Consider the following 57671-nt stretch of genomic DNA (forward strand, 5'->3'; position numbering starts at 1 on the left):
GATTTTTTGCGCACCCCTACCATTCGTGGGAGCGTGGCTTGAACGAGAACTCCAATGGCCTTCTACGCCAATACTTCCCCAAGGGGGTAAGCTTGGCATCGGTCACGCAAGATGAGATCATAGCGGCAATGTGCCGCTTGAACTGGCGGCCTAGAAAATGCCTTGGGTTTAAGACACCCTATGAAGTTTTTTTAGAAGACGCCAATACCCAAGGACTGGGTGTTGCACTTTGAACTTGAAACCGCGTAGGTATATATGTGGGTATCTACATCTTTACAGAAAAACTTTACAATAATATTGACGCCTTAACATAAACATCGTCGCCCCTTAAGGACGCCAATTAAGAAGTATCGGGTTACATCGAAAGATGTAACCCGATACTTGTATGAAGCCCCCATCGCTAGTGGTATGCCCCCATCATGTTTTCAAAGTTTAAGCCCAGTGGGGCTTTTTTGCTTTGTCTACCTGATGGGGGTCATACCATATGCCGGGGGATTTTATTACGTTAATCAGCCGTTAGCGCAGTATCTGCGCCGTAGAAACGCAGGGCAGGCCAAATGCCTCGGCCACACCGGCAAAGGTGCACTGGCCGTTGACCGTATTGAGGCCGCGCTCAAGAGCGATGTTGTCACGGCAGGCGTTTTTCCAGCCCTTGTCTGCCAGTTCTATGGCAAAAGGCAGGGTGGCGTTGGTCAGCGCGTAGGTAGAGGTAACCGGCACGGCCCCGGGAATGTTGGCAACGGAGTAATGGATGACGCCGTGCTTTTCAAACGTGGGTTCGTGGTGGGTGGTGGGCCTGCCCGCCGTGGTTTCAAAAGAGCCGCCCTGGTCAATGGCCACGTCCACCACCACGCTGCCGGGGCGCATGGTTTTGATCATGGCTTCGGTCACCAGCTTGGGGGCCATAGCGCCGGGAATAAGCACAGAACCGATGACAAGGTCGGATTCCTTGACGGCTGCGGCGATGTTGTATTCGTTGGAAGCGAGGGTCTGCACGCGCGAGGAGAAAATATCGCCAAGATAGCGCAGGCGGTTCAGATTGTTGTCCAGAATGGTTACTTCGGCCCCAAGGCCAATGGCCATCTTGGCAGATTCTGTACCCACCGTGCCGCCGCCCACAATGGCAACCCTGGCACGTTGCACGCCAGCCACACCGCCCAGCAGCATGCCTGCGCCGCCAGCCTGCTTGGTCAAGATGTACGAGCCCATCTGCACGGCCATGCGTCCGGCCACTTCAGACATGGGAGCCAGCAGGGGCAGGCTGCGGTCTTGCGGCTGCACAGTTTCATAGGCAAGGCCCACAACGCCAGACTTGAGCAGGGCGTCTGTGAGTTCCTTGTCGGCGGCCAGATGCAGATAGGTAAACAGCAGCAGGCCGGGACGGAAGTATTTGTATTCGCTGGGCAGGGGCTCCTTGACCTTCATGATCATTTCGGCCTTGGCCCAAACATCTGCCACCGGCAGCATACTTGCTCCGGCCTTGGCAAATTCGTCATCACCTATGCGGCTGCCAAGCCCCGCACCGCTTTCCACCAGAACCTTGTGCCCGTGATCGGTTAAAGCCTTCACACCCGCAGGGGTAATGCCCACACGGTATTCATCGGCCTTAATCTCCTTGGTGACGCCAATAATCATGGATAATCCTCGCAAGCTTATGGTTGGCGCGCGACCAGTGTTGTGTGGTCGCGCAGGTTGCATGCATTTGTCCATGGTCTGGGGCGTTGGGGGGGATGACGCCTTTACGGGCTGGCCTGAACCACCCGATGGGAAACCGTATATTTTTTTACGTTTATCGGCAATAAAATTGATTATTCCTTGGGGCCGCTTTTATAGGCAATCGCAAAGTGTGCGCTCGCGCAGTGATTTAAGCCGCACGCCGCCGTTGAGAATTTCACCCCGCAGCTCGCGCAGGCGGCGGTCCAGATCCTGAGGGGTGTTTTTGCCAGCCGCCGCCTTGAATGTGGCCATGTCGGTGATATCAACACCGCCGTTTTGCAGGTCGCGCACCAGAATTTCCTTGCCCGCAAACTTGCCGGAAGCAGCAGCGGCCACAATGTCGTAAACGGCCTTGTTGGGGTGCTTGAGAATGGAGGTGATAACGTGGCCGGGCAGCTGGGCGTCCTTGTTGGTATCAAGGCCCACGGCGTAGGCGTTGCGCGCCTTTACTTCCTGAAGGGCCGGGCCGTTGCCCGCGCCACTTGCCAGCACCAGCACGTCGGCACCCTGATCCAGTAATTTGCGCGCCGCAACGCGGCCAGCTTCCGCATCGGCAAACGAACCGGTGACCACATTAACCACGCGAATTTCGGGGTCGATAACCCGCACGCCCTCGGTAAAGCCACCCAGCAGCGAACGCATGGAGGGGCAGTCCTCGCCGGTTATCCAGCCCATGACCTTGCTGCCGCGCATGCCGGGCAGGGATGTCTGGCGGGCCACCATGGCTGCGGCGGCTCCGGCAAGGTAGGCCGCCTGCTCGTCGGCAAAGGTTATGGACATGATGTTGGGCGCACGCACGCCAGCGTCGATGCAGCCAAACATGGTGCGTCGAAAGTTGGCGGCGTTGTTGCGCAGCACTTCGTGCAGCCCGCTGGAGGCCACCAGCACAAGATCATTGCTGGCCGCAGCGGTGCGAAACATCTCCTGAAGGGCTGCATCATCGTGCGCCGGCTGGGCCACCGCAACTGTGGCACGTACGCCCAGCTCCTGTTCGGCCTGCCGCAGACCAGCCACCAGGCTGTCGCTCCAGTCGTTGTCGCCCGTGGGTGTTTCAAGCAGCAGGGCAACGCGTAGCGAACCCTGGGGCTTGCTTTCATCCGGGTTGGGGGCGGCGCCACAGGCTATGGGTAATAATGCCGCAAGGCTGGCAAAAAGCAGAAGGGCCGTTATGTGTCTGGCAACGCGCTGGGTAAGCATGGTGTTTCCTTACATTCACAAGATGGTTTGCCTGCATTGGCGGGCAGTTGTGTCCATTGCCATGTTCCAGCCTGGGCAATGCCAGGTTGGTACACAGCGCGGTTCAACTCCTGATTTTTCGCGGTATGCGCAGCCGTGGCAGCATACGCAGGGGAAATATAGCGCTGCGCAAATTGCGGTGCAAGCTGGCTGAGTATGCGGCGGCACAAGCACGCAAAAAGGGAATAAAAAACTTTTTTTTAATAAGCATTTGATGAGAGCAAATTTACATTTATATATAATTGGCTAAAATTATTATAAATTTGAGTATTAAAACCTGTCTGAAAAATTCATTGATTAATCAAACAAGTAGGAGTACATACCTTGACTTTCAAATGTGAAATAAATAACGTGCAACTTGTGAACAAAATAACATGATGTGCGGTTTTGCCGTGTCGGCATTTCTGCCTGAAATACTTGAAAATTATTGCAAGGAAGGTTCCCATGTCAGCCCATGCACAGCCCAGTTGGTTTGATTCCCAGGCCATAGAAATAGCATTGGAAAGAAATAGCGCTCCTGACAGCGCCGAGCTGCGCGATATCCTCAACAAGTCGCTTGAGCTGCAATCGCTGTCGATGGAAGAAACCGTGGCGCTCATGCGTGTGCAGGACGGCGTGGGTATTGGCCGCATCATGGCTGCGGCAGACGAGGTAAAGCAGAAGGTGTACGGTGACCGCATTGTGCTTTCCGCACCGCTGCACATTTCGAACCACTGTGGCAGCGAGTGTCTGTACTGCGCCAACCGCAAGAGCAACAAGGCCATTGAGCGCAAGTACATGACCCCGCCCGAAATGCGTCAGGCCGCTCTCAAGCTGATCCGGCAGGGACACAAGCGCATCTTTCTTGTGAGCGGGCAGTTGCCCAATGCGGATATTGAATATCTGGCCGAGGCCATAAGCATTCTGTACACGGCCTTTGACGGCGTGGGCGAGGTACACAGCGTCAACGTCAATGTGGGCGCGCTTGAATCACACGAATACGCGGCCCTGCTTGATTCGTATGTGGGAACCATGCTCATCTATCAGGACACCTACCACGAGGCCAGCTACCGCGCAGCCCATGTGTCCGGCCCCAAGAGCGATTTTTACGCACGCCTCAACGCGGCAGATGTGGCCTTTCAGGCTGGCGTGCCCGACGTGGGCGGCGGCCTGATGCTGGGCCTTGGCCCGTGGCAGTTTGACCTGCTTGGGGTGGTGCAGCATCAGGCGCATTTGCTGCGGGCCTACAATGCTGGCTGCCGCACCCTGAGCCTGCACCGCATGCGTTGCGCGCCGGGCAGCAACATGCAGACCCCGTATCCCGTGAGCGATTCGGACTATCTGCGTTGCGTGGCCATTGCGCGTCTAGCTGTTCCCTATGCCGGTATCATTTTGACCACCAAGGAACCGGCGGGCCTGTGGCGCGATGGGTGCAGCGCCGGTGGTTCGCAGCTGCTTACCGGCAGCGTGGCCAATCCCTACGGCAACTGGATTGACGATGCGGAGCAAAAGGTTGCCTTCCCCATTGGCGAAGACTGCCATGTGGATGAAGTGGTGCGCTTTCTGCTTGAAGAAGCCCACCATCTGCCGTCCTTTTGCGCGGCCTGCCCACGCCTGGGCCGCCGGGGTGACGACTTTTTGGCCATGGTGCGCGAATGCGGCATGAAAAATCAGTGCGGCCCCAACTCTGCCGCGTCCTTCCAGGAATTTTTGCTGCACTATGCCACGCCCTATACCCGCATGATGGGCGAACAGCTGCTGACCGAAAAGCTGGAAAAAATGACCACCGTTGAACTGGGCGCGGCCAAGAGGCTGCTTTCCAAGGTGCGCGCTGGCCGTATCGACGAATTCATCTAGCAGACCGCTTGCGCTAAAACCCTCAACAGCAGGCGAGTTCTGTGATTAACGCAAAAAGGCGGGCAAAAGCCCGCCTTTTTGCGTTGCAGATCAGAGAATGGCTGTTGCGGTAAGTCTAGATAAAGAAAATCCAGGTCATCAGGGCAAACAGCGGCACAAGAATGCACACAGACCACGCAATGTAGCCAAAAAATCCGGGCATGCGCACGCCCTGGTCTTCAGCTATGGCGCGCACCATGAAATTGGGCGCGTTGCCAATGTAGCTGCACGCCCCCATGAAAACCGCGCCGGCAGAGATGGCCGCCAGCGTTTCGGGCATCTGGTGCATGAGGTTTTGCGCGTTGCCACCGGCAGTGTTGAAAAAAACCATGTAGGTGGGTGCATTGTCCAGAAAGCTGGAAAGAATGCCCGTAAGCCAGAAGTACATGGCGTTGACCGGCTGCCCGTCGCGTGAAACAAGCTCTACCAGCGGGGCCAGCGCGCCAGATGTGCCAGCCTTGAGGATGGCCATGGCCGGAATCATGCTGACAAAAATGCCAAAGAACAGCTGGGCCACTTCCTCTATGGGGCCCCACGAAAATCCGTTGAGCTCCCGGCACTGACGGCTGGTATGGCGCAGTGAAAGCCCGGCAATAACCAGCAGGGCCGCATCGCGCAGCACGTTTTGCGCCTCAAGGGGCACGCCGCCAATGGTTGCCACTGTACCCCGGGGGAACAGGCCAGAAAGCAGCACTGCAAGCACCACGCCCAGCAAAAACAGCAGATTGATCTTGCCGTCGAGGCCCAGCTTTTCCTGCCGCGCGGTGTCGGCCCCGGTAGCCGGGGGGGCGGGCGGCACAGGGCGGCCCTCCTTGTTGTAGAGCACCGTATCAATAATAAAATAGAGCGCCAGCAGGGCTACAGAAAGGCAAAGGGTTTTCAGAAAGAGGTGCGATGTGGTCCAGAAAAAATCCACACCTTTCAGGAATCCCAAAAAAAGCGGCGGGTCGCCCAGGGGTGAAAGTGAGCCGCCGATGTTGGCCACCAGAAAAATGAAAAAAACAACAGAATGCACACGGTATCTGCGGTGTGCGTTGGCGCGCAGCATGGGGCGCACCAGCAGCATGGCAGCACCCGTTGTGCCCATCCAGCTTGCCAGTACCGTGCCCAGCGCCAGAATTCCCAGGTTCACCGACGGCGTACCGGTAAGCGAACCCTTGAGGCGCACGCCACCGGCCACGGTGTACAGCGAAAACAGCAGTACAAGAAAAGGTATGTAATCCAGCAGGATGCTGTGGCAGAATTCGTAAAAGGTCACGCCAGGGCCGTAAACAGCCAAACAGGGGATCAGAAAGGCCAGAGCCCAGAAAATGGATATCTTGCCCCGGTGGTGCTCCCAGAATACGTGGGCTGTCAGCGGCATTACCGCGATGGAAAGCAGCATGCCCCCAAAGGGTATGATCCACCAGACGGAGAGGGAACCTGGAACAGAAAGATGGTCGGCAGCGGCAAGGGCCGCACTGGGAGCGAGCAGCAGGGTGCTCATTATAAAGGTGAGAAAGCGGAATAGAGTCATGTTGCTCCTGAAAAAAGGTGAAGTAATTGCAGGCCAGTAAGAAAAACCGGCCAGAAGCGACACATCCAGTATAGCCCAAGGCGCGCGGGCAGTCCATGCCCTACGTGCGCCCGCACTTGCCTGAAAGGCCATTTTCTGCCACACCAAGGCAGCAATCAATTACAAGGTTAAGGGATTTTTCATGCCAAAAGAACCCACGGCGCGGCGCAAGGCCCGTTTTCTGGAAGTGTTGAGCCACCGCCAGCCCGATCTTACGCTGGTGCTCGCCAATATCCACGATCCGCACAATGTTTCGGCCATCTACCGTTCGTGCGATGCTTTCGGCGTCAGCCGTGTTCACCTGTATTACACCAACACGGCATTTCCCGCTCTTGGGCGCAAAACATCTGCCTCGGCCCGCAAATGGGTAGAAACTGTGCGCCATAAAACCAGCGAGGAAATGCTGGCAGAGCTGCACGGTCAGGGAATGCAGGTGCTTGCCACCTCGTTTACCGAAAAGGCCCGCCCCATGCGCGAGTGGGACTTTACCCGCCCCACGGCAGTGGTCATGGGCAACGAGCACAGCGGCGTTGAGCCCGAACTGCTGGCCGCCGCCGACGGCGAACTGTACATCCCCATGTACGGCATGATCCAGAGCTTCAACGTGTCTGTCGCCTCGGCCATTATTCTGGCAGAGGCAGCCCGTCAGCGCGAGGCAGCAGGCATGTATGCCACCCCCCGTTACGACGCGGCCACTCTTGAAGCCCGCCTTGGGGAGTGGTTGGAAAAATAGCGACAGCCCGAACTGGCCGATATCCGGCCACAAAAGCCCGGGCCGCCCGCGCGGCGTTTGCGGGCGATGTTTGTGGCTTTTGCAGCGTGTAACCATGCCGCCGATAGCCATGAACAATCCCGCCCTGGTCTGTCAGGCCTATGCCTTTGCAACCGTGGTGTTGTGGTCCACAGCCTATGTATACACCAAGGTTGCGCTTGCCTTTTTTACTCCCGGGCCATTGGGCCTGGTGCGTTGCGCGGTGGCATCGCTAGCCTTTCTTGTCATTCTGCCGGTCATGGGCAAGGGGCGCGGTGGTTTATGCATGCCTGCCGCACGGCATCTGCCACTGGTTGCGGCTTCTGGCCTGAGCGGGTTTACGCTGTATCTGCTGGCATTTAACGAGGGCTCCATCAGCCTCAACCCCACTACAAACTGCATTGTCATTTCAACAGCGCCCATTCTGACAGCGGCGCTGGCCCGCATGTTTTTTGGCGAGCGGCTGCCCGTACTGCGCTGGCTTGCACTGGCGCTGGCCTTTTGCGGCGTGGTGCTGATGAACGGCGGCGGACAGGGCTTTATGCTTGCTCCCGGCATGGGCTGGGTGCTTGTGGCAGCGGCCCTGATAAGCCTGTACAGCATTGTGCAGCGCACACTGTCGCGGCAGTATAGCTCGGTGCAGATTGCAGCCTGGAGTTTTTTTGCGGGCACGCTGTTTTTGCTCTACTGCCTGCCGCAAACGGTGGCCGAAATGCGGGCCGCACCGCCCCATGCCCTGTGGCTGGCGCTGTTTCTCGGTATTTTCCCTAGCGCCGCAGCCTACCTGTGCTGGACACGGGCTCTTGCCGTAGCGCCGCGCACCAGCCTTGTGACCAACTACATGTTTCTGACGCCCTTTTTGTCCATGCTGCTCGATTTTGCGGTACGGGGCGGGCTGCCGGAGGCATCTACCTTTGCGGGCGGTGCGGTCATCATGGGGGCCTTGTTGCTGTTCAGCCTTGCGGGCAAGCGGGGCTAACTTGCTGGTTTTTGCATTCTGGCGGCGTTGGAAAGATTTTTTTATTCTGGTCGAGTGCCTTAAAAATACACGCCCTGCGTGAAAAAATCTCCTTGCCTTGCCAGAAAACAAAGTGACAATTTAGCCATTGCCTCCTCGCACGGCTTTTGCGCAAAAAATAGAGCCCGTTGCAGCCGAAGATTCCTTGGCTGCAACGGGCCTTTCCCTTTCGGGAGCCCAACAGGCAATGTCATGCCGTGTGGCTAGTCTGTGTGCGGCTGCACCAGCTTTTCAAAATTCCTGCCGTTCCACTGAAAGCTCGCATCGTTGTCTACCGGCACATGGGCCATGCCCGTGCTTGTCCAGAAAAGAGGCTGGGCCTTCAGCCCCCCAAGGCCAAGGCAGATCATAACCGTGGCCTGCACATCGGGCGGCATTTTACGGCCAGAGGCAAAGAAGGTGCTGATATCCGGTTCCTGTGGTGTGTCGGCAGGCACGGCGCGGCCCGATGCGTCTACCCGCCACAGCTCAAGGGTACATACCGACCCCCCCAGCGTGCCAAAGGCGGCCAGCACCGAACCATCGGTGGCATGGCGAAACAGGCGCAGGGCCACGGCGGTATCCCTGAAGGGCAGCGAGGCGAAAACCATCACGTCTTCGGTTTCGCCAGCCACTTCCCAGAATTCGGAATGCCCGGCAGAAAGCAGTTTTTGTTTGTCCTGGGGGCTGAGGCCTTCGGGCGTGTTTTCAAAAATACTTTCGGGCAGCAGGGCAAAAATGCTGCGTGCGGTCACCTCGCTTTCAGCGGCCCCGGCGGGGCTGGCGAGCACGGCAAGCAACAGGGCAAGCAACAAATACTGTATATGACGCGGCATACATCCTCCCGCAAGACAAAGGGTTGCAGAGAACAGACGTGCTGTAAAAAAATTTATACCGCTTTCGGCAAAGCTTGTCCATGCAAAGGCTTGCGGGCAGGAGAGAACCGCGCAGCCAAACCGTGCCACCGCCTGCCCGGCCCATGCCAGACTCCGCCCCAAATCAGCCGCAAAAATACGCACCAGCGGCCCTTGCCAATGCCCCTTGGGCCGCTTACATATGCTTTCATGAACACAAGCAAGCACTGCATCCACATTGAAAAGGCCCGCCAGCACAATCTCAAAAATATCAGCCTGGACATTCCCCGTGACGAGTTGGTGGTGATCTGCGGGCCTTCCGGCTCTGGCAAATCGACACTCGGCTTTGACATTGTGTATGCCGAGGGCCAGCGACGCTATGTGGAATCGCTTTCTGCCTACGCCCGCCAGTTTTTGCCCCAGATGGACAAGCCCGATGTGGAAAAGATTGAAGGCCTCTCGCCCGCCATATCGCTTGAACAGCAGAGCGTGTCGCGCAATCCGCGTTCTACGGTGGGCACGGTAACGGAAATCTACGACTTTTTGCGCGTGTTTTTTGCGCGTCTTGGCCGCATGTACTGCCCGCAGTGCGGGCGGCCCATCGAGGCCCGCGCAGCCGACGAGATCATTGCCGACATCATGGCCCTGCCGCAGGGAACCAAGTTTATGGTCATGGCCCCACTGGTGGAGCTGCAAAAGGGCACGCATCAGGACAAGTTCAAAAAGCTCAAGGCCGAGGGTTTTGCCCGCGTGCGCGTGAACGGCGAATTCTATACACTCGACGATGTGCCAGCCCTGGACAAGAACAAGAAGCACTCCATTGATCTGGTGGTAGACCGCCTGGTGAACAAGGAGGGCATTCGGGGTCGTCTGGCCGATTCGGTGGAGCTGGCCCTGCGTTACGGCGAGGGCCGTATTGTGCTGCACGAGCCGGACAAGGCCGCCGCAGGGCAGGATGCCGACACCGTGCATTCCACCACCTCGGTGTGCGCGCACTGCCGTATTTCCCTGCCCGCGCCGAGCCCGCAGCTTTTTTCGTTCAACGGGCCGCAGGGGGCCTGCCCGCGTTGCGTGGGCCTTGGCGGGGTGGATTATTTTGAACCGCGCCTCATTGCGCCCAACATGGGGCTTTCGCTGAACACTGGCGCACTGCTGCCCTGGGCCACGGACAAGATGTTCAGCCGCTACGAGGAAGCCCTCAAGGCGCTGGGCAAGCGCTACAAATTTCAGCTTTCCACGCCGCTGGAGCAGTTTACCGAAGACGCGCTTTCTGCCCTGTTTTACGGCGAGGACGAGCAGGGCCACCCCGCGCGGGCCTCGCTTGGCCTGCGGCGTAACTGGATGGGCGGCAGCGTTGCCCTTGGTGCGGGCGGCGACTATCAGAGTGAGCATTTTTCTGATGCCCTGCACGCGCAGGGGCAGGTGGCCGTAAGCGAAAAGCGCTGGCCCGGTGTTATCCCCCTGCTTGAGAGCGGCATGCAGTACGGCGATGCCTGGCGCGAGGCTCTGGCGCGCTTTCGGCAGACCATGGACTGCCCCGACTGCCACGGCGCGCGGCTCAACACCAATGCCCTTTCCGTGCGGGTGGATGACCTGAACATTGCGCAATTTTGCAGCCTTTCGGTTGAGCGTGCTTTGGAATGGCTGGAAAAGCGGGAGTTTACGGGGCGGCATGTGGTTATTGCCGAGCCGCTCATGAAGGAGCTGACCCACCGTCTTTCCTTTATGCGCAGCGTGGGGCTTGAGTATCTTTCGCTTGGGCGTTCCATGTCCACGCTTTCGGGCGGTGAGGCGCAGCGCATCCGTCTGGCTTCACAGCTCGGCTCTGGCCTTGTGGGCGTAACCTACGTGCTCGACGAGCCCTCCATTGGCCTGCATCCGCGTGACAACGAGCGCCTGCTGGGAACCCTGCGTTCGTTGCAGGCACGCGGCAATACCGTGCTGGTGGTGGAACACGACGAGGCCACCATCTGCGCGGCGGATACGGTCATCGAACTCGGCCCCGGTTCTGGCTCGCAGGGCGGCGAAATCATGTTTCAGGGGCGGGTGGATGACCTGCTTGGCAAGGCCGATACGCTCACGGCCCGCTATCTGCGCGGCGACGACGTTATCGCCCTGCCGGACGAAAGGCGCGAGGGGCAGGGGGCGCTGGTCATGCACGGCATTACCACCAACAACCTGCGCAATATCGACTGCCGTATTCCGTTGGGCGTGCTGACCTGCGTGACCGGGGTTTCCGGCTCTGGCAAAAGCTCGCTGGTGGTGGATACCCTCTACAAGCATGTGGCCCTGAATCTTGGCCTGCGCGTTGATCAGCCCGGCACCATCGGCGGGCTGGAATACGAAAAGGGTTCCGCGCCGGTCGAGCGCATTGTGGCCATCGACCAGACACCCATTGGGCGCACGCCGCGTTCCAACCCTGCCACCTACACCAAGATTTTTGACGAGATACGCAACATTTTTGCCATGACCCAGGACGCCCGCAAGCGCGGCTACAAGCCGGGGCGTTTCAGCTTTAACGTGCGCGGCGGGCGTTGCGAGGCCTGCGGCGGCGACGGGCAGATCAGGGTTGAGATGCACTTTTTGCCCGACGTGTACGTTACCTGCGACGTGTGCAAGGGCAAGCGGTACAACCACGAAACCCTGGAGGTGCGCTACAAGGGGCTGAACATCGCCGAGGTGCTCGACCTTACCGTGCATCAGGCCCGTCAGCTTTTTGAAAGCTATCCTTCGCTGGAGCGCCGCCTTGCCGTGCTGGAAGAAGTGGGGCTGGAATATCTGCGCCTGGGGCAGCCCGCCACAACCCTTTCTGGCGGCGAGGCCCAACGCATCAAAATCTCGCGTGAGCTGGGCAAACGCTCACTGCCGGGAACCATGTACATTCTCGACGAGCCCACCACGGGCCTGCACATGCACGAGGTGGGCAAGCTCATCAAGGTATTGCACGCCCTGGTTGACCGGGGGGCCAGCGTGGTGGTTATCGAACACAATACCGACATGATTCTGGCTTCTGACCATGTGCTGGACATGGGGCCGGGCGGCGGCGAAAACGGCGGGCAGATCGTTTCTGCGGGAACGCCGGAGGCCATCGTGGCCGACCCAAATTCCGTTACCGGGCGTTTTCTCATGCAGGAGCGGATCGACAGGCTTAAAAGACGCAAGTAGCCAATTTTCATTCAATAGAAAAGTAACGTCATGCCGTGGCATGATGGTTAGGGGCGCGCCGCATTTTCAAGCGCGCCCCTTGTTTTAGCAAGGCGAAGTTTTTTGCATGCGCGCTGCCGTTTTTTTGTTGACAAGGAAACATTATTCCGAGATTGTTTCCACGTAAACAAAAAGGAGCCGTCGTGAATCAGCCGTACAGAATTGTATCTGAACTCATCAAGATATCCGAGCATGCCGACGCTTTTAGGCATGGACGGGAGGACTTTTTTGACGATCTGAACCTTACGGAAGTGCATTGCATTCATTGGATTGGAACACTTGATCATGCCAATGTGACAAAAGTTTCAAACGAGATGGGCATGACCCGTGGGGCCATAAGCAAAATATGCAAAAAGCTGTTGAAGAAAAAGTTTATCGAAAGCTATCAGGAGCCTGAAAACAATAAAAATATTTATTTCAGGGTTGCAGAAGGCGGAAAAAGCATATTTGAAGCCCATAAAATAACCCATACCCGCACGTTTGAAGAAAAGGTCAACATTGCAAATAAGTACGACGCAGACGAGCAGGCGATAATACTGCGTTTTCTTATGGATATTAACGCGTTTGTAGAAAATCGCCTTGAAACCGCATACGCAGATAGCTGTGATAATGAGGAATAGCGGGGAGTAGTGAAATGAGTTCTACAGCAATAAAAAAAGATATTGTTTATTCCATATCATTGGCCCATATGCTTAATGATTGGTATATGAACATTATTCCGATTCTTACGCCATTTCTTATTGCAGCCGGGTTTGGCATAGGAGAGGTTTCATTTGCCATTTCTGCATTTACCATTACATCGTCGCTTTCACAGCCGCTTATTGGCTACATGGTGGACAGAAAAAATCAAAGCTGGATGATCTATGTGGGAACCGCATGGCTGGCAGTGCTGCTGAGTTTCATCGGTTTGACGCACAGTTCCAGCATGCTGATTCTGATTGCGGCCCTCTCTGGCCTTGGGGCGGCGGCGTTTCACCCTCAGGCTTCCGCAATGGTCAGTGCGGCAAGTGGTCAGAAAAAGGGGCTGTATCAGGCTGTGTTTGGTGCAGCAGGCAATCTGGGTTGGGCGTTGACACCCCTGTTTGTGATCCCCCTTGTGGAACGGTATGGCCTGGAAGTAACGCCATACTTTGTGGTTCCCGGCATTATAGTAACGGTATTGCTGGCATTTAAGGCACAAAAAACACCCGCAAGGTCGCATGCCGCTTCGGTACCCTTGATGGAGGCTCTACGCCCTGCCTGGAAGGAGTTGAGCAAGCTGGTGCTGATTATTGCCGTGCGCACGCTGACGTATTCCGGTCTTGTGGCCTTTCTTCCCCTGTATCTGCAACAAAGAGGCGTTAGTTTGGCAGCCAGCGCGCATCTGCTGTTCATCTTGCTGCTTTCCGGGGCAGCGGGCGGCATGGCCGGCGGTTACCTTTCAGACAGATTTGGTAAAAAAATAGTCATTTTTTGGTCTTTGGCTGCCTCGCCCATTTTTTTCTACCTCTTTCTGCATGTGGGTGCAGGGCTGCAATCTGTGGTTTTTGCCCTGGCAGGGGCAACACTGCTTTCATCCTTTTCCCCCATAGTGGTGATGGCGCAAGAAATGCTCTCCAGGCAGGCCGCCATGGCTTCAGGATTTTCACTGGGGTTTGGTATTGGCATTGGAGGCCTTGGCGTGGGCCTTGTGGGGCTTGTTATCCAGTATGCGGGCCTTGCCATTGCCATCAATCTGTTGATCTGCCTTCCCATAATTGCTGCGGGTATTGCCCTGACACTGGAAAAGCGCAGGCCAGCCCAAGAGCTGGCACCTGCACGGTAGGGCGCGTGTAGTAAGGGCTGGGTGTCAGATTGTAGCAGATCAGGAGAACCGGGCGGGCGAGGGCTGGCATGGCCGGGGCACAAAAAAGCCCCGGTTTTGACCAGGGCTTGGGCGGTTCGCGGTCTGCCGCCAAGGCGAACCGCAGGAGGGGGACTTTGAAACGCAGATTCCTTACTTTTTGGGTTCAAACTTGAGGCGTTTGCCTTCAAGGCGTTGGGCTTCGGCATCTGTGGGTGTGCAGCCGCACGAGCTTTTTTTGGCGCTGTCGCAGCCGCCTTCACAGCATCCGCACTTGCCCTTGCGGATGGACGTGTACATTCTGCGGCCAAAATAATAGGCCGCTGCCGCTATGCACAGGATGACGATAATCAGTTGTATATCCATGCTTCACCTTCATGTTCCCGGTGGTCTTTTTTCAGCCATGGTGGGGATGCGTGCCAGAAGTGTGCTTCAATAGAAAATGAATGTCAACTTCATTTTGGGGCGGCAATTAAAAATCTGCCATCCAGCATAAAAAAGGCCGCCCAATGGGCAGCCTTGAGGTTGTGCTGACTGGCAGACAGAAGAACAGCTAGTTTTCCTGCGCGGCCTTGTCGCGGCATTCTTTGCAGATGCCGTAGAGGTTGTGTACATGCCCACGCAGTTTGAAGCCGTATTTTTCGGCCATTTCTTTTTGCAGTTTTTCGATGCGGGGGTCGCAGATTTCCACAATCTTGCCGCAGTCGAGGCACACAAGATGGTCGTGGTGGCTGTCTGGCTTGGCGATTTCGTAGCGGGTAATGCCGTCGCTGAAATGGATTTCCATGGCCATTCCGGCATCGCACAGCAGTTTGAGCGTGCGGTACACCGTGGTTTGGCCGATGCCAGAATCGCGCTTGATCACATGCTGATAAAATTCTTCAAGCGAGTGGTGGCCGGGCAGCTCAAAAAAAGCCTCGGCAATGATGCGCCGCTGGGAGGTTGTGTTCAGCCCCTTGCGGTTCATGAAATCCAAAAAATCCGCCAGGCAGGCGTTATTTTGCTGTGTTGTCATTATATGCCCACCCCTGGTTGAACAAGTGTGCGTTTGATAAAGCTGCGGCGCAAACAGGGTTTGCACCCGTAGCCATGCAGCATTTCTTTTGGCCTAAAAAGACGCAAAAAGCAATGCGGCAAGGGACATGCCCGCATAACGCTATTTTGAAGAAGGTAAATAGTGCTACCGTTGCCTTGCGGCATGTGCGATGGTTTTTAAAAAATGGAGAAACTTTTTTCTGGCTTATTTGCTTGACAGGATTATCAGGATTGAATACTGTTTTCAAAACAAGGTTAGAGCAACCTCTGCCGAAGCAGTAGCTTCGCTGTAAGGATCCAATCATGGGAAATCTCATCAATAAAGCGGTAGAGCCCTTCAGCGTAATGGCCTTTCACGCCGGTGAGCTGAAAACGGTTACAGAGGCCGACATCAAGGGCCACTGGTCGGTATTCTTTTTTTATCCTGCCGACTTTACATTTGTTTGCCCCACAGAGCTTGAAGACCTGGCCGAACACTACGACCAGTTTAAAAAGCTCAATTGCGAAATATATTCCGTTTCCACCGACAGCGCCTTTGTACACAAGGCCTGGGCCGACGCCTCGCCCAGCATAGCAAAAATACGCTATCCCATGATGGCCGACTGCGCAGGAGCACTGTGCAATACCTTTGGCGTTATGATTGAAGGCGCGGGGCAGGCCCTGCGCGGTAGTTTTTTGGTGAATCCCGACGGTCTGATCAAGGCCTATGAAATTCACGATACGCCCATTGGCCGCAATGTAGAAGAACTGCTGCGCAAACTTGAAGCCGCGCAGTTTGTGGCCGAACACGGCGATCAGGTTTGCCCCGCCCGCTGGAAACCCGGCAGCGCCACGCTGAAGCCAGGCCTTGATCTGGTGGGCAAGCTCTAAACACATGCGGCGTACACGCAGATACTGAACGCCGCTTGCTTTTCCATATGCCTTCCTCAGGCAACCCCGCTGAAATGGGCCAGCACGCAAGTGCTGGCCCATTTCAGCCTGTTGACGTAGTCAACAGCGGCAACCAAAAGCAGGCTGCGGCTTGCCCGCGCCGTCTGGCGGCTGGTTGCCGTGTGTTTCCGCCCGGCGGCCCTGCCGCCGATGGCGGCGCAAAACCGGCAAAGGTTTTGTCATGTTCATGAAAATGGGCCAGCACGCAAGTGCTGGCCCATTATTAGCTGCAACCCGACACGCGGGTTGGCAATGGCGATAGTATCCTAAGCCAGAGGCTTGAGAGAATTGGCGTAGATACGTGCCACGCGTTCGCGGGTTCCCTCTACGGGCGCAACAGAAATCAGCAGGCCCAGCGAGGGGGTTTGCTCCACAAGGTCGCAGAATTTTTCAATATCCTGAGCGGTCACGCCGATATCCTCCAGCTTTTGCGGCACGCCCACGCTGGCAAGCCACTGCTCCACGGCCTTGGCCGCCACGGGGGCTTCCTCTGGCAGACCCTTGAGGCCGGGGGCCATGGGCGCGAGAATGTGTGCCAGCACATCGGGCCGCGCGGGGTAGCATTCCAGAATAACGGCGGGCAGCAGCGCCGCCAGCCCCAGACCGTGTGAAAGATCGGGACTGACCGCACTCAGGGGATGTTCGAGGGCGTGTGTAAAGTGCAGCAGCCCGTTATCAAAGGCCACGCCAGCCTGCATGGCCGCGTAGCACAGCTGATGGCGGGCCTTGAGGTCGCCGGGATTTTCCAGCGCTGCGGGCAACCACTGGTGTACAAGCCGGATGGTTTCTGTCGCCAGCGAAATGGCCAGCGGATTGGTAACCGTGGTTGTGGCGGCCTCCACCACATGATTTATGGCATCAATGGATACGTAGCGCGTCTGGTCGGGCGAAAGCCCCGTCATGAGCGCCGGATCGTCGATGGCATAGCGCGGATAGATGCAATCGTAGGCGATGGCGGGCTTGTAATTGAGCTTTGTCACTGTGGCCACGGCAAAGCGGTTTACCTCGCTGCCCGTGCCATGGGTGAGGTTGATGGCAATGACCGGCAGGGCCGTTTGCGGCGTAAAGCGGTAGCAGTACAGATCCTCGCCTGTCTTGCCAGGATTTGCCAGCAGGATGGCGGCACTCTTGCCGCAGTCGATGGGGCTGCCGCCGCCAATGGCAAGTACGGCTCCGGCATTGGCGGCACGGCCCATGGCTGCGGCTTCATCAACGCTGTCTGTGGTGGGGTTGGGGGTTACACGGTTGTACAGGGCAAGTGTGATGCCGTGCTTTTGGGCTGCCGCTTCAACCTTGTCCCACGCGCCGGTGATCTTGTATGAGCGGCCACCGCACACGCAGAGCACTGCGTTGATGCCCTCGGCCTTAAGCTGGGCGAGGATTTCGTCTATCTTGTCGATGGCTCCCACACCCAGATAGGTGGTGGTTTTAACGCGTATTTCCCGAACATTGTTGTAATCTTCTGCCTGATTCCACATGATTTTCTCCTTGATGCTATGGGGCGGGCCGCAGGAGCGGCTAGTGAACAATTATGTTATTTTTTTCACATGCAATCTTTATAAGGCTTGTCGGGATGATAGTAAAGTTCTTTGAGCGTACAAACATTTTTTGCACGCTTAATGAGTAAACCGTGAGATTTTCGCTCTGTCGAGGCAGCTGACATGAATAGTGTAATTGGCGCAAAGGGCCGCTGTCGGGTTGAAGCTGGCTGTGTCTCCGCTTTGGCGGCGGCAAGAGGGTAGTGCCACAATTGGTTCCGGGGCCAGAGGACAGAAGGCTCGTGGGCAGAAGCACAGAGGCCAGAAGGCCAGCAGGCCGTTTGGCCGTTGGCAGCGGGTCTTGCGTGGCAGCAGTTTGCGGCACAAGGGGCCAGCCGGGCAGGCGTTGGCGCAAAAAAAACGGGAGGCTCCGCAGAACCTCCCGTCAGTACAGGCTGTGGTGTGCCGCAGGCCTAGTGGCCGCGCAGCATTTTGACAGAGCAGAACTTGCCGCACATGGCGCAGACTTCTTCTGTCTTGTGGTCTTCGCGGCGTTTTTCAAGCATCTGCGGGTCAAGGGCGGCCTTGTGCATGGCGTCCCAGTCCAGAGCCTTGCGGGCGGCATTCATGGCTGCCTCGCGGGCAACGGCGGCGGGGCGGCCAAGGGCCACTTCGCCCACATGGGCGGCCACACGCGAGGCCATCACGCCAGCGCGCACGTCGGCCTCGTCGGGCAGGGTGAGGTGCTCGGCGGGGGTGAGGTAGCACAGAAAGTCCACACCGGCCTCAACGCCCATGGCACCGCCGATGGCTCCGGCGATGTGGTCGTAGCCGGGTGCGCTGTCGCAGCACAGGGGGCCGAGCACATACAGGGGGGCGTTGTTGGTAAGGCGCTTGATGCCCTGAATCTGGGTGCGCACCTGATTGAGCGGCACATGGCCGGGGCCTTCAATCATGCACTGCACGCCGCGTTCCAGCGCATACTTGGCAAGCTGGCCCAGGTTGATGACTTCTTCCCACTGCGCGGCATCGCCCGCGTCCACGCCAGCGCCGGGGCGCAGGCCGTCACCCAGCGAAAGGGTGACATTGTAGGGACGGCAGATTTCGAGCAGGCGGTCAAAGTATTCAAGCAGGGGGTTTTCGCGGTTGTTCTCAAGCATCCAGCGGGCAAGCATGGAGCCGCCGCGCGAAACAATGCCCAGCACGCGGTTGTTTTTGACGGCCATTTCTGCGCCGCGCTTGGAAAGGCCGCAGTGAACGGTGATAAAGTCCACGCCCTGCTCGGCCTGTTTGGCGATTTCGTCAAACAGGGCATCGGGCTGCATGGTGGCGATGTCCTGCTCCGCGTCCAGAATCTGCTGGCCCACGGCATAGAGGGGCACGGTTCCGAGGGGCAGGGGGCAGGCCTTGAGCATGCCCAGGCGCAGGGCGTCCAGATCGCCCGCGATGGAGAGATCCATTACCGTATCGGCTCCGGCCTCAAGGGCGGCCTTGATTTTGCGCTCTTCGGTGGCCGGGCAGTTGCACAGGGGCGACGTGCCAATGTTGGCGTTTACCTTGATACGCGCGGGCTGGCCCACAAGAATGGGCTTGAGGTCAGGGTGCGCGGGATTGCCCAGCAGCACCATTGTGCCTGCCTCCAGGGCATCGACAATGGTTTGCGGTGCGAGTTGTTCTTCCTCAGCAAGACTGGTGAGGTATTTGTCAAGCAGGCCGCTCAGGGCGGAATTCTGCGAAAGAAGGGATGCAGACATGGTATGTGCCTCGCGGGTTGCGACGCAGGGCGCAAAAAAAGCCACTCGCAGCGGAGCAGTGTCGTGGCTGCGGCTTCCCTACGGCAGTGCGAACTGCGTCAGGTTCATAGGGTCTGGGATTGTCCCACTCTCAGCCGTCAGACCTCGCGGCCCACGGCTCCCCTAGCACTGGTTGCATGAATAGCGCGTCTGCCAGTGGCTGTAAAGCCCGTACAGCGCGCCTTGCTTTTGCCCCTGCTGGCTGGCATAGACAAATCATGGCAAGAAAACGTTTTTTAAGTCCCTTTACCTGGCCTGTGCTGTCCTTTCTTGCGGCCGTTGCCGCAGGCGCGCTGCTGCTCGGTCTGCCCGCAAGCTGGGCAGAAGGGCAGAGCATAAGCGCCATTGATGCCTGTTTTCTTTCCACTTCTGCCGTTTGCGTAACCGGGCTTTCGCCGGTAGACATAGGCGCTGTGCTCAGCCCCTTTGGCAAGGGGGTGCTGTTGTGTCTTATCCAGACGGGCGGCCTGGGCGTGATGACGTACACCAGCATTATTTTTTTGCTGTGGCGCAACAACGTGCCTTTTAACAGCCGCGAGGCGGTGAGCCAGGCCCTGCTGTGGGGCGATTTTAGTATTGCCGCCTTTTTGCGACAGGTGCTGGGGCTGGTTTTTGGCATCGAGGCGGTGGCCGCAATGTTGCTGTGGCTCTACGATCCTGTTTTTTTCTATCCCTTCAGTGCGGTGTTTCATGCCGTATCGGCCTTCTGCAATGCCGGTTTTAGTCTAAGCACAACAAATTTGGCGCTTTTTCGTGATGATGTGGCGGTCAATGCCATTATTGCGGGCAGTGTCATTCTTGGAGGCATCGGCTTTGGCGTGCTGCGCGAATTTCTGGGCATCTGCACCGGGGGGCGTTTGGGCGCGCCAGTATGCCGGCTGAGCCGCTACAGTCGCATGGTGGTTAAGACCAGCATCATGCTCATTGTGGTGGGCTGGATTGCCATGTTTGCCATCGAATTGTGCCGGGGCAGCGTGCCGCGCACCGCCGAAGGCTGCTTTGACCTGGGCATTACCATGTTTTTTCATTCCGTGGTGGCGCGCACAGCCGGGTTCAGCACGATCGATTTTGCCCTGGTCAGCGATGCCACCCTGCTGGTACTTGTAGCCCTCATGTTCATTGGCGGAGCGCCCGGTTCGTGCGCGGGCGGCATCAAGGTGGTGACCTTCAGGGTGCTGGCTGGCTACATTACCGCGCAATTCAGGGGAGACAGCCAGATTGCGCTGGAGGGGCGCGGCGTTTCGACAGAAAACGTGCGCCGGTCGCTGACCCTGTTTTTTGCGCATACCCTGCTTGTGGTTTTTTCCCTTTTTTTACTCACGCTTACCGAGAGTGATATTCTGGGTGCTTCGGGCACGCAGGGGCCATCGGTGTTGCGCCTGCTGTTTGAAGAAGTTTCGGCCCTTGGTACTGTGGGGCTTTCCGTCAATCTGACGCAGGATCTGAGCACCGCAGGCAAATCCATTATTATTTTCAGCATGTTTGCTGGGCGCGTGGGCATTTTGAGTCTGCTTATGGCGGCGCAGAGCCTGCGGGCCAAAAAGGCCTACAGCATGGCCGAGGCACAGCTTCCCATTGGCTAACGGGGCGGGGTGGAGGAACTATGGCGGAAAAAAAACTGGAAATCGGTGTTATCGGCCTTGGCAAGTTTGGTCTGCGCATGGCCACAACCCTGGTGTCACTGGGGCATACCGTCATTGGCATTGATATGTCAGAGGCCCGCGTGCAGAGGGCAGAAGAGGCGCTGGATTCGGTGTACAAGGCCGACGCCACCAATATTGCGGTGCTGCGCTCGCTGCATGTGCAGGATCTGGACTGGGTGGTCATAAGTGTTGGGCAGAGCGTGGAACAGTCGCTCAGTATCACCCTCAACGTGCAGGAACTGGGCGGCCCAAAGATATGGGTCAAGGCGTCCAACGAAGAACATAAAAAGATTTTGCAGCGCCTGCACGTCACCCGTGCCATGGTTCCCGAAACCGAGGCTGCCGTCATGGCGGCCCACCAGCTCACCCACCCCGGCATGCTCGATCTGATACCCAAGTACGGCGGCATTGCCATTCAGGAACTGCGCGTTGACCAGTGGGACGGCAAAACCCTGATAGAACTGAACCTCATGCAGGAATTCAGCGTAATGGTCATGGGCATACGCCCGGCGGGCAAAAACGAGTTTATGTTTGTGCCGCCTGCCATGACAGTGCTGCACAAGGGGGATGCCCTGGTGGTGGCCGGAAAGGCCGATTCCATGAGTGGGCTGAAACCCTAGGCAGGTATTCGGGCGGTGATTTTTGCCTGATCTGTCGTAAGGAAGACTCTTTTGCGGCCTTTTCCGTGCAATTACGGAGAAGGCCGTTTTTTTGTGGGTGGCTGCATATCATCCTGCCGGGTGCTGGGCCTGGCGGCGGGCATGGCGGCGGGCAGCGGGTCGTCACCGGGCAAGGCCCACCAGGGCAGGCCGCGCCATGCGGTGTTGAGGGCTTTTTCCTGCTGGGGCCAGCAGGGCGAAAAGCGGGCAAGTTCAGCCCTGTATGCGGCAGAGTGGTTCATGTGCTGCAGATGGCACAGTTCGTGCCAGCACAGGTGTTCCAGCAGGGCGGGTGGCAGCAGCAGGGCGCGCCAGTTCAGGCTGATGCGGCCTTCTGGAGTGTGGGCCGCAAGGTCTGTGGTGGGGCTGCCTGCTTGCGCTGGCCCCTGCACCGGCGGGCTGGAAAAAAGGCTGCGCACACGGGCAGAAATTTGATCAAGAACAGTGCCACGACCGGATTTTTGCCTGTTGCTACCCTGCTCTGCGGTGTTTTGCGGGTGCAGGCGCGAACAGCTTCCCCAGCGGCCCCGCTGGTCGCGCACGCTGACCCCAGCAAGTGCAAAGCCAGCGCTGGCGGCCAGGTGGTTCAGATAGGGCGGCAGCAGCAGGGCGGCCTTGTTGCGGGCCCACTGGCGCAGGGCCTGGGCGCACAGCGGTATGTCGTCCACTTTGCCAAACAGGCGCAGCAGGCCAGCGCTCTCAACCAGCAGCACGCGGCGCGCACCGCTCGAGATCTGCAAGGTGTTGCACTGCCCTGACACATGTGTGCGGCTTGCCGAACCCGTGCAGCCTGATGCGGCCCTGCGCCCCTGGGCCATGTCGCCCGCGCAGATCACCGTAAATGTTTCGCCCGTAAGGGGCAGATGTATCTGCTCAGGCAATTGCGGTGCTGGCAGGGCGCGTAGCTGGTTGCGCTGCGCCCGCTCAAGCCAGGGCACAAAGAGAGGCAGGCTCGCCTTCAGCTGTTCCGGCCCCATACCCTGTGGAATGGCAAGCACCAGCCCGCCCCGTGGCAAAAGCGAAAGCCTTGCGCGCTGTGCGCGGGCAGAAATGCGCAACGCAGCCTTTAACCGCGTGCCGTCGGCAAGGGTAAAATCCACGGTGGAGGGAAGGTCGTGCAGCGGAACTGCGTAAACTTTGGGAGCGGCCATGCCTCAAGGCTGCCACAGCGGCTTGAGGCTGTAAAGACTGCCATCGGCACACTTGTTGCTGCACCTCCTGCGGAAAGATCCACCCGGTAAACTCTGCCGGGTCTTGTTCCGGCGCTGCCGTGGCACCGGTGCATTCGGGGAGAGCGCAAACGGCAATGTGCAGGCAACAGTCTGCGGGAGGCGATCATGGGTATATCTGGCATTGGCAATCTTATGGGTGCAAGCAGCGCAGATGCCGTTTATAAGGTGGGTTTGGGCTCAAATACCATCCGCACGCGCAGCAGTTCTTCCGATTCCGGTGACACTGTGGATATTTCTGATGAAGCAAAAAAGCTGTTTTCTGAAAAAATCCATATGTATGACAAGGGTTCTTCCAGCGCCACCGCTTCAAACACAGCCCAAAGTCAGGATGAAACATCGTCGGAAACCGCTGACAGTGAAACCACGGGTAGTGAAGATTCTTCACAGTCAGGCGGGGTTGGCGGCGGCAGCGGTGGTGGAGGCGGGTCTTCATCCACCAATGCGGTAGAGCGCATCAAGAAGCAGATTCAGGCATTGCAAAGCCAGCTTCAAAGTGTTGCATCTCACGCGGGCAGCGGCAATGAAGCGGCAGTAGAAAGCAAGGTGCAGTCACTTGAGTCGCAGATAGCCGCACTCGAAGCCCAGCTGGCAGAAGCGGAAAAGACTTCTTCTTGACATAGGAATGATTCCTGATTAATGTGGGTGGAGATTGAGTGTGTAACGTACTGCCCCTCTTTTTTCGTGCGTAAAAAACGCACTGCCACCCTCATTCCAAGGAGAAATCACAATGAAATCGCTGAAAGGTTCTCAGACCGAAAAAAATATTCTTACCGCTTTTGCTGGTGAATCTCAGGCACGCAACCGTTACGACTACTTTGCCGGGCGGGCCAAGAATGACGGCTTTGTGCTGGTGCAGGAAATATTTGTGGAAACGGCCTTGCAGGAAAAAGAGCACGCCAAGCGCCTGTTCAAGTTTCTTGAGGGCGGTGATGTGGAAATTACCGCCGCCTTTCCTGCTGGCGTGATTGCTGGCAGCGAGGCCAACCTGATCGCGGCCGCCAGCGGTGAAAACCACGAACACACCGTCATGTATCCCGAATTTGCCGCAACGGCAGAAAAAGAAGGCTATGCAGAAGTTGCCGCAGTCATGCGCAATATAGCCATTGCCGAAGCCTACCACGAAAAGCGTTTTCTTGCGCTTGCCAAGGACATCAAGGAAGGGCGCATGTTTGTGCGCACCAAGCCCACCGTGTGGCGCTGCCTGAACTGCGGCTGCCTTGCTGAGGGCGACCACGCCCCCGAAATGTGCCCCGCCTGTGCGCACCCCAAGGCCTATTTTGCCGAGCTCAACTACTCGTTCTAGTCTGTTTGCCCGCCCGGTGTGGCGGGGCTGATACAATTTGCGTTTTTTGCAGAAAGCGCCAGATCTGTTTTGATCTGGCGCTTTCTTGTCGTTGGGCTGTCATAATTTAGGCAGAAAATTGATGATTGCATGGCGTGGAACTTGCAGCATCCTTCGCGCATGGATTATTGACAGTGAGTATTGCCTTCCTCAAATAACCGCCAGCGGCAAGTTGCATGTAATGGGCGCTATTTTTTGCACTTTTGTAATCAATAGCTATCAAACTTCTTGCAGGAGATCGGTTAAACGGTTATCAGGTATGGCAAGGTATGTCGTTGTATGGGTGGGGAAGGGAAGCTGCCATTCGTATAATGTGGTCCATAATGGTCGACATGCCTACAAGCGGGAAAATGCGTAACGGTGCATTTTTCAAGCTGAGGAGTTAACCGTGAAACATCTTATTTTTGCAGTGGGGATCTTTTTGTTTTTGGCTTCATCGGCAGCAGCAGCTGAAAACAGTTATCCGCCCCCGCCTCCTGCGGGAAAGGCGCTCTCGGTCGAAGACACAATCTATGGCGTGCTGCGCAATCACCACAATCTGCGGGGCATGATTGAAAATCGCGAGGTGCTGACGCACGAGGTGCGGCGCGCGCAGGCTGGCTTTGGCCCCCGTGTGGATGTTACCGGGCAGGCTGGCGGCAGCGTGCTGAGCGATTCCAGTACCCGCAGTCAGAACCTTGATTCACAAATGTGGGGCAAGGTTGGCTACAGCGCACAGCTTGTGCAGCCCATCTGGGACGGGTTTGCCACCCGTTCGCGCGTTCGCACAGCCAAGTCCACCCTTGAATCTCAAAAATATCGTGTCTTCGACACGGCGACCTCGCTTTCGCTGGACGCCATCATTGCGCACATTGATTTGCTGCGGCGCAGAAAAATTTATGAACTCTCCGAAGACAACGTAACCCACCACAAGGGCCTGGTGGGGCAAGCCCAGGACCGCGCCAGCCTTGGTGCCGACACAGCAGCCGACGTAACCCAGGCCCAGTCGCGCTTGCAGCGTGCGTACTCAAGCCTTTCTGAAGCCAAGGCCGCTCTGCTGGTGGCAGAAGAAACCTATGTGCGCCTTACGGGTTTGCCTGCGGCCAGCCGTTTGCAGCCCGTGAGCATGCCGCCCCAGCTTTTTGCGGCAACACAGGCGGTTATGGATCAGGCCAAGAAGAGCAATCCCAAGCTGGCCGCCTATCTGCAAGATATCCGCGCTTCGCGCGGTGAGCGAGAGCTGGCCGACGCGGCTTTTTCGCCTACCCTCAATCTTGAGGCGGGCCCCAACTATACCAATCTGGGCGGGGCAAGCGACCGCTGGGTTTACAGTTTTGACGTTATGGGCGTTGTGCGCTGGAATATCTTTAACAGCGGGGCCGATGTTGCCGAGCGCCGCGCTGCTTCTGCCCGCATGCGCCAGTCTCGTCAGGTGATGTACAATTTTATGGATGACCTCAAGCTTGATGTTGAGAGCACCTGGGTCAACTATCAGGCAGCCCAGGAACAGTACAATCACTATTCAAAGGCTATTGAGTACAACAAGTACACCCGCACAGCCTATCTGGAACAGTTCCAGATTGGCAAACGCAGTATTCTGGATGTGCTGGATACTGAAAGCGAACTGTACAACTCTGCAACTCAGGCCGAAACAGCCCGTGGAAATATTCTGGTGGGCGCGTACAGGTTGTCGGCACTTACCGGCAATATGCTGCCAGAAATGTCCATCAACACCGGGCCCCTTGGCCAAAGCGCTCCCAAAGATCCCGAAGACCCGCGCGAAGAATTCGCACCCGGCTGGTTCAATTGACAATTGCCGCCACATGCCTCCATATCTAGTGAGGCATGTGGCTTTTTTCAGTTGTTCTTCAGGTGTTTTTGCTGCCTGACGAGGCCTGTTTGATCATGCGACCTGCCAGCACCGGTGGCAACGGTGAGCGTGCGGTCTTGTTGGGTGCGTAGCGAAAAAGCAGCTGTTCGTTGATGATTTCTGTTTAGTATCAATGGAATACGCATGGATAATATTTCTTCTACGGGTTCGGGCGAACACGTTACACCGCCAGCTTCTGACCATGTAACGGGCCGTGAGACTACCAGCGGCGTGGCTGATTCTTCATCAGATCAGGGTGGTGTACAGGAGCAGCGCCCTGCCGAAGCGCCGCATCGTGCCGGACCGCCGCGCCCTGCGCCAACCATGGGGCCGTTGCGTCCTTCAGATGTGGATTTTATGCCAGGTCTGTTGCGCAGCCTTTCTGTGCTGCTGCGCTTGCGTGGCCGTACTGTTTCGCCCCATGTGCTTATGGCCGGGCTTTCTGGCAGCAAGGTTACGCCTCAGGCCTGCCTGCGGGCCGCCCGCAAGGCTGGCCTGACAGGGCGCATTGCCTACCGCCCCGAAATCGGGGATATCCCCGGTCTGGTATTGCCCTGCATTCTGCTGCTCAGCCACGACCGCTCGTGCGTGCTCACTGCCCTTGACGGTGACATGGCCGAGGTGGTTTTTCCCGAAACCTGCGAAAGCGCGCAGCTTGTACCCATAGAGGCGCTGAAGGAAGAATACTCTGGCTACGCGCTGTTTGCGGCGGTTGATGCTGTTCCGGATGACAGAACGGAACGGCTCAGTCTTGCGCGCGGCAAACGCTGGTTTTGGGATGTGCTGCGATACTATGCGCCCATTTACAGGCATGTGGCCCTGGCCAGTGTGGTTATCAACCTCATTGCCGTTGGCAGCCCCCTGTTTGTCATGAATGTGTACGACCGCGTTGTTCCCAACAATGCCATTGAAACGTTGTGGGTGCTGGCCAGCGGCATCTGCATCATCTATTTGTTCAATTTTCTGATTTCGGCCTTGCGCACGCATTTTGTGGATGTTGCGGGCCGTAATGCCGACATAGTGCTTTCGAGCACGCTGGTTGAAAAAGTTCTTTCCATGCGGCTGGATGCCAAACCGGAATCTACCGGGGCGCTGGTCAACAATCTGCGAGAATTTGAGCAGCTGCGCGAATTTTTCAGTTCTTCAAGCCTGCTTGCCTGCATCGATCTGCCCTTCTTGGTCATTTTTCTGCTGCTTACCGCCTTTATTGGCGGGCCCATGGTCTTGCTGTCGCTGGGGGCCATGCCCATCATGCTGGGTATCGGCCTGCTGTTGCAGCACCGCTCACGTGCGTGCGCCGAGGCAAGCTACAAGCAGAACATGCAAAAAAATGCCCTGCTGGTAGAAATTGTTGGCGGGCTGGAAACGCTCAAGTGCTGCATGGCCGAAAGCCGCATGCAAAAGCTGTGGGAATCTGTGGTGGGCCTTTCTGCCAAGTCAAACAGCGATTCGCGCAAGTATAACAATCTGGCTGTCACCAGTTCCATGTTTGTCACCCAGATTGTTACGGTGGCCATGGTGGTGTGGGGCGTGTACCGCATTTCTGAAGGGCTCATGACCATGGGCGCGCTTATCGGTTGCAACATTCTGGTGGGCCGCACCATGGCCCCTCTGCTCCAGATGGCGTCATTGCTCACTCGGCTGCAAAATTCGCAGGTGGCGCTTAAGGCGCTGGATATGCTGATGTTGCTTCCCTCTGAAAACCAGATGGAAAAAACCTGCATGGATTTTGGCATGCTGCGGCCTTCATTCACCATGGAGGGGGTCTCTTTTGCCTACCCCCGGCAGGAAAGGCTGGCGCTGGAAAATATTTCACTGCGCGTTGAGCCGGGTGAGCGCGTGGGCATCATCGGCCCCATGGGGTCTGGTAAAAGCACGCTTTCCAAGCTGCTCATCGGTCTGTTCCAGCCCAAGGAAGGAGCCGTTAAATTCGGCGACGTGGATATCAGGCAGATTCCCAGCATGGAGCTGCGCAGCCGGGTTGGGGTTTTGCCCCAGGATGTGGTGCTGTTTTACGGCAGCGTGCGCGACAATATTGCCCTGGGCGATCCCACAATCAACGATCACCTTATTCTGCGCGCCGCATCCCTGGCTGGCGTAACAGACTTTTTGCGCAACAATCCCGCTGGCTTTGCAGCCCAGGTGGGGGAGCAGGGCAAGGCGCTTTCTGGCGGGCAGCGTCAGGCGGTTGCCCTTGCGCGCGCCCTGGTGCGTGATCCCGAAGTGCTTATTCTCGACGAGCCCACAAGCAATATGGATACGGACTCAGAACTGATGCTGCAAAAAAGGCTGCAAACCGTCATCGGCGGGCGCACCCTGCTGCTGGTGACGCACAGGCTTTCCATGCTGCGCATTGTAGACCGGCTTATTGTGATGGAAAACGGCCAGATCAAGCTGGACGGCCCGCGTGACGTGGTGTTGCAGAATTTGCGCGAGCGTTCGCAAAAAAATATGGGCAACGCAGAGCAGGCTGCCAGGCAGGCCAATGCCGGGCAGGCGCATGAAGATGCTGCAAGCGCCTGAGAAACATGGCCAGTTTGTAGCGCCCCTGCTGTTGGTTTTTGAAATGATTCTCCGATCGTTTTTGGAGTAAGGCGAATGCAGTTGCCACAGAAGAAAAAAAACATGCCCACTGCCGACGGGCGACCGTTGCCGGAAGTGCAAGCCCCCGCAAATGGGCCTGCCAGCGTGGGCCAAGCCTCTGCCGCGCCCCAGTGCTCTACAGAGGCCATAAGGGGGGCTGGCGAAATTTTGCCTCCTGGGGCCACTGCCATGGGGCAGCCCCTTGTGCCAACCCTTGGCCCGTCGCTGGGCATGCCTTTTGGTTCGCAGTTTTCGCGGCCAGATGTTAACGCCCCCCTGCCAGACATGCCCGGCAGCGAAAGCGTCGCAGAAGAGGCCGCCGGTGCGGAATCTGCCAGCCACGTGCAGGCGGGAACCCATAGCGCTGCCATGCCAGACCTCGCCACCCTGATGGCCGATCTGGCCCCTGATGCGGGGGGCATGCAGCCTTTGGGCGGTGAGGCCTCAGCCCCGAAAAAAAGGGAACAGAGCAATCTGGAGATTTTTTTGCGCCAGCTTTTGCTGGGCGGCGAGCACGAGCAGACGCCCGATAAAAGCATGCGCCAGTCGTTGCGTGAAACAACCGACAGGCTGCTTGGCAAGGCTGTGGGGCGGGGTGCGGCGAGCGGCGTGCCGGGTTTGCCCGGTATGGGGCAGCTTCCGGGCAATGCCGGTCTGTTTGCCGCCATGGACGCCCCCCTGAACGGGCTCACGCCAGACGACATCCTGTATGCCAACGAGGTTGACGCGGCCCTTGCCCGGCGGCCCCAGTTTGGTATCCGCGTGCTGTCCATAAGTGTTGCCGTCTTTTTTTTGTGCCTGATCATCTGGTCTGCCATAGCCAGTGTGGACGAAGTAACCCATGCCGAAGGTTCGGTGGTGGGTTCGCAGCGCACCCAGACCATTCAGAATCTCGAGGGCGGTATTCTGCGTGCCGTGCTGGTTCACGAAGGGCAGATTGTGGATAAGGGCACGGTGCTGGCCCAGCTTGATAACGAAATGGCCGAAAGCGCCTACCGTGATGCCGTTAACAAGGCCATGGAAAACAGCCTGGCCGTTATCAGGCTTGAATCTGAAATCAGGGGCGAACGCCCTGTTTTTCCCGAAAATATTGATGCGTGGGCAGAAAAGGTCATTGGGCGCAGGGTCGAACCGGCCCTGCTCGGCAGGGTGAACCAGATCATTCAGGATCAGGAAAACGCGTGGAGCAGCCGCCGGGACCAGCTCTCTGCCGAAATTGACGTTTTGCAGTCGCAATATGTGCAGCGCCTGCACGATGTGGAAGAGCTCACAGCCCGCAAGGTGCAACTTGACCGCAGCCTTGAGCTTTCCATCGAGCAGCGTAACACGGCCTATGCCCTTGTGCAGCGCAACAATTTTTCCAAGCTTGAGTACCTTGGCATGCAACAGAGGGTTGTGGAGCTGCAAGGGCAGATAGATTCGCTGGCCGCCACCATTCCCAAGGCCAAGGCAGCCGCCGACGAATCCAAGCAGCGTATCACCTCGCGCAAGGCCGAGCAGATAGCCGCCGTGACCGACGAGATCAACAAACGCAGGCAGGAGCTCAACTCGCTGCGCGAAAACCTGTCTGCAGGACGCGACCGCGTTACCCGTACCGAACTGCGCGCCCCCGTGCGCAGCACGGTAAAACAGATATATATTTCAACGGTTGGCGGTGTGGTCAAGCCCGGCGAGCCCATCATGGATCTTGTGCCCCTTGATGACACTCTGGTGGTTGAAGCCAAGGTCAAGCCTCAGGATGTGGCTTTTTTGCGCCCCGGCCAGCAGGTTATGGTCAAGGTTTCGGCCTACGACTTTTCCATTTACGGCGGCCTTGACGGCAAGCTTGAATCCATAAGTGCCGACACCATTGAAGACAAAAGGGGCGAGCACTTTTATCTCGTCAAGGTGCGCACTCAGAAAAATGCCATTGTCTACCACAATGAATCCCTGCCGATTATTCCGGGCATGGTGGTAACGGCAGACATTTTGATCGGCAAAAAAACAGTGCTCGACTATCTGCTCAAGCCCATTCTCAAGGCCAAGCAGAATGCTCTGCGCGAGCGGTAAGAACAGTAATGCGTCCGGGGCAACGGTGGTGGCAACCGCCGGTGTGGCCGACCGCTGCCCGACCAAGGAACGATATATATGGCACCCCAAGACCTGACTCTTCCAGGCGTGACCCAGCGCAACCGCAAGGCCGCAGTGACCATGTCGGCACTGTTTGTGCTGGCAGCCTGTCTTATTTTTCTGTTTGCCCGCTGGTACCTGCAAGATTCGCGCGCGCACATGCTGCGCGAAATGGGGCAGGAAATGAATTCGCAGGCATCTGGCAAGGTGGCCCTGCTCACGGTGTGGTCTGGCACTCTTGCCGGTCAGGTAAACGTTTTTGTGTCGCAAGACATGCTGCGCCTTTTTGCGGCAGAGGTGAGCAGTGCGGAGGTGCCTGCCCAGGATCTGCTGCAACTGAGCCAGGATCGGGGCAACGATTTTGCCGACAGCTTTGTGCCCCCAGTGGGCGGCAATGCCTTGGGCAGCCAGGGGCAATTAAAAAAACTGGCACCGCGCCTGCCGATGATGGTTGGGTATCTGCGTGAGTTTGCAGAAAAAAATAATTTCAGCGGCGTGTGTCTTGTCAACACAGATTTGCAGATATACTTGGCCCCAGAGGGCCAGCAGCAGATTGCCGAAGAGCTCATTCCCTATCTCAAGAGCGTTGTTGAGAGCAAGCAACCCGCGCTTATGCCGGTACGCCGCGAAAACGGCAGGCTGGTCATGGACGTGGCCTTTCCCGTTTTTGCCCCCCTGTATGTAAGTTCCACCGGCGATCAGGTGGTTTCCCTGCTGCTTGCCACCTACAGTGTGCTGCCAGTCACCGCAGCCGCCACTGGTGAATCAAGCGGAAGCAGCCAATATAATACCTATATTTTGCAGGCTGTTGATACTGGGCTGCAACGCATCGCGCCCTCCGAGCCCTCTGGGGTGGTGGAACTGCCCGGCTGGAGCCTCAGCAACGGAAAGCTGCCGCTGGGCACCCGCATTGATCCCAGTTTGCCCACGGATGCCCAGGAGGTGTACGGGCTAGCTCTGCCAGTGCCCAATCTGCCCTGGCTTGTGGAGCAAGCCCTGCCCGTGAGCCGCATTGACGAAAAGTTTGCGGATATTCGTCAGAATGTCATGGTTGCGTCGGTAATCATGCTTATTCTTGCTGGCGTGATGCTTGCCGCCTTGTGGTGGAGCCTTGTGAGCCGCAATGAGCGTGCCGTTGCAGAGCAGATGCACAGGCTCTATCTGGTGGTCAACCAGCAAAAGCAGATCATGGACGGTGTAAATTCTGCCCTGTCGGCTGGCATTGTGCTCAACGATCTGAACGGTATCATCCACTACGCCAATCAGAGCTTTGCCCGGTTGTGCGGCCTGGAGGCCGCCACGCTGCGCGGGCGGCAATATTCCGAACTGAATATGGAGCTGGCGCACAGCCTTGTTACGCACACCCTTGCCGTACACCGGTCGGGTGAGCCCTTCAGTTTTGCCGAGGCCCTGCTGGTCGAGGGCAAGCTGCATTATTTCCTTACATCGTGTACGCCGTTTCGGGATGAAAATGGCCGCCTTTCGGGCATGGTTTCCGTTTACAGCGACATGACGGAAATCGCGCTGACCCAGCAGCGTTCGCAGCAGATGGTGGCCCAGACGGTCAATGCCTTTGTGCGGGCCATTGAGGCCGTGGATACCTATCTGCGGGGGCAGTCGGCCTTTACGGCCCAGCTGGCGGTTGCACTGGCCTGCGGCCTTGGCCACAACGATGCCGAAACCCTGGCCACCCTGCGCACTGCGGCAAACCTTTCGCATGTGGGGATGATCCAGCTGCCCAAGGAGCTGCTTACCAAGACAGGAGCCCTGTCGGTGGCAGAAAGGGCACTGCTGAAAAAGCATGTGGAATTTGCGCGCGAGGCGCTGGCAGACATTGATTTTGGCCTGCCCGTGCTTGAGGCCATCACCCAGATGTACGAGCGCCTGGACGGCAGCGGGTATCCTGTTGGTCTTAGCAACGGGGCCATTTGTGGGCATGCCCGCATTCTGGCCGTGGCCAATACTTTTTGCGCCCTTATACGGCCAAGGTCGTACCGCGAGGCGCACGATACAGACAACGCTTTGGATATTCTTGCCGAAACGCCGCCCAAGTACGATATTTCGGTAGTAGACGCATTGCGGGTGTATTTGGGTACAGAATCGGGCAAGGCCTTTATGGCGCAATTGCTCGCCGATCAGCAGCCAAGCAGCGCCTAAGGGGCGAGGGGGATCTATGCGCATTCTTTTTCTGAATTCAGTTTTCCCCGGCCGCTTTCGGTCCATTGCCCAGGCTTTTGGTGCAAACCCCAAGAATACGGTGCTGTTTCTTGCAGAAACAGGCCAAAAACTGGCCATTCCTGGTGTACGGCGGTTGCGACTGGCCCCGCCCATTCAGTACGAGGGCGACGACCCGGCAGAAAAAGAATCTGTCATGCGCCTGCGGCGTGCCGCGCGCGCAGGCAATGCCCTGCTTTCTTTGCGCAGAAACGGCTTTGCGCCAGACCTGATCTGCGGCGCAGCAAGCATGGGCGACAGTTTTTATGTGCGCGATATCTTTCCCAAGGCCTTTATTGTGGCTCTGGGCGACTGGTTTTACAACAATGGCGAAAGCCACTGCTTTTTTACCAGGGGAACCCCAAGGCCGCCGGCAGACTTTGCCCCGTTGCGCGTGAGCAATCTGTGGGAATACAATGCGCTGGGCGAATGCCATCTGGCCGTGACCACCTCGTTGTGGCAGCGGGCGCAGTACCCCCCAGCCTTGCAGCGCGAAGTAAAGGTTGTGCCCAGCGGCATCAACACGCGTTTTTTTGTGCCGGGTGAGGAGAAAAAGGAGGACGACGCAGCAGCCGCGTGCGCCGACCCCTGGGGGTGCGCCAGCCACGAGATGATAACATTTTGCGGCCCAATGCACGACCCGGCGCGCGGGTTTGACCAGTTTCGCCAGTGCCTGCCGCGCCTGCTTGAACTGCGTCCCAACTGCCTTGTGGTGCTGGCATGGCTTGATATTGCCCAGACCGGGCAAAAAAACGGCAGCAGCCCCGCACCGGCAGAGTGTACAGATACTGGCAAGGCCATGCGGCGGGCTGTTGATATTCTGGGCATAGACCAGAGCTTCCGCTCCCGGGTGCATCTGCTTGGGGCGCGCTCGCTCAAAGAATACCGGGCCATGTTGCAGCATTCGACCGCGCACGTGTATCTGGCTGCGCCACACGTTTTTTCCACCGGCTTGCTGGAAGCCATGGCGTGCGGAACCCTGGTGGTCGCTTCAGACACCGCACCAGTGCGCGAGGTGGTGCAGGACGGCGTAAACGGATTTTTGTGCGATTTTTGGGATCCCGAAAAAATGGCGCATACACTGGCCGACGTGCTGGCCCGTGCGCCGCAGCTTGGCCATGTGCGCCGCAATGCCCGCCAGACAGTGCAGCGTTCGTATGATGCGGATGTGCAGACCCGCCGTTTTATGGATTTGATAGAGGCCAGCATGCAAAGCAGGGGTGAAGGCTAGAGCCCTGCCAGGGTTGTGTTTGGGGCGCGGCAGGCGGGTTACATGCCCTGCATGGCCAGCCGCGCTTCAAAATCGTGGGTTGGTTCTGGCTTGGCGTAAAAAAATCCCTGCGCCGTATAGCAGCCAAGTTTCATGATTATGGCAGATTGCTCTGCTGTTTCCACACCCTCGCAAATAACATTCATGCCCAGGTCGTCTGCCAGGCGAATAATATTGCCCAGCACAATCTGCGCGCGTATGCCCGGCAGATCGCGCTGGATAAAGCTGCGGTCGATCTTGAGGCAGTCGGTGTCGAGCATTTGCGCAATGCCCAGCGATGAGTAGCCCGCGCCAAAATCGTCGATGGCGGTTTTAAAGCCCATTTCTTTCAGCTGCACAATCTGCACCCAAACGGCATCAGGGTTGTTCATGATGGCGCTTTCGGTGATCTCTATTTCCAGCAGATGCCGGGGGACGCCGTGGCGGTCGGCAATGTCGGCCAGCCGCTGCGTAAAGTTGGGCCGCTCAAAATGCAGGCGCGAAAAATTGCAGGATACCGGGTGCAGCGGAAGGTTGCGCACTTTCCAGCTGCGCAGGCTGCGGCAGGTCTGCTCGAACACATAAAAGTCGATGCCCGTTACCAGGCCGTTGCGTTCAAAAAGGGGAATAAAGCTGCCCGGCAGCAGCAGGCCACGCTGGGGATGGTTCCAGCGTACAAGCGCCTCGCTGCCCACAATGGTTCCGGTGCGCATATCCACCTTGGCCTGATGCCATACCTCTATCTCTCCACTGTTCAGCGCTTCATCCAGCTTGCCGTTAAGCTCCTGGCAGAGCAGGGCCTCTTGCCGCATGCGTTCGTTGTAAAGCACCATGGGAATACCAGACGAGCGCTTGGCTTCAAGCCGGGCATAGTTGGCCATATCCAGCATGAGCTGCACATCATACTGCTGCGCCTTGGGCACATGATAGGCCCCGTATACGGTGCGCACCGTGTACGGCAGCGCCTGCTTCTTTCGCCACTCGTCCAGCTCGTTATCCATTTCGCGTATGCGCGCCGCAAGCTGCTCCCAGCTTTCAAAGCGCAGCAGCAATACAAAAAGGTCTGAAGAAATACGGGCGCAGCATTCCTCTGGCAGTACATTGCGCTGCAAAATGGAAGCATAGGCCTGTAACAGCCTGTCACCCATGCCAAATCCAAACTGGTCGTTGATGGTCTTGAACTGGCAGATATCACCAGAAAGCAGCATGTAGTCTGCTGTGACCTGGGTGGTCAGCAGGCCCGCGCATAAGGATTTGAGCTTTTCCATGTTGGGCAGGCCCGTAAGCTCATCCTTGTTCAACTGCTCCTCCATGCGGCAGATGCGGCTGCACTTGTTGCCAAGGCAAACCAGCAGAAGCACCACAAGCAGCACAAACAAAATACTTATGGCCCCCATAAAGCGCATGGGATGGTCGTGTACGGCAGAGTCTATGCGCTTGCTGGTGCGGGCCGCAAGTGTGGTGGGGTCGTCGGGCGGGTAGACCGGCAGCTCTGCCTGGGTATTGAAGGGTGAGTTGTTTCCCGTTTCAGTCTGCTGGCGCGTCTCGTGTGTTGCGCTGCTGGTTGCCACAGCAGGCGGCTCGGCCACGGCAAGGCAGCAGAGCATGAGTATGGTCAGAAAGAAAGGTAGCCGAAATGACTGCATCTGACAGAATCCTCGGCCCTTTTGGCGGGGGCGGCGCTGCAAGCTGTTGTGAGAGGTTGCCGGTTGGAGCCGCAGCCCAACAGAATGCCGGAATTGGCAGAAAATCTACGCCTCATGCAGCTTTGCCATACTCAATATAGGGGTTTGGACGGAAGAAAGTCAAACGCCTTTGATGGTGGAGAGATAACCGCGTGATTTTGCATGTGGTGGCTGCGCTGTGGGCAAAATCTGCTGGCAGGCCAGAATGCGCAAAGAGATGTTCAAACCGGGCAAACAGGCGGGGATGATTCAGCCCCCCGGCCCGGCCGTGCCTGAAAGGCAGGCTGTGGCCAGGGGGCTTGTTTCAGACAGGCTGGTTACAGGCAGGCGGCCACAGCCGCCACAAGACGGTCAATGGGCTCTTCGCGGGCTCCTTCGCCCATAACCCCAACGCGCAGAACCTTTCCGGCCAGCGCACCAAGGCCGCCAGCCACTTCAATTTTATGTTCGGTGCGCAGGCGACCACGCAGGGCGTTGGCATCAACGCCAGCGGGCGGCACAAACAGGTTGACCTGCGGGGCGGCCCCTTCGGTGACGTAGGGGGTAAATCCAAGCTTGCCCATGCCCAGCTTGAGGCGTTCGTGCATGGCCTGATGGCGGCCAAAGGATGCCTCAAGGCCTTCAGTCAGCATGTTGTCCAGGGCCTGATGCAGGCCATAGTACATGTTGATGGGCGCGGTATGGTGGTAGGTGCGGGGTGTGCCCTCCCAGTATTTGCGAATAAGGGCAACATCCAGGTACCAGTTGGGAACCTTGGTTTTACGGCGGGCCATGGCATCCATGGCTGCCTCTGAAAAAGAGGATGGTGCAAGACCGGGAGGCGTTGAGAGGCATTTTTGCGAACCGCTGTAAAAAGCGTCGATGCCCCATTCGTCCACGCGCACATCCACGCCGCCCAGACCGGCAACGCTGTCCACCAGATACAGAGTGTCACTGTTTTTTACCAGTGCGCCAAGTTCGCCCACCGGGTTGTTGACACCGGTGGATGTTTCGGCGTGTACCACAGCAAGAATCTTGTACTTTTTCTGCTCAAGCTGTTTTTTTACAGCATCCACGGAAATGGGAGCGCCCCAGGGGCATTCCACCGTGTCTACCTGCGCGCCCAGGCGCGAGGCAACCTCGACCATGCGTGAGCAAAACAGGCCATTGTTGACAATAAGCACATTGTCGCCCGGCTCAACCAGATTGACAAAGCAGGCTTCCATGCCGGCAGAACCTGTGCCGGAAATGGGAAATGTGACGGCGTTGGTCGTTTTGCACACGGCACGCAGCTGTTCCTGCAATGCGTCCATCACCTTGATGCAGTCAGGATCAAGATGCCCCAGAGTGGGCAGGCTCATGGCTTCTAGCACATTGGGCGCAACCGGGCTGGGGCCGGGGGCCATCAGAAGCACATGGTCCAGTGTTCCGAAAACCGTGGTCATGACAATCTCCTGGTTTGTGTGTGGGGTCTGCATGCGGCAGACCCGTGCCGGGCGCTTGCTGCGACGGCAGATGATGCACCGTATCACGCATATCGATGATGCGAAACAGTGCCGCAGGCCCCGTGACCGGTGCAGGACTGGCAGTGGTGCGTGTGGAACAAAAACGCATTGTATTCGTGGCGGGCATTCGCTACCTTTAAGAAAAATTCCGGCAGCATGTGGCAGCGCGCCGGATTGTGACAGTATTTTATGAGCACCTTCAAACGGAGCGATTGACAGATGAAACGTATTGCCAGTCTTCTTTTTGCGGCCATTTTTTTGGCAGCATCGGCTTTTTCGGCTTTTGCCGCCGAAAAACTGGTGGTCTACACCTCCATGAAAGAATCGATCATTGGTTCGCTCAAAGAGGCCTTTGTTAAAAAATATCCCGATATCGCCATGGACTATCAGTCTGCCGGGGCGGGCAAGCTTATGGCAAAGATCGCCACCGAGCGCCAGTCGGGCAAGATCATGGCCGACATCATCTGGACAAGCGAAGTGCCGGATTTCTTCAACATGAAGACAGAGGGCATTCTGGAAAAATACGAATCGCCAGAGCTCAAGGCGGTCATCAATCCTTTCCCCGATTTTGACGGTTCGTTTACCGCCATCCGTCTGGGCACGCTGGGCATTGCCTACAACAAGCGTCACGTCAAGGAAGCTCCCACCCAGTGGAGCGACATGATGAAGCCCGAATTCAAAAAGGCCTTTGGCATAGCCAACCCGGCCCTTTCCGGCACCTCGTACATGAGCATTCAGTTGCTGGTGGACAAGTTTGGCTGGGAATATATTGAAAATATTCATAAAAACGGTGCGCGCATGGGCAAGGGCTCTGGGCAGGTCATCGACGATACGGCTTCGGGCGACCTGTTGGCCTGCATTGGCGTGGACTATATTGTGAACGACAAAATCAAAAAGGGCGCAGATCTCGCCCTGGTCTACCCGCCAGAAATGCTGGTTATCCCCAGCCCTGCGGCCATTTTCAAGGGCACGCCCAACCTGGACGCGGCCAAGAAATTTGTGGATTTTTTGCTGTCTGAGGAAGGGCAGAAGATTCTGGCCAGCCAGGGAACCCTGCCCGTGCGCAAGGGCATTGTGCCCCCGGCGGAATTTGGTTTGCCCACCAGCGAGCAGGCCTTTGAACGGGGCATCAAGATTGATTACCAGCATATTTTGAGCGCAAAAGAATCCACTGTTAAAAAGTTTACAGACATAATGATGTCGAAATAGCCGCAACAGGGTTGCGATGCTGTGTTTTTTATCCTCGCGGTGTATTCGCACCGGGGGCGGTCTTACTTTAGTGTTGCGCGGGCATGGCGGCTTGCGGCATATGCCGCCGTGCCACGCGCACAGTGCAGGCAGGGAATTTTATGGCGGAAATACTTATCGAAAACATATCAAAGTCCTTTGGCGACCATACGGTGCTCAAGGATTTGTCGCTCACAGTGCGCGACGGCGAGTGCTTTACCCTCATTGGGCCTTCGGGCTGCGGCAAAACCGTGCTGCTGCGCATCATGGCCGGTTTTGAAACCCTTGATGCGGGGCGCATGAGCATTGGCAGCGAGGTGGTGGCCGACGCACAGAGCGGCACGGCCCTGCCGCCAGAACAGCGCAGCCTTGGCGTTGTTTTTCAGGATTATGCCGTGTGGCCGCACATGACCGTGCGGCAGAACGTGGGCTATCCGCTCAAGATCGCCCGGCGCGACCCTGCCGAGGCTGCGGCACTGGTGCAGAAGAGTATTGACGACGTGAACCTCACCGGCATGGAAGACCGCCTGCCCTCGCAGCTTTCTGGCGGGCAGCAGCAGCGCGTGGCGCTTGCCCGTGCGCTGGTGGCCCAACCCAGCCTGTTGCTGCTGGACGAACCACTGAATAACCTCGATGCCAATCTGCGTGAAGAAATGCGCTTTGAAATCAAGGCACTGCAAAAGAATCTGGGCGTCACCATCCTCTACGTCACCCACGATCAGGAAATAGCCCTGGCCATCTCAGACCGCATGGCCCTGCTGGACGAGCAGGGGGCCATCCGTCAGGTGGGCACACCGGAAGAACTGTTTTCTGCCCCTGCGGACGAATTTGTTTTTTCCTTTCTGGGCATGAGCAATTTTTTGCGGGTGCAGGTGCAGGGCGGCCGCGCAAGCCTTGAGGGCTGCCCCTTCCCTCTTGAGCCGCAGGCCGGATTTGCAGGCGAGGTGCGTGTGGGCTTTCGCCCCTCGGATGTGGAACTGAGCCGGGATGGCGAGGGCCTGCGGGCGACCGTGCGCCGTGCCAGTTTTTTGGGGGCCTTTACCGATTATCAGCTGGATGTTTGCGGCCAGCATGTGCGCACCGCCGTGGATACCCACGAGGCTCTGGCCCGCAATCTGCTGCTGGCCGAGGGCGACGCGTGCGTTCTCAATCTGCGCAATGCGCACTGGTTCAGCTAGGCGGTTTTTGCAGCTGGGTTGCACCGGCTGGCGCAGCATGAATTTTGTCGCCTGGCAGGGCGGCGGGCACAGGTTTATTTCAAATTTGGCGGTCAGGTATGCAAGCAGTCAAACAGCAGCGTTCGTGGGGAGTGGCAGAGGTTATTCTGCTTTTATCCATTGCCATTCTTGTAATTGTGGTTGTTGTGCCGGTGGCGCTGATCTTTTTCAACGCTTTTTTTGTCAACGGGCAGTTTAACGCCGCCGATCTGGTAAAAACCCTCAGCGAAGGTGAAACCTATCAGGCGCTGATGAACTCGCTGTTCATCGCCAGCGGCGTAACCCTGTGCGCCACAGCCGTGGGGACTTTTTTTGCATGGCTGGTGACCCGCACCGATATTCCCTACAAGGGTTTTATGAAGAGCATGTTTCTTGTGCCCTTCATGCTGCCCTCGTTTATCGGCGCGCTGGCCTGGAAAATGCTGCTCTCGCCGCGCGCGGGCTATATCAACCGGCTCTGGCGCGATATGACCGGGGCGGAAGACGCCCTGTTCAATATTTTTTCATACGCGGGCATCATTTGCATCGAAACCATGTATCTGTTCCCCTTTGTGTTCATTCAGGTGTGCGGCGCGCTGGAGCGCATGGATCCCACGCTTGAGGAATCAGCACGCATCTCTGGCGCGGGGCTGTTCACCATTACCCGCAAGATAACCCTGCCGCTGGTGCTGCCCAGCATTCTATCGGGCGCGCTGCTCATCATGCTGTACTCCATGGCGCATTTTGGCACGGTGGCGGTGCTTGGCATTGAGGTGGGTATCTATAATATACCCACGCTCATTTACGAACGCATCCACGAGAGCGCGGGCAGTTTTGCCTCCATCCGCACCGGCACAGTGCTGGCCTCGGTGCTGGTGGTTACGGCGGCGCTGATTATCTGGCTGCAACGCAAAGTGCTGGGCTCTGGAAAATACCAGATCATTGGCGGCAAGAGCTTTCGCCCTATGGAGCTCAAGTTGCGCGGCCTGCGCACGCCGCGGTTTGTCTTTTGCCTGCTGTACATCGCCATTACCATTGTGCTGCCCACGGTGACGATTTTTCTTGTGGGCGGGCTCAAAACCTACGGCGTGCCCATTACCTGGGAAAATCTCTCGCTCGACAACTACAAGTACGTGCTTTTCGAGTGGGATCAGACCCAGCAGGCCATCAAGAACAGCATAGGCCTTGGGCTGGCTGCGGCCACCATAACCATGTTTGCGGGCGTGATGATCTCCTACGTCATCGTAAAGATGCGGGTGCGGGGCAAGGGCATACTGGAATTTTTGGGCATGCTGCCTTTTTCCGTGCCCGGTTCGGTCATTGCCCTGGGCGTGATACTGGCCTGGAGCGGCCGCTTTGGGGTTAATCTTTACAATACCATATGGATTATCCTTATCGCCTACATTGCGCGCTACATGGCCTTTTCGCTCAAGGCCAACTCGGCAGCGCTTGAGCAGGTACACGATTCGCTGGTGGAGGCAGCCCGCGCCTGCGGCGCAAGCATGTGGCAGGCCCTGCGCGATGTTGTGTTGCCCCTGGTGCGGCCCGGCATGGTGGCGGCGTTTTTTCTCATCTTTTTGCCCGCCCTGCGCGAACTGACTGTCTCTGTCATGCTGTACGGCACAACAAGCCGCACCATCGGTGTTGCCATCTACACCCTCAATGAAGACGGCGAAACCGTGACCTCGGCAGCGCTGGCAGGCATTGCGCTTATTCTTATTGTGACCGGCCAGAGCATCATCAACCACTTTGCCAAGTCCAGGCAGGCCTGATCATGTCCATTTCACTGAGCAATGTTACCAAGTATTTTGGCAAGGTTAAGGCTGTTTCTTCGCTGAACCTCGAAATTGGCGACGGCGAGTGCTTTTCCATGCTCGGGCCTTCGGGCTGCGGCAAAACCACAACCCTGCGCATGGTGGCGGGCTTTGAAGACCTGGACGAAGGCGAGATCAGCGTAAACGGCAAGCTGCTTTCGTCCAGCAGCAAAAAGTATTATCTGCCGCCAGAAAAGCGCGATTTCGGCATGGTTTTTCAGGCTTTTGCCGTGTGGCCGCACATGAGTGTGTACGAAAATGTGGCCTTTCCCCTGCGCGTCAAAAAAGTGGGCGCGGCTGAACTGCACAAGCGCACCACCGAGGCCCTGCAACACACCAATCTGCTGGATGTGGCGCAAAAAAGTCCGGCAGACCTTTCGGGCGGCGGCAAGCAGCGGGTGGCGCTGGCCAGGGCACTGGCTATCAACCCTTCCGTCATGCTGCTGGACGAACCGCTCTCCAGCCTCGACCCTCATCTGCGTGAAGAAATGCGCTTTGAAATCAAGGAGCTGCAAAAGATTTACGGTTTTTCCATCATGTATGTCACCCACGACCAGTCAGAAGCCATGGCGCTCTCTGACCGCATACTGGTGATGAAAAACGGCGTGGTGCAACAGGTGGCCTCGCCGCTTGAGGTCTACACGCGGCCCGCAAACCGTTTTGTATTCAGCTTTATTGGTCTTTCAAACTTTACGGAAATGGCGGTTACGGCAACCCACATGCAGCTGCAAGGCGTGACCGCAGAGTTTCCCGCCGGGTGCGCGCCGGACACGCACATTATAAATGCAGGCCGGGGCATTATTGCAAGTCGGCCCAACGAAATTGATTTTGTTGACGAGGGGGGCGTGCCCGGTGTGGTAGAGCGGCGTACCTTTCTTGGTGAGCAGCTTGATTATCAGGTTCGGGTGGGCGAGCAGAGCGTGCGGGTGCAGAAGGGCCGTTACGCCCGTGGCCCGCAGCAGGGCGAAATCTGCCGCCTGCACTTTTTGAAACCCCTGTGGTTTCCTGCGGATGGGCAGGATCAGGCCTGAACCCGGCTATTCTGAACCCGGCCCGGCTGCAGGACGGTAGCTAAATTGCCCTGGTGGGCACGCGCTCTGCGAGAGGGGCGCTTGCCCACTTTTATATATGAACCTGCTCACTGCATCGTGCAACCCTGCCTGACCGGTCAAAAAAATGGCAGACAAGGGCATGAAAAAAATTTTAACCAGCCATGCCCCGGCACATTGTGCGCCATTAACGCGGTGTTTTGGGCGCGCGCATGGAAAATGGCCCTTTTAAATGGATCGGGCCGAAATTTTTTTTTAGGTCTAAAGTTTTTTTAACATGCTATAATGTAAGCATATACATATTTATGGCCCCATAAAGGGCGAATTTGGTAAAAATTTTTGCACGATAGGGCTTGCAATGTGTTTGGCCCTTCCATATATTTGCACCGAAGCGGGAAACCGCTCCACAGGCGTTTATACGAAACCATAGTCCCAAGCGGGGCAAAAGAAAGGAAGGATAACCATGAAAAAGATCGCTACTCTTCTGTTGGCGGCCGGCTTGGTGTTCGGCGTTGCCACGGGCGCCAGCGCCATCGACTTCAAGGCCAAGGGCCAGTGGATCATGAGCTTTGACTACGGCGCTAACGGTGGCTTCACCGGCGGCGCTGGCAACACCGGCTTTGACGGTGCTCGCCGCACCCAGAACTACAACAATGAAGACCAGTTCGAAGCCAAGCAGCGCGTGCGCTTGCAGTTGGACGCCGTGGCTTCTGAAGCCCTGTCCGGCACCGTGTTCTTCGAAATGGGCGACACCACCTGGGGCCGTGGCGCTAACGGCGCTGGCGGTGCCCTTGGCGCTGACGGCCAGGTCGTGGAAGTGAAGAATGCTTACCTTGACTGGATCGTTCCCCAGACCGACCTGAAGATCCGCATGGGTATTCAGGGCATGGCTCTGCCCAGCTTCACCACCAAGTCCAGCGCCATTCTTGAAGACGACGTGGCTGGCATCACCGCCTCCTACCAGTTCAACGAAACCGTTGGCGTGACCGCCCTGTGGGCCCGTACTTACAACGACAACTACACCGATCCCAACGGCGGCCGCTCCAACTACATGGACAATGTAGACCTGTTTGCCCTGCTGGTGCCCATGACCTTTGACGGCGTGAAAGTCACCCCCTGGATGATGTACGGCGCCATGGGCCCCAACGCCTTCCGCAATGGCAACAACTACTTTGGCAATGCCAACGCCAACGTTGGCAATGCTGGCACCTGGATTCGCTCTGGCATGCTGCCCGTGGGCGGCGCCCTGCACAAGGACGGCACTTCTGCCGCCAAGCGTCTGACCGGCTACGGCAATGCCGTGTGGGCTGGCCTGACCGGCGAAGTGACCGCGTTTGATCCCTTCCGCATCGCTTGGGATTTCAACTACGGTTCCGCTTCTTATGACAACAGCCACCTGAACCGCGCTGGCTACCTGGGTTCTTTGCTGTTCGAATACAAGCTTGACTGGGCTGTGCCCGGCTTGTACTTCTGGTACGGCTCTGGCGACGACAGCAATCCGGCCAACGGTTCCGAGCGTCTGCCTTCGCTGCACGCCAACGGCAACAACGACTTCTCCAACTTTGCCTTCACCGGCAACCCCTACATCGCCCGTGAAGCCATGATCAGCGAAACCATGGCCGGCACCTGGGGTATCGGCGCCCGCTTGAAGGACATGAGCTTCCTCGAAAACCTGAAGCACACCCTGCGCTTGAACGTCATGGGCGGCACCAACAGCACCTCCATGGCTCGTTACTTCCAGGGTGGCAGCCGTTACGTTGCCGGTGCCGGTACGAACCTGCAGGGCCCCAACAGCTTCGGTACTGTCGGTATGGATCCCCTGTACCTGACCACCAACGACACCGCCATGGAAGTTGGCTTGACCAACACCTACAAGATGTATGACAACTTCACTGTCATGCTGGACGCCGCCTACATCGCCACCTGGCTTGACAAGTCCCGCTCCGTGTGGGGTAACAGCCGCATGAACGGTCGTAGCGATCAGCAGCGCGATCCTTGGAACGTCAACCTGAGCTTCGTGTACTCCTTCTAAGAGTATTCTGGCCTGGTTTATTAAAGGGGGAGCCTTCGGGTTCCCCCTTTTCTTTGTTGTTCTGGGCAAGTATTTGTGGCCAAGGGCCAGTACTGCATGCTTGGGTGATTCCTCATAGCTGCCCCGCAAACAAACCTGCCCGCGCCCGATTCCGCAGAGCGGGTTCTGCACAGCCCATTTTGCGTGCGGATAGTGACCCCTCGCTTGTGTATGTCTTGGCCTCTTCATTGGAACAGGCAGCGGCAGCGCGTTTGCTGCACCGTCTTCCGTGCCGGGGTTCAACATCCGGCCCACAGCCGCAGTTTTCAGCCTACAGTTCCGTGTAGTCACGTGTAGACCCGTTGCAACGTTTGCCGCCATTTGCGGGTGCGGACCATAGCCAGACTGAAATAATTATCCCCAATTCTGCGTGCGGCGTGCTTTTTTTAATTTTTTCCGGTCTTCTGCCCACCCCTATTGCACCCCCATACAGTACCGCAAAAAATGAGGCGTGCCCCGCAGGGGGCACGCCTCTTCACTTCTCCACGGATTGTTTCCGTGCCTGTCAGCTCTCTGCTTTAGCCAAAGAAGGCCTTGAGGTCGTCCTGGGGATTGGTGATGCCGCCGATGCCAAACTGTTCCACCAGCACCTTGGCCACATTGGGCGAAAGGAAGGCGGGCAGCGTGGGGCCAAGGTGAATGTTCTTCACACCCAGGGCCAGCAGGGCCAGCAGCACGATAACGGCCTTCTGTTCGTACCAGGCAATGTTGTACACGATGGGCAGATCGTTGATGTCGGACAGACCAAACACTTCCTTGAGCTTGAGGGCAACCACGGCCAGGGAGTACGAGTCGTTGCACTGACCGGCGTCGAGCACGCGGGGGATGCCGCCAATGTCGCCCAGGGCCAGCTTGTTGTAGCGGTACTTGGCGCAACCGGCGGTGAGAATAACGGTATCCTTGGGCAGGCCTTCGGCAAACTCGGTGTAGTACGAGCGGCCCTTGGCGCGGCCATCGCAACCGGCCATGACCACAAACTTTTTGATGGCACCAGACTTCACGGCGTCAATAACCTTGTCGGCCAGCGCCAGCACCTGATTGTGCGCAAAGCCGCCCACAATTTCACCGGTCTCGATTTCGGTGGGCGCGGGGCAAGTTTTGGCATGGGCAATGATGGCCGAAAAATCCTTGTGCTCGCCGATTTCACCGGGAATATGCTTGCAACCGGGGAAGCCCACAACGCCAGTGGTGTACACGCGGTCCTTGTAGCTCTCCTTGGGCGGCACAAGGCAGTTGGTGGTCAGCAGGATGGGGCCGTTGAAGGTGTCAAATTCTTCCTTCTGCTTCCACCATGCATTGCCGTAGTTACCCTTGAAGTGGCTGAATTTCTTGAAGGCGGGGTAGTAATGGGCGGGCAGCATTTCAGAGTGGGTGTACACGTCAACGCCCGTGCCTTCGGTCTGCTCAAGCAGCATCTGCAAGTCGCGCAGATCGTGGCCAGAAATCAGGATGCCGGGGTTGGTACCCACGCCAATGTTGACCTTGGTGATTTCTGGATTGCCGTAGGTGCTGGTATTGGCGGCGTCGAGAAGTGCCATGACGCTCACGCCCTTGTTGCCGGTTTCGAGGGTCAGGCCCACGAGGTCGGCCACACTGAGGCTGTCGTCCAGGGTCTTGGCAAGGGCTTCCTGAAGGAATCCGTCCACTTCGGGGTCATGCTTGCCCAGCACGTCGGCGTGCTTGGCATAGGCGGCCATGCCCTTGAGGCCAAAGGTGATGAGCCAGCGCAGCGAGCGCACGTCGTCGTCGCTAGTGGCAAGCACGCCCACGGTGGCGGCCTTGGCGAGCATAGCTTCCTTGTCGGCTGCTTCCCAGGTGGCGGCGTCGGCGAGACCTTCAGTCGAACCGAGTTCGGCGATCAGGGCCTTCTTGGCGGCACAGGTATTGCGAACACGCTCGGCAAGCATGTCATCGTCAAAGTTGGCATTGGTGATGGTGCAAAAAAGATTGGCCACAACCATGCGGTCAACGTCGTGACCCACGGTCTTTCCTTTGGCGCGCGCCTTGGTGGCAACCTGCGCAAGGCCCTTGGTAACATATACCAGCACGTCCTGAAGGGCGGCGGTTTCAGGCTTTTTGCCGCACACGCCCATTTGGGTGCAGCCCTTGTTGCCTACGGTTTCCTGGCACTGGTAGCAGAACATGGCGTTGCTCATGAAAAGTCTCCTTACGCTCCGCAAGGCGGAGGCTGTGCGATGATCCGCCTACGCGGCGGCCTTGGGGGTAAAAACAACGGTAAGCAGCATCTTGAAGCGCTCTTGTGCGCGTACTGCGTGCGGCTGACCAGCAGGCATGATGATAACCTCGCCCGCCTTGACCGTATGTGACTGGCCGCTGATGGTAACCTGTGCGCTGCCTTCGAGAACGAGCACCATGGCATCGCCCGTGGAGGTATGGGCGCTGATTTCTTCGTTGGCGTCAAAGGCAAACAGGGTAATGCCCACAGAGGCGTTTTGGATAAGTGTCTTGCTGGCGATCTGGCCGGGTTGGCATTCAACCTGCGCGGCCAGGGGCAGCGCTGTGGCGAATTCAAGGTTCTTGAGAATGCGTTCCATGAGGCCCTCCTTGTGTTGACGATTTCGTTCTATCAAAGCTGGGACAATGGTTCCGTACCAATTGTTACGGATGCGCAAAAAAATGAAAATATTTTTTCTTCAGAAGGCGAAGGCGGAAAGCACTTATTTCAAACTGCTATATTTATTAAAAATAAACATGTCAGGCCGGAAAGTACTCGCACAGATAATTCAGAGAGGCGGGATCGGGCACGCGTATGCCGCGCCCTTCAATTTGCAGCAGGCCTTCATCGCGCATGGAGGCAAGCTCGCGTGAGAGGGATGGGCGGGTGACACCCAAAAAATCGGCCATCTGCTCACGGTTCATGGCAAGCGAAACACTGCCGTCTGGCCGGCGGTGCTCAAGCAGCAGGGCCGCAACCTTGCGCCGCAGGCTGCCAGATGAAAGCAGCGATACACGGCGGGTCAGAAAAAAGGCCTTGTGCGCAAAAATACCCAGCATGTTGCGTATCATGCGCGAGTGTACAGAACAGGCCTTTTCGCAGGTGGCGTAAAAGAAACGGGCGGGTATGCCCAGCACGCGCACCGGGGTTTCGGCCAGCACACTGCACCCGTAGCTGGGGCGGCCCAAAAACACGTGTACCTCGCCAAAAAGGTCGCCGGGTGCGTCTACGCGCGCCATAACGGCGCGTCGGCCCTCAGCCGATTCCCGGCACACGTTGACCGTGCCTTCCAGCAGCACATAGAGCCTTTCTGGCGGGTCAGATTCTGCAAAAACAAGCGACCCCTTGCCGTGCTGTTCTTCAAAAGCACCACTGCATGCAAGGCACAGGCTGGCCTCGTGACCAGACATGCCCGAAAACAGGGGGGAAGTTTCCAGCGCGCGTTCCATGTGCTCCTCATGCAGATGTGCCATATCTGCCATACACATATCTTAAATTGCGGTTGTGACGCAACCGCACGATTGCACATTTTACGCGTAAAATGAAAAAGGGGGCCGAAGCCCCCTTGAGAGTATTGCCAAAGTCTGCGTGCATGGCAGCCTGAAGTTGTTCACACTCACGCCACGCGTTAAAACAACCAGTTTTTACGCATTGTTACCTTTTGGCAACGGCAGCGCTGGCTGGCAGGGTGTTTATATGTCTGTATTGCAAGCCGCAACTATTGCCACGCAGGCTTTACAGCGATGGCATGCCAAGCAGCAAACGGGCCGAAACCACCACCTGCATGATAACCTGGGTAATGTCCTTGACGGCCTGCATGTTTTTGGATTCCACCTTGGGCAAAACCATAACCTGATCGCCGGGCAGTATGTTGTCGCCGTTTTGCGATACAGAGCCGTTCTGGTGCAGCACCAGAACCTTGTCGTGGTCTGCACGGTTGGTATAGCCGCCAGCGCCCTTGATGTAGTCGTCCACATCCTTCTTTTTACCCCACAGCATGGCCTGGGGCATCATGACCTCGCCGCTCACAAGCACAACGTCGCTCTTGGGCGGGATAACAATGATGTCGCCGTCTTCCAGCGAAAGATCGGCCTTGTCCGGCCCGCCGTCGAGCACCACAACACCCTCGGGTTCCACTGTTTTGGCGCGTTCCACAAATTTAGAGACCATTTCGGCCTCCTTGGCGCGGATAGCCGCTTCGTCCGAGCTGGCCGACGAAGCCGTGAGGGCTGTTTCCTCCAGCCTACGCAGCGAATCGGCAATGGCCTTTTTCTGGCGGGCGGCAACGCTCTTGCGCTTGATGTACATGGCTTGCAGATTGGCCCGGCCAGGTTCCACCGCAATAAAGTTCTTCACTTCCTGCAAGCGTGCGCCGCGCCGCACGGGAAAGCGCGAAGCACCGCGCACCGCGCCCTGCACCTCGATCATCATGGTGTTGCCTGGTGCATCGGCAATAAACTGCACCTGGTCGCCGTCTTCCAGCATGAGGTTGCGCAGCTCTTTGAGCGGCAGATAGGTGCTGTAGGGCGCACCGTTGCGCGTGCCGGTAAGGGCGATGTGCGAGGCCTTGTTTTGCGGTTCGGCCAGGTCGATCAGCGCAGAGCCCGAAGATTTGCCCTTGGGAAATTCAAACTTGGCCGGGGTGCGCACCGCGCCGATGGCCGCCACCGTGGGGCCCTTGTCGCCCACAACAAGGGTGTCACCTTCCTGCACGCGCACGGCGGGCAGCACGCCCTTGCGGGCAAAGGGGTACAGGTCAAGGTTGGCTACGGCCTTTCCGTCGCGCATGAGGCGAATATCGCGGTAGCTGCCGCGCACGGGGTCGAGGCCGCCTGCCTTGTCAAGAAAGCTCAGCAGGGGGTCGCCCGGCGTGCCGGTGTAGCGTCCCGGTCTGGCCACGCCGCCGGTCACAAAAATGGCTACGGGCCTGGCATCAAGGGGGGCTGCGTAAATCTGCGCGTCTGCGTGGCCGTTGGCGGCCAGTTTGCTGCGCAGGGCTTCGGTCAGCTTGTCGTAGCCAAGGCCAGCCACGGGTATGGCCCCCACCTCCGGCACGTCCAGGTGCCCGTCGGCAGCCACAATCAGGGTGCTGTCGACCTTGAGGTCTCCGCCCCAGAGGCGCAGCACAACGCGGTCGCCCGGCGCGATGATAGAGGAATCCTTGGCCTCCTTGGCCGCTTCCTTGCTTTGCGAAAAATTGCCCTGAAACAGGTTGGCTGCATAGGGTTGCGGCGCGTCCTCGGCCTTGGCAGAGCACGACAAGGCCAGAAAAACCAGCAGAAAAGCAAAAATTGTTCTGTGCGACATGGCAGTAATGATGCAATGGGTTCGGGCTTGCATGGCCCCCAGAGGTGGTTCCACAAACAGGCAGGTGCCCTTGGGTTCCGTGTCCAGCCCTGCAATGCCGCTCTGCGTGGGGAGCGGTCGGCTTAACGCACCGCCAGAGCATGCTGGCGGCGTTGCAGGGCCTGCAACCGTAACAAGTGAAGCGCACGGGCATGGTAGCCGCCGTGCGCTTCAATAAATAATCATATTTGCCCGGATTAGCCAGAGGCAATACTCGCGTGGCCGTTTTTTTGCCCGCGTAGTCCTCTACTGCTGCACCAGTGAAAGCTCTATTGCGAAAGACCCTGGCCCCAAACCCTGGGGGCCATGTTCCAGCGCCCCGTGGTGTCGCGGCAAATAACAATCACCTCTGCTTCGCGCTGGCCCGCAAGCACGGTTCCCCGTTTGCAGTCTTCACCCTTGGCCGAAGTAAAAAGCTCATCAAGGCTCACACGCACACCCTTGCCAAAGTCCGGGTCGTCAACGGTGGCGGTTTCACCCACGTTGGATGCGATCATGAAACCCGTAACCGGGCCGGGGGGCGTTTCTGGCTGGGCGGGCGAGCCGCCAAAGCCGCACCCGCCGAGCAGCAGGGCCGCAAAAAGCGCCAGACCGGAAAGTGCAAGCCGGGCCTGCCCCAGTGGAAAATGTGCAGAAAGCGTTTGCATGGCATTCCTCATGATGCTGCCGAAGTCATATGGAACAGCGGCGGCGTTTTCTTTCCCTCTCGCAAAGATTGGGCGTGCTGTCAATGTTGCCTGCCTGTGCAGCTGGAGCGCGCCGTTCCAATAATCACGCTTTTTGTAAAAAAGAGGAATTTCTCTGCTGATGGTATGACAACTCAACAAGTTAGCAAGAGCACAATTAATAAATAGTGAATTTTATTTTGCAATTTATTGCGAGGGTGCTATTTTATGCACAATCTAGAAGTCAGCTTCGGGAGAGGTCATGTCCAAATTGGCAATGAGAACCATCCGTGTGCATGACGCCGTGGGCAGTATTTTGTGCCACGACATCACCAGAATTGTGCCAGGGGAAAGCAAAGGACCAGTTTTTCGCAAGGGCCATGTTGTGCGGGAAGAAGATGTTGAGGTGCTGTTGCAGGTAGGAAAAGAGCATCTTTATGTTTTTGAATCCCTGCCTGGCATGGTGCACGAAAACGACGCCGCAGCGCGGATCATCTCTGCCGTTGCCGGAGCCAACCTTGCGCACACCGACCCCAAGGAGGGGCGCATCGATCTGCTGGCCGCCTGCGATGGGCTGCTGCGTATTGATGTGCCTGTGCTCAACCGCATCAACAGCCTTGGCGAAATCTCTGTCGCAACCGTCCACACCATGCAGCATGTCACCAAGGGCCGCCCGGTTGCCGGGGCCCGTGTTGTGCCGCTGATGATTGAAGACGAAAAACTGCGGCAGCTCGAATCATTTGTAAACAGGCCGGTTATTGAAGTGCTGCCGCTGCGCCGTGCCAAGGTTGGCGTGGTCACCACCGGCAGCGAGGTTTTTTATGGCCGCATACAGGATGCCTTTGGCCCTGTGTTGCGAAAAAAGTTTGCAACCCTCGGCAGCACTGTGGTGGGGCAAACCCTCACCAGTGACGAAGTACCCATGACTGCCGGGGCAATCAGGGATTTTTTAGAGCAAGGTGCTGATCTTATTGTGGTAACAGGCGGCATGTCTGTAGACCCCGACGACCGCACACCCACAGCCATCCGCGCTTCCGGGGCAGAGGTGGCAAGCTACGGTGCGCCGGTCTATCCGGGGGCCATGTTTCTTTTGGCCTATGCCCAGGGTGCGGCGGGGCGGGTTCCTGTTTTGGGGCTGCCGGGCTGTGTCATGTACCACAAGGCCAGCATCTTTGATCTGATTGTGCCGCGCCTTTTGGCAGGCATTGAGGTAGAGGCGGCGGATGTAGCGGCATTGGGGCACGGCGGCTTTTGCTCGCAGTGCGATGAGTGCCGTTACCCCATCTGCCCATTTGGCAAGTAGGGAGGCGAAAAAACTGATACCCGGCGCGGATTTTCCGCGCAGGCATATACCTTTGTTCATCATTTAAAGGAGTCGCGCATGGAAACAAAGACCCTTGTGATTAACGGTATCCCCCGGCGTTTGCTGGTAAAACCTGAAGATATGCTGGTGGACGTGCTGCGTGATCAGTTGCAGCTTACCAGCGTCAAGGTCGGCTGCGGCAAAGGACAGTGTGGCGCCTGCTCTGTTATTCTTGACGGCAAAGTGGTGCGTGCCTGCGTGGTAAAAATGAACCGTGTGGCTGAAAACGCCGCCGTTACCACCCTTGAGGGCGTGGGTACTCCCGCCAATCTGCATCCTCTCCAGCACTCGTGGATATACCACGGTGCGGCGCAGTGCGGTTTCTGCACCCCCGGTTTTATCGTTTCGGCAAAGGCTCTGCTTGATTCCAATCCCAATCCCAGCCGCGAAGACGTGCGCGACTGGTTCCAGAAAAACCACAACGTGTGCCGTTGCACGGGCTACAAGCCCCTGGTCGATGCCGTTATGGACGCTGCCGCCCTTATGCGCGGCGAAAAATCGCTGGACGACGTGACCTTCAAGATGCCCGCCGATGGCCGCATCTGGGGTTCCACCATGCCCCGTCCCTCTGCCGTAGCCAAGGTTACGGGCACTGCCGAATTTGGCGCGGACGCGGCGCACCGCCTGCCCGACAACACCCTGCACCTGGCCATTGCCCAGGCCAAGGTATCGCATGCGCTTATCAAAGGCATCGACACCTCTGAAGCCGAAAAAATGCCCGGTGTGTACAAGGTGCTCACCCACAAGGATGTGAAGGGCAGAAACCGCATTACCGGTCTTATCACCTTCCCCACCAACAAGGGTGATGGCTGGGAACGGCCCATTCTTAACGATACCAAGATTTTCCAGTACGGTGACGCGCTTGCCATCGTGTGCGCCGATTCGGAATGCAATGCCCGCGCGGCGGCTGAAAAGGTCAAGTTTGACCTTGAGCTGCTGCCCGAATACATGAGCGCCCCCGAAGCCATGGCCCCGGACGCCATCGAAATCCACCCCGGCACCCCCAACATCTACTACGAGCAGCTGGAAGAAAAAGGCGCGGATACCGCTCCCTTCTTCAACGATCCTGCCAACGTGGTTGCCGAAGGCAGCTACTACACCCAGCGTCAGCCCCATCTGCCCATCGAACCCGATGTGGGCTATGGCTATATCAACGACAAGGGTCAGGTGGTCATCCACTCCAAGTCCGTAGCCATCCATCTGCACGCGCTGATGATCGCTCCCGGCCTTGGCCTGGAATTCCCCAAGGATCTGGTTGTGGTGCAGAACACCACCGGCGGTACCTTTGGCTACAAGTTCAGCCCCACCATGGAAGCCCTGGTGGGCGTGGCCGTTATGGCCACTGGCCGCCCCTGCCACCTGCGCTACAACTACGAGCAGCAGCAGAACTACACCGGCAAGCGCTCGCCCTTCTGGACCACGGTGCGCTACGCCGCCAACAAGCAGGGCAAGATTCTTGCCATGGAAACGGACTGGAGCGTTGACCACGGCCCCTATTCCGAATTCGGCGATCTGCTCACCCTGCGCGGCGCGCAGTACATTGGCGCGGGTTATGGCATTGCCAACATTCGCGGCAAGGGCCGTACCGTTGCCACCAACCACTGCTGGGGCGCGGCCTTCCGTGGTTACGGCGCGCCTGAAACGGAATTCCCCTCCGAAGTGCTCATGGACGAACTGGCCGAAAAGCTCGGCATGGATCCCTTTGAAATCCGTGCGCTGAACTGCTACCGCGAGGGCGACACCAACCCCTCGGGCCAGGTTCCTGAAGTCATGAGCCTGCCCGAAATGTTTGAAAAAATGCGTCCTTACTACGAAGAAGCCAAAAAGACCGTCAAGGCCAAGTCCACCGCCGAAGTAAAGCGCGGCGTGGGTATTGCTCTTGGCGTATACGGCGCTGGCCTTGACGGGCCGGATACTTCCGAAGCCTGGGCCGAGCTGAACCCCGACGGCAGCGTGACCGTCGGCAACTCGTGGGAAGACCACGGCCAGGGTGCTGATTCCGGCACGCTAGGCACCGCCCACGAAGCCCTGCGCCCCCTGGGCATTACGCCCGAAAACATCCATCTGGTCATGAACGACACCAGCAAGACCCCCAATTCCGGGCCTGCTGGCGGCTCGCGTTCGCAGGTGGTTACCGGCAACGCCACCCGCGTGGCCTGCGAAATGCTGATTGAAGGCATGCGCAAGCCCAGCGGCGGCTTCTTTACCTTTGACGAAATGAAGGCAGAAGGCCGCCCCGTTCACTACGACGGCAAGTGGTCTGCCCCGGCCAAGGACTGCGACCTCAAGGGTCAGGGCGAACCTTTTGCCTGCTACATGTACGGCCTGTTCCTGGCCGAAGTGGCCGTGGAAGTGGCCACCGGCAAGACCACGGTTGAAAAGCTTGTGTGCGTGGCCGATATCGGTACCCTGTGCAACAAGCTGGTGGTTGACGGCCAGATCTACGGCGGCATGGCGCAGGGCGTGGGCCTTGCCCTCACCGAAGACTACGAAGACCTCAAGAAGCACAGCACCCTTGCTGGCGCGGGCGTGCCCACCATCAAGATGATTCCCGATGACATGGAAATTGTCTATGTGCAGACCCCCCGCAAGGCTGGCCCCTTCGGCGCTTCCGGCGTGGGCGAAATGCCCCTTACCGCGCCGCATCCGGCCATCATCAACGCCATCTACAATGCCTGCGGCGCGCGCGTGCGTCATCTGCCCGCCCGTCCCGAAAAGGTGTTGGAGGCCATGCCCAAGTAGGGTAGGTTAAGGCTAACCATCTGGAGAAATGGGGAGAATCCTTTGTAAAAAGGGTTCTCCCTTCAGCCCCTGAGTTCTAGTGGCATTTCCCGCGCTGTGGCCGCATGGCCGCCACGGGTTCAAGGTTTGGCGGGGTTTTCAGGGGGTTCTCTGAAAACCCCGTTTGCCATTCTGGCAGCGGCCAGTGCCGTCCTGCCATTGCCGCACAATCGCATCAGCACCAATCCAGCGAGAAAAATCGCCATGATGGACCAACAACGTCTGCACGAAATAGAGTCGCACTGCACGCAGGAAAGCCCGCCCCGTTGCCGGGTTGCCTGCCCCTTTGATCTGGATGTGCGCACCTTTATGGCCCGCATGGCCGAAGGCAAGCAGGGCGAGGCCCGCAAGGTGCTGGAACGGCACTTGCCCCTGCCCGGCATCATTGCCCGTATTTGTGATCACCCTTGCGAAAACGCCTGTCTGCGGCAGGATCTTGGCGGCAGTGTGGCCATGCACGGGCTTGAGCTGGCGTGCATGCTGGCCGTGGGGCCACAGGGCCGTCCATTGCCCCTGCCGCCCAAAAAATTTCGCATGGCAATCATGGGCGCAGGGATGGCTGGGCTAACGGCAGCCTGGGATCTTTCGCTCAAGGCCTATCCTGTAACGGTGTTTCACGCGGGCGCGCCAGCAGAATTTTTGCTGTCCCGCTTTGCGGCACTGGCTGCCTCGCCGGAGTCCACAGGCATCGGCAAGGATTTTGCGGCAGAGGATTTTGAAAACCTCACCCGTCAGAAGGTTCGTTTTGAACAGGCCACTCTGGATGCGGCCCTGTTGGAAAAGCTGGCGGCGGAATACGACGCCGTGCTGGTGGATGCCGATGCCGTGCGTGGCGTGGCCCCCGGCCTTGTACCCGACCTGATACCCGATGAAGCGCAGATAGAAGCCGAAACCCTGCTGTGGCGCGGCAATATCTGCTGTGCTGGCTGGCCCGACAGCACGCCCACAGGGCATGTTTTTGCCTCCCCCTCGCGGCAGGCGGGGCAGGGGCGGCATGCTGCCCAGACCATGGAGCGTGTGACGAGCGGCGTTTCGCTTACGGCGGCGCGAGACAAATTTCAGGGGCCTCTGCACACAGATGTGAGGGGTATCGCACCTGTGCCGCGCGTGGAGCCGGTCGTGCAGGCGGATGACACCCCGGCGGAACCGCTGTACTCGGCGGAGGAATCCGCCCTTGAGGCCGCACGCTGCCTGCAATGCCAGTGTATGATCTGCGTGCGCGAATGTGTGTATCTGCAAAAGTACAAGGGCTATCCACGCCTGTACGCCCGGCAGATCCACAACAATGCCTCCATTGTCAAAGGCTTGCACACGGCCAATGCCGTCATCAACGGCTGCGCCCTGTGCGGCCAGTGCGAGGAACTTTGCCCAGAGAACTTTTCCATGTCCGAGCTCTGCCTCTCGGCCAGAGAAGACATGGTGGAGCGCGGCTTTATGCCGCCCACAGCCCACGAATTTGCGCTGGAGGACATGGAGAGCGCCAGCGGGGGCGAATGCGCCCTTGTGTTGCCGCCCCCGGCTGCTGGTGGCGCTGCCCCGGCCCAGGGCGGGGTATCGCATCTGTTCTTTCCCGGTTGTCAGCTGGCAGCGGCGCGGGCAGAGCAAACCGCCGCCCTGTACGATCTGCTGCGTGCAAAGCTTGGCACGGCAGAGGGGTTGGGGGTGGGCGTCATGCTCTCCTGTTGCGGCATTCCCGCACGGTGGGCTGGCAGATCGGCGCTGTTTGCAGAACATATGGAAAAAATCCGTCAGGCATGGCTTGGGCTGGGCAAGCCGCGCATCGTGGCGGCCTGTTCTTCCTGTCTTGCGGCCCTGCGCGAGGGCCTGCCCGAAGCCCAGCTTGTGTCGGTGTGGGAAGTGCTGGACGGCCTGGCCTTGGAAGTGCCCCCTACGGACGAGGCACTGCCCTCAGTTTTTTCCATCCAGGATCCCTGCACAGCACGGCACGACAAGGCATGGCTTGCCGCCGTGCGCAGCCTGGCGGGCAAGTGCGGGGCCACGGTTGAAGAACCCCGCCTCAGTGGCGCAGCCACTGCCTGCTGCGGCTATGGCGGCCTTGTGTGGTGCGCCCAGCCGCAAACAGCCAATGCCATGAGCGACCACCGGGCGGCCCAGCTTGAGCACCCCGGCCTGGCCTCGTGCATCATGTGCCGCGACAGAATGGCGGCAAGCGGCAAGGAATGCTGGCACATTCTCGATCTGCTGCTTCCTGCCAACTGCAAGCAGCCGGGCGCGGCCCCCGGCCCCGGCCTGTCGGCACGCCGGGCCAACCGTGCGGCCCTGCGCCTTTTGCTGCTTGAAAAATACGGCAGCGGGCATGGATTGACGGATGCAGCGCACAGCCTGCCAGACCATGCCGGCAAGGGCCGGGTGCTGGTTGCTGCTGAAGCATTGGCCCGCATGGAAGAGCGGCATATCCTGCTTTCAGACGTGGAAGAGGCCGTGGTGGGGGCCGAAAGCAGCGGCCACTGGTTTGAAAATCAGGAAAACGGCCACCGGCTGGGTTCGTGGAGGCCCAGAAAGGTGACGTTCTGGGTGGAGTATCAGCCGCAGGGCGAGAGTTTTGTACTGCACGATGTCTGGTGTCACCGTATGGTGGTGCCGGGTTCTGGCGGGCAGGAGGCTGTGGATGTCATCAACAGCCACCAGTGTTGTACCGACGGGCAGAGGCCAGGGCAGAATCTTGGCTCGCAGGGCGGGCAATCTGGTGCGCAGGGAGGTGGGCAGTCATGAGTATGGGGCCAAATTATGGGCCGGACGGCGGCGAGTGGGTGTGCGGGCGTTGCCGCGTAGCGCTTGAGCAGGTGAAGGTTCCCGTATTTTACCTCAACAGCGCCTTTGACGTATTTTTGCCGCGCTGCCCAAAGTGCGGGCTCACCCAGGTTCCCAAGTCTCTCGCAGAGGGCAA

Annotated in this window: 42 protein-coding genes and 1 riboswitch (1 of these 43 running past the window's edge); of the genes, 26 read left to right on the forward strand and 16 right to left on the reverse strand. The window is 57.9% G+C overall.

Annotation, left to right across the window (positions count from 1 at the left end; translation table 11 throughout):
- Positions 1-233: transposase (locus ACE3NW_RS03660; protein WP_374280481.1), on the forward strand; the 233-nt coding region annotated here is incomplete at its 5' end.
- A gap of 283 nt (positions 234-516) precedes the next feature.
- Here the strand turns inward: ACE3NW_RS03660 and ald are convergent.
- Both ald and ACE3NW_RS03670 read right to left on the reverse strand, forming a co-directional pair.
- On the reverse strand, positions 517-1635 hold the full coding sequence (ald, locus tag ACE3NW_RS03665) for an alanine dehydrogenase (protein ID WP_374280483.1): 1119 nt from the start codon (positions 1633-1635) through the stop codon (positions 517-519).
- A 192-nt stretch (positions 1636-1827) separates the two neighbouring features.
- Positions 1828-2913: a BMP family protein gene (locus ACE3NW_RS03670; RefSeq protein ID WP_374280485.1), complete on the reverse strand. Its 1086-nt coding sequence runs from the start codon at positions 2911-2913 to the stop codon at positions 1828-1830.
- A 537-nt stretch (positions 2914-3450) separates the two neighbouring features.
- On the opposite strand from ACE3NW_RS03670, the gene ACE3NW_RS03675 reads away from it, so the two are divergent.
- Positions 3451-4788, forward strand: coding sequence for a radical SAM protein (locus ACE3NW_RS03675; protein WP_374280487.1), 1338 nt, complete (start codon positions 3451-3453; stop codon positions 4786-4788).
- Between the two features lie 115 nt (positions 4789-4903).
- Here the strand turns inward: ACE3NW_RS03675 and ACE3NW_RS03680 are convergent, their stop codons facing one another.
- On the reverse strand, positions 4904-6343 hold the full coding sequence (locus tag ACE3NW_RS03680) for a sodium:proton antiporter (RefSeq protein ID WP_374280489.1): 1440 nt from the start codon (positions 6341-6343) through the stop codon (positions 4904-4906).
- 181 nt (positions 6344-6524) lie between these two features.
- Here ACE3NW_RS03680 and ACE3NW_RS03685 point away from each other — a divergent pair, with 181 nt between their 5' ends.
- Together ACE3NW_RS03685 and ACE3NW_RS03690 are read left to right on the forward strand one after the other, a co-directional pair.
- Positions 6525-7115 carry a TrmH family RNA methyltransferase gene (locus tag ACE3NW_RS03685; protein ID WP_374280491.1) on the forward strand — a complete coding sequence of 197 codons (591 nt, stop codon included), beginning with the start codon at positions 6525-6527 and terminating at the stop codon, positions 7113-7115.
- A 109-nt stretch (positions 7116-7224) separates the two neighbouring features.
- Entirely contained in the window at positions 7225-8112 is an 888-nt protein-coding gene (locus tag ACE3NW_RS03690; RefSeq protein ID WP_374280494.1) for a DMT family transporter, read from the forward strand.
- Between the two features lie 242 nt (positions 8113-8354).
- Here the strand turns inward: ACE3NW_RS03690 and ACE3NW_RS03695 are convergent, their stop codons facing one another.
- Positions 8355-8966, reverse strand: coding sequence for a hypothetical protein (locus tag ACE3NW_RS03695; RefSeq protein ID WP_374280496.1), 612 nt, complete (start codon positions 8964-8966; stop codon positions 8355-8357).
- 228 nt (positions 8967-9194) lie between these two features.
- On the opposite strand from ACE3NW_RS03695, the gene uvrA reads away from it, so the two are divergent.
- The 3 genes from uvrA to ACE3NW_RS03710 all read left to right on the forward strand — a co-directional run bounded on the left by uvrA (position 9195) and on the right by ACE3NW_RS03710 (position 13992).
- The gene (gene uvrA, locus ACE3NW_RS03700) at positions 9195-12149 is read left to right on the forward strand and encodes an excinuclease ABC subunit UvrA (RefSeq protein WP_374280498.1); all 2955 of its coding nucleotides are present in this window, start codon (positions 9195-9197) and stop codon (positions 12147-12149) included.
- Positions 12150-12331: 182 nt separating this feature from the next.
- The gene (locus ACE3NW_RS03705) at positions 12332-12808 is read left to right on the forward strand and encodes a MarR family transcriptional regulator (protein ID WP_374280500.1); all 477 of its coding nucleotides are present in this window, start codon (positions 12332-12334) and stop codon (positions 12806-12808) included.
- A 68-nt stretch (positions 12809-12876) separates the two neighbouring features.
- On the forward strand, positions 12877-13992 hold the full coding sequence (locus ACE3NW_RS03710; protein ID WP_374280801.1) for an MFS transporter: 1116 nt from the start codon (positions 12877-12879) through the stop codon (positions 13990-13992).
- A 171-nt stretch (positions 13993-14163) separates the two neighbouring features.
- Here the strand turns inward: ACE3NW_RS03710 and ACE3NW_RS03715 are convergent, their stop codons facing one another.
- Both ACE3NW_RS03715 and ACE3NW_RS03720 read right to left on the reverse strand, forming a co-directional pair.
- Positions 14164-14376 carry a hypothetical protein gene (locus tag ACE3NW_RS03715; RefSeq protein WP_374280502.1) on the reverse strand — a complete coding sequence of 71 codons (213 nt, stop codon included), beginning with the start codon at positions 14374-14376 and terminating at the stop codon, positions 14164-14166.
- Positions 14377-14563: 187 nt separating this feature from the next.
- The gene (locus ACE3NW_RS03720; protein WP_374280505.1) at positions 14564-15025 is read right to left on the reverse strand and encodes a Fur family transcriptional regulator; all 462 of its coding nucleotides are present in this window, start codon (positions 15023-15025) and stop codon (positions 14564-14566) included.
- Between the two features lie 323 nt (positions 15026-15348).
- On the opposite strand from ACE3NW_RS03720, the gene ahpC reads away from it, so the two are divergent.
- The gene (gene ahpC / locus ACE3NW_RS03725; protein ID WP_374280507.1) at positions 15349-15915 is read left to right on the forward strand and encodes an alkyl hydroperoxide reductase subunit C; all 567 of its coding nucleotides are present in this window, start codon (positions 15349-15351) and stop codon (positions 15913-15915) included.
- A 326-nt stretch (positions 15916-16241) separates the two neighbouring features.
- On the opposite strand, the gene ACE3NW_RS03730 is transcribed toward ahpC, so the two are convergent.
- On the reverse strand, positions 16242-17453 hold the full coding sequence (locus ACE3NW_RS03730) for an iron-containing alcohol dehydrogenase (protein WP_374280509.1): 1212 nt from the start codon (positions 17451-17453) through the stop codon (positions 16242-16244).
- Positions 17454-17926: 473 nt separating this feature from the next.
- Positions 17927-19207 carry a phosphomethylpyrimidine synthase ThiC gene (gene thiC, locus ACE3NW_RS03735; RefSeq protein ID WP_374280511.1) on the reverse strand — a complete coding sequence of 427 codons (1281 nt, stop codon included), beginning with the start codon at positions 19205-19207 and terminating at the stop codon, positions 17927-17929.
- 58 nt (positions 19208-19265) lie between these two features.
- Positions 19266-19381, reverse strand: a riboswitch (TPP riboswitch).
- Positions 19382-19464: 83 nt separating this feature from the next.
- Between thiC and ACE3NW_RS03740 the strand changes: the two genes are divergently transcribed.
- Positions 19465-20829: a TrkH family potassium uptake protein gene (locus ACE3NW_RS03740; RefSeq protein WP_374280513.1), complete on the forward strand. Its 1365-nt coding sequence runs from the start codon at positions 19465-19467 to the stop codon at positions 20827-20829.
- A gap of 20 nt (positions 20830-20849) precedes the next feature.
- Complete coding sequence (locus ACE3NW_RS03745) at positions 20850-21509, forward strand: TrkA family potassium uptake protein (protein WP_374280515.1); 660 nt, start codon at positions 20850-20852, stop codon at positions 21507-21509.
- A gap of 71 nt (positions 21510-21580) precedes the next feature.
- Here the strand turns inward: ACE3NW_RS03745 and ACE3NW_RS03750 are convergent, their stop codons facing one another.
- Entirely contained in the window at positions 21581-22699 is a 1119-nt protein-coding gene (locus tag ACE3NW_RS03750) for a M48 family metallopeptidase (protein WP_374280517.1), read from the reverse strand.
- Positions 22700-22885: 186 nt separating this feature from the next.
- Between ACE3NW_RS03750 and ACE3NW_RS03755 the strand changes: the two genes are divergently transcribed.
- The 7 genes from ACE3NW_RS03755 to ACE3NW_RS03785 all read left to right on the forward strand — a co-directional run bounded on the left by ACE3NW_RS03755 (position 22886) and on the right by ACE3NW_RS03785 (position 34108).
- On the forward strand, positions 22886-23395 hold the full coding sequence (locus ACE3NW_RS03755) for a FlxA-like family protein (RefSeq protein WP_374280519.1): 510 nt from the start codon (positions 22886-22888) through the stop codon (positions 23393-23395).
- A 112-nt stretch (positions 23396-23507) separates the two neighbouring features.
- On the forward strand, positions 23508-24083 hold the full coding sequence (rbr, locus tag ACE3NW_RS03760) for a rubrerythrin (protein WP_374280523.1): 576 nt from the start codon (positions 23508-23510) through the stop codon (positions 24081-24083).
- A 427-nt stretch (positions 24084-24510) separates the two neighbouring features.
- Positions 24511-25911: a TolC family protein gene (locus ACE3NW_RS03765; RefSeq protein ID WP_374280525.1), complete on the forward strand. Its 1401-nt coding sequence runs from the start codon at positions 24511-24513 to the stop codon at positions 25909-25911.
- A gap of 384 nt (positions 25912-26295) precedes the next feature.
- Positions 26296-28494, forward strand: coding sequence for a type I secretion system permease/ATPase (locus ACE3NW_RS03770; RefSeq protein ID WP_374280803.1), 2199 nt, complete (start codon positions 26296-26298; stop codon positions 28492-28494).
- A 102-nt stretch (positions 28495-28596) separates the two neighbouring features.
- Positions 28597-30603 (forward strand): HlyD family type I secretion periplasmic adaptor subunit, encoded by a 2007-nt coding sequence (locus ACE3NW_RS03775; RefSeq protein ID WP_374280527.1) that lies wholly within the window; start codon positions 28597-28599, stop codon positions 30601-30603.
- Positions 30604-30681: 78 nt separating this feature from the next.
- Complete coding sequence (locus ACE3NW_RS03780; protein ID WP_374280529.1) at positions 30682-32820, forward strand: HD domain-containing phosphohydrolase; 2139 nt, start codon at positions 30682-30684, stop codon at positions 32818-32820.
- Positions 32821-32836: 16 nt separating this feature from the next.
- Positions 32837-34108, forward strand: coding sequence for a glycosyltransferase (locus ACE3NW_RS03785; RefSeq protein WP_374280531.1), 1272 nt, complete (start codon positions 32837-32839; stop codon positions 34106-34108).
- A gap of 38 nt (positions 34109-34146) precedes the next feature.
- On the opposite strand, the gene ACE3NW_RS03790 is transcribed toward ACE3NW_RS03785, so the two are convergent.
- Together ACE3NW_RS03790 and ACE3NW_RS03795 are read right to left on the reverse strand one after the other, a co-directional pair.
- Entirely contained in the window at positions 34147-35772 is a 1626-nt protein-coding gene (locus ACE3NW_RS03790; RefSeq protein WP_374280533.1) for a putative bifunctional diguanylate cyclase/phosphodiesterase, read from the reverse strand.
- 356 nt (positions 35773-36128) lie between these two features.
- Complete coding sequence (locus ACE3NW_RS03795) at positions 36129-37235, reverse strand: alanine--glyoxylate aminotransferase family protein (RefSeq protein WP_374280535.1); 1107 nt, start codon at positions 37233-37235, stop codon at positions 36129-36131.
- Between the two features lie 279 nt (positions 37236-37514).
- Here ACE3NW_RS03795 and ACE3NW_RS03800 point away from each other — a divergent pair, with 279 nt between their 5' ends.
- The 5 genes from ACE3NW_RS03800 (at position 37515) to ACE3NW_RS03820 (ending at position 44613) form a co-directional block, all read left to right on the forward strand.
- On the forward strand, positions 37515-38504 hold the full coding sequence (locus ACE3NW_RS03800) for an ABC transporter substrate-binding protein (RefSeq protein WP_374280537.1): 990 nt from the start codon (positions 37515-37517) through the stop codon (positions 38502-38504).
- A gap of 140 nt (positions 38505-38644) precedes the next feature.
- Entirely contained in the window at positions 38645-39700 is a 1056-nt protein-coding gene (locus ACE3NW_RS03805; protein WP_374280539.1) for an ABC transporter ATP-binding protein, read from the forward strand.
- Positions 39701-39798: 98 nt separating this feature from the next.
- Positions 39799-41490, forward strand: a complete 1692-nt coding sequence (locus ACE3NW_RS03810; protein WP_374280541.1) for an ABC transporter permease — start codon at positions 39799-39801, stop codon at positions 41488-41490.
- Between the two features lie 2 nt (positions 41491-41492).
- On the forward strand, positions 41493-42563 hold the full coding sequence (locus ACE3NW_RS03815) for an ABC transporter ATP-binding protein (protein WP_374280543.1): 1071 nt from the start codon (positions 41493-41495) through the stop codon (positions 42561-42563).
- Between the two features lie 481 nt (positions 42564-43044).
- On the forward strand, positions 43045-44613 hold the full coding sequence (locus ACE3NW_RS03820) for an outer membrane homotrimeric porin (protein WP_374280545.1): 1569 nt from the start codon (positions 43045-43047) through the stop codon (positions 44611-44613).
- A gap of 557 nt (positions 44614-45170) precedes the next feature.
- Here the strand turns inward: ACE3NW_RS03820 and hcp are convergent.
- The 5 genes from hcp to ACE3NW_RS03845 form a co-directional block, all read right to left on the reverse strand.
- Positions 45171-46796 (reverse strand): hydroxylamine reductase, encoded by a 1626-nt coding sequence (gene hcp, locus ACE3NW_RS03825; RefSeq protein ID WP_374280805.1) that lies wholly within the window; start codon positions 46794-46796, stop codon positions 45171-45173.
- Positions 46797-46856: 60 nt separating this feature from the next.
- The gene (locus tag ACE3NW_RS03830) at positions 46857-47207 is read right to left on the reverse strand and encodes a cupin domain-containing protein (protein ID WP_374280547.1); all 351 of its coding nucleotides are present in this window, start codon (positions 47205-47207) and stop codon (positions 46857-46859) included.
- 160 nt (positions 47208-47367) lie between these two features.
- Complete coding sequence (locus ACE3NW_RS03835; protein WP_374280549.1) at positions 47368-48090, reverse strand: Crp/Fnr family transcriptional regulator; 723 nt, start codon at positions 48088-48090, stop codon at positions 47368-47370.
- Between the two features lie 253 nt (positions 48091-48343).
- A complete protein-coding gene (locus ACE3NW_RS03840) occupies positions 48344-49948 on the reverse strand; it encodes a polysaccharide biosynthesis/export family protein (RefSeq protein ID WP_374280551.1) in 1605 nt (534 codons plus the stop codon).
- Positions 49949-50223: 275 nt separating this feature from the next.
- Complete coding sequence (locus ACE3NW_RS03845) at positions 50224-50601, reverse strand: DVU3141 family protein (protein WP_374280553.1); 378 nt, start codon at positions 50599-50601, stop codon at positions 50224-50226.
- Positions 50602-50896: 295 nt separating this feature from the next.
- On the opposite strand from ACE3NW_RS03845, the gene ACE3NW_RS03850 reads away from it, so the two are divergent.
- The 4 genes from ACE3NW_RS03850 to ACE3NW_RS03865 all read left to right on the forward strand — a co-directional run.
- Positions 50897-51922: a molybdopterin-binding protein gene (locus ACE3NW_RS03850; protein WP_374280807.1), complete on the forward strand. Its 1026-nt coding sequence runs from the start codon at positions 50897-50899 to the stop codon at positions 51920-51922.
- Between the two features lie 78 nt (positions 51923-52000).
- Entirely contained in the window at positions 52001-54724 is a 2724-nt protein-coding gene (locus ACE3NW_RS03855; protein WP_374280555.1) for a molybdopterin-dependent aldehyde oxidoreductase, read from the forward strand.
- Positions 54725-54967: 243 nt separating this feature from the next.
- The gene (locus ACE3NW_RS03860) at positions 54968-57496 is read left to right on the forward strand and encodes a pyridine nucleotide-disulfide oxidoreductase/dicluster-binding protein (RefSeq protein WP_374280557.1); all 2529 of its coding nucleotides are present in this window, start codon (positions 54968-54970) and stop codon (positions 57494-57496) included.
- On the forward strand, positions 57493-57671 hold the 5' portion of the coding sequence (locus ACE3NW_RS03865; protein ID WP_374280559.1) for a DVU_1557 family redox protein. 37 nt of this gene lie beyond the right edge of the window; the window shows 179 of its 216 coding nt (coding positions 1-179); it begins with the start codon at positions 57493-57495; its stop codon lies off the right edge, out of view. The genes ACE3NW_RS03860 and ACE3NW_RS03865 overlap by 4 nt, the downstream gene beginning before the upstream one ends.

This window comes from Desulfovibrio sp., assembly GCF_041907885.1.
Taxonomy (GTDB): domain Bacteria; phylum Desulfobacterota; class Desulfovibrionia; order Desulfovibrionales; family Desulfovibrionaceae; genus Desulfovibrio.

Excerpts from the sequence above, each read along its gene's own strand:
- ACE3NW_RS03785 (WP_374280531.1), top strand. The coding sequence starts at position 32,837 with ATGCGCATTCTTTTTCTGAATTCAGTTTTCCCCGGCCGCTTTCGGTCC.
- ACE3NW_RS03695 (WP_374280496.1), bottom strand. The coding sequence starts at position 8,966 with ATGCCGCGTCATATACAGTATTTGTTGCTTGCCCTGTTGCTTGCCGTG.
- uvrA (WP_374280498.1), top strand. The coding sequence starts at position 9,195 with ATGAACACAAGCAAGCACTGCATCCACATTGAAAAGGCCCGCCAGCAC.
- ACE3NW_RS03690 (WP_374280494.1), top strand. The coding sequence starts at position 7,225 with ATGAACAATCCCGCCCTGGTCTGTCAGGCCTATGCCTTTGCAACCGTG.
- ACE3NW_RS03730 (WP_374280509.1), bottom strand. The coding sequence starts at position 17,453 with ATGTGGAATCAGGCAGAAGATTACAACAATGTTCGGGAAATACGCGTT.
- ACE3NW_RS03795 (WP_374280535.1), bottom strand. The coding sequence starts at position 37,235 with ATGACCACGGTTTTCGGAACACTGGACCATGTGCTTCTGATGGCCCCC.
- ACE3NW_RS03800 (WP_374280537.1), top strand. The coding sequence starts at position 37,515 with ATGAAACGTATTGCCAGTCTTCTTTTTGCGGCCATTTTTTTGGCAGCA.
- ACE3NW_RS03715 (WP_374280502.1), bottom strand. The coding sequence starts at position 14,376 with ATGGATATACAACTGATTATCGTCATCCTGTGCATAGCGGCAGCGGCC.
- ACE3NW_RS03830 (WP_374280547.1), bottom strand. The coding sequence starts at position 47,207 with ATGGAACGCATTCTCAAGAACCTTGAATTCGCCACAGCGCTGCCCCTG.
- ACE3NW_RS03670 (WP_374280485.1), bottom strand. The coding sequence starts at position 2,913 with ATGCTTACCCAGCGCGTTGCCAGACACATAACGGCCCTTCTGCTTTTT.
- thiC (WP_374280511.1), bottom strand. The coding sequence starts at position 19,207 with ATGTCTGCATCCCTTCTTTCGCAGAATTCCGCCCTGAGCGGCCTGCTT.
- ACE3NW_RS03835 (WP_374280549.1), bottom strand. The coding sequence starts at position 48,090 with ATGGCAGATATGGCACATCTGCATGAGGAGCACATGGAACGCGCGCTG.
- ACE3NW_RS03840 (WP_374280551.1), bottom strand. The coding sequence starts at position 49,948 with ATGCAAGCCCGAACCCATTGCATCATTACTGCCATGTCGCACAGAACA.
- ACE3NW_RS03710 (WP_374280801.1), top strand. The coding sequence starts at position 12,877 with ATGCTTAATGATTGGTATATGAACATTATTCCGATTCTTACGCCATTT.
- ACE3NW_RS03780 (WP_374280529.1), top strand. The coding sequence starts at position 30,682 with ATGGCACCCCAAGACCTGACTCTTCCAGGCGTGACCCAGCGCAACCGC.
- ACE3NW_RS03745 (WP_374280515.1), top strand. The coding sequence starts at position 20,850 with ATGGCGGAAAAAAAACTGGAAATCGGTGTTATCGGCCTTGGCAAGTTT.
- ald (WP_374280483.1), bottom strand. The coding sequence starts at position 1,635 with ATGATTATTGGCGTCACCAAGGAGATTAAGGCCGATGAATACCGTGTG.
- ACE3NW_RS03820 (WP_374280545.1), top strand. The coding sequence starts at position 43,045 with ATGAAAAAGATCGCTACTCTTCTGTTGGCGGCCGGCTTGGTGTTCGGC.
- ahpC (WP_374280507.1), top strand. The coding sequence starts at position 15,349 with ATGGGAAATCTCATCAATAAAGCGGTAGAGCCCTTCAGCGTAATGGCC.
- ACE3NW_RS03855 (WP_374280555.1), top strand. The coding sequence starts at position 52,001 with ATGGAAACAAAGACCCTTGTGATTAACGGTATCCCCCGGCGTTTGCTG.
- ACE3NW_RS03850 (WP_374280807.1), top strand. The coding sequence starts at position 50,897 with ATGAGAACCATCCGTGTGCATGACGCCGTGGGCAGTATTTTGTGCCAC.
- ACE3NW_RS03775 (WP_374280527.1), top strand. The coding sequence starts at position 28,597 with ATGCCCACTGCCGACGGGCGACCGTTGCCGGAAGTGCAAGCCCCCGCA.
- hcp (WP_374280805.1), bottom strand. The coding sequence starts at position 46,796 with ATGTTCTGCTACCAGTGCCAGGAAACCGTAGGCAACAAGGGCTGCACC.
- ACE3NW_RS03755 (WP_374280519.1), top strand. The coding sequence starts at position 22,886 with ATGGGTATATCTGGCATTGGCAATCTTATGGGTGCAAGCAGCGCAGAT.
- ACE3NW_RS03845 (WP_374280553.1), bottom strand. The coding sequence starts at position 50,601 with ATGCAAACGCTTTCTGCACATTTTCCACTGGGGCAGGCCCGGCTTGCA.
- rbr (WP_374280523.1), top strand. The coding sequence starts at position 23,508 with ATGAAATCGCTGAAAGGTTCTCAGACCGAAAAAAATATTCTTACCGCT.
- ACE3NW_RS03685 (WP_374280491.1), top strand. The coding sequence starts at position 6,525 with ATGCCAAAAGAACCCACGGCGCGGCGCAAGGCCCGTTTTCTGGAAGTG.
- ACE3NW_RS03805 (WP_374280539.1), top strand. The coding sequence starts at position 38,645 with ATGGCGGAAATACTTATCGAAAACATATCAAAGTCCTTTGGCGACCAT.
- ACE3NW_RS03680 (WP_374280489.1), bottom strand. The coding sequence starts at position 6,343 with ATGACTCTATTCCGCTTTCTCACCTTTATAATGAGCACCCTGCTGCTC.
- ACE3NW_RS03740 (WP_374280513.1), top strand. The coding sequence starts at position 19,465 with ATGGCAAGAAAACGTTTTTTAAGTCCCTTTACCTGGCCTGTGCTGTCC.
- ACE3NW_RS03750 (WP_374280517.1), bottom strand. The coding sequence starts at position 22,699 with ATGGCCGCTCCCAAAGTTTACGCAGTTCCGCTGCACGACCTTCCCTCC.
- ACE3NW_RS03790 (WP_374280533.1), bottom strand. The coding sequence starts at position 35,772 with ATGCAGTCATTTCGGCTACCTTTCTTTCTGACCATACTCATGCTCTGC.
- ACE3NW_RS03810 (WP_374280541.1), top strand. The coding sequence starts at position 39,799 with ATGCAAGCAGTCAAACAGCAGCGTTCGTGGGGAGTGGCAGAGGTTATT.
- ACE3NW_RS03720 (WP_374280505.1), bottom strand. The coding sequence starts at position 15,025 with ATGACAACACAGCAAAATAACGCCTGCCTGGCGGATTTTTTGGATTTC.
- ACE3NW_RS03815 (WP_374280543.1), top strand. The coding sequence starts at position 41,493 with ATGTCCATTTCACTGAGCAATGTTACCAAGTATTTTGGCAAGGTTAAG.
- ACE3NW_RS03860 (WP_374280557.1), top strand. The coding sequence starts at position 54,968 with ATGATGGACCAACAACGTCTGCACGAAATAGAGTCGCACTGCACGCAG.
- ACE3NW_RS03770 (WP_374280803.1), top strand. The coding sequence starts at position 26,296 with ATGGGGCCGTTGCGTCCTTCAGATGTGGATTTTATGCCAGGTCTGTTG.